58 protein-coding genes (2 of these 58 cut by a window edge) are annotated in these 57,458 nt (G+C 41.3%); 27 read left to right on the top strand and 31 right to left on the bottom strand.

All coding sequences use genetic code 11. From position 1 onward, the window contains the following. A protein-coding gene (locus tag IO68_RS20475) for a LysR family transcriptional regulator (RefSeq protein WP_023012752.1) crosses the window boundary here: on the bottom strand, positions 1–104 show its start. 799 nt of this gene lie to the left of the window's left edge; the window shows 104 of its 903 coding nt (coding positions 1–104); the start codon lies at positions 102–104; its stop codon lies beyond the left edge, outside the window. Between the two features lie 128 nt (positions 105–232). Between IO68_RS20475 and IO68_RS20470 the strand changes: the two genes are divergently transcribed. Further along, complete coding sequence (locus IO68_RS20470; protein WP_023012751.1) at positions 233–988, top strand: SDR family oxidoreductase; 756 nt, start codon at positions 233–235, stop codon at positions 986–988. A 48-nt stretch (positions 989–1,036) separates the two neighbouring features. On the opposite strand, the gene IO68_RS20465 is transcribed toward IO68_RS20470, so the two are convergent. The 3 genes from IO68_RS20465 to IO68_RS20455 form a co-directional block, all read right to left on the bottom strand. Beyond that, positions 1,037–2,332, bottom strand: coding sequence for a solute carrier family 23 protein (locus IO68_RS20465; protein WP_007479805.1), 1,296 nt, complete (start codon positions 2,330–2,332; stop codon positions 1,037–1,039). A 309-nt stretch (positions 2,333–2,641) separates the two neighbouring features. Next, positions 2,642–5,323, bottom strand: a complete 2,682-nt coding sequence (gene ppc, locus IO68_RS20460) for a phosphoenolpyruvate carboxylase (RefSeq protein ID WP_023012750.1) — start codon at positions 5,321–5,323, stop codon at positions 2,642–2,644. A gap of 84 nt (positions 5,324–5,407) precedes the next feature. After that, on the bottom strand, positions 5,408–6,031 hold the full coding sequence (locus IO68_RS20455; protein WP_023012749.1) for a TetR/AcrR family transcriptional regulator: 624 nt from the start codon (positions 6,029–6,031) through the stop codon (positions 5,408–5,410). Positions 6,032–6,184: 153 nt separating this feature from the next. Here IO68_RS20455 and IO68_RS20450 point away from each other — a divergent pair, with 153 nt between their 5' ends. The 6 genes from IO68_RS20450 to IO68_RS20425 all read left to right on the top strand — a co-directional run bounded on the left by IO68_RS20450 (position 6,185) and on the right by IO68_RS20425 (position 13,869). After that, positions 6,185–7,285, top strand: a complete 1,101-nt coding sequence (locus IO68_RS20450; RefSeq protein WP_031234695.1) for an efflux RND transporter periplasmic adaptor subunit — start codon at positions 6,185–6,187, stop codon at positions 7,283–7,285. 2 nt (positions 7,286–7,287) lie between these two features. Continuing rightward, positions 7,288–10,416 carry an efflux RND transporter permease subunit gene (locus IO68_RS20445; protein WP_031234693.1) on the top strand — a complete coding sequence of 1,043 codons (3,129 nt, stop codon included), beginning with the start codon at positions 7,288–7,290 and terminating at the stop codon, positions 10,414–10,416. A gap of 132 nt (positions 10,417–10,548) precedes the next feature. Beyond that, positions 10,549–10,926, top strand: coding sequence for a hypothetical protein (locus IO68_RS20440; RefSeq protein WP_004878205.1), 378 nt, complete (start codon positions 10,549–10,551; stop codon positions 10,924–10,926). 143 nt (positions 10,927–11,069) lie between these two features. Beyond that, entirely contained in the window at positions 11,070–12,182 is a 1,113-nt protein-coding gene (dnaJ, locus tag IO68_RS20435) for a molecular chaperone DnaJ (RefSeq protein WP_007479798.1), read from the top strand. A 115-nt stretch (positions 12,183–12,297) separates the two neighbouring features. Continuing rightward, positions 12,298–13,119 carry a 4-hydroxy-tetrahydrodipicolinate reductase gene (gene dapB / locus IO68_RS20430; protein ID WP_023012746.1) on the top strand — a complete coding sequence of 274 codons (822 nt, stop codon included), beginning with the start codon at positions 12,298–12,300 and terminating at the stop codon, positions 13,117–13,119. Positions 13,120–13,221: 102 nt separating this feature from the next. Then, positions 13,222–13,869 (top strand): START domain-containing protein, encoded by a 648-nt coding sequence (locus tag IO68_RS20425; RefSeq protein ID WP_004878199.1) that lies wholly within the window; start codon positions 13,222–13,224, stop codon positions 13,867–13,869. Between the two features lie 36 nt (positions 13,870–13,905). On the opposite strand, the gene IO68_RS20420 is transcribed toward IO68_RS20425, so the two are convergent. Further along, complete coding sequence (locus IO68_RS20420) at positions 13,906–15,093, bottom strand: MFS transporter (protein ID WP_004878197.1); 1,188 nt, start codon at positions 15,091–15,093, stop codon at positions 13,906–13,908. A gap of 2 nt (positions 15,094–15,095) precedes the next feature. Then, positions 15,096–15,902: a 2,5-didehydrogluconate reductase DkgB gene (gene dkgB / locus IO68_RS20415; protein WP_023012745.1), complete on the bottom strand. Its 807-nt coding sequence runs from the start codon at positions 15,900–15,902 to the stop codon at positions 15,096–15,098. A gap of 136 nt (positions 15,903–16,038) precedes the next feature. On the opposite strand from dkgB, the gene IO68_RS20410 reads away from it, so the two are divergent. Beyond that, positions 16,039–16,941 (top strand): LysR substrate-binding domain-containing protein, encoded by a 903-nt coding sequence (locus IO68_RS20410; RefSeq protein WP_023012744.1) that lies wholly within the window; start codon positions 16,039–16,041, stop codon positions 16,939–16,941. Here IO68_RS20410 and IO68_RS20405 read toward each other — a convergent pair. Further along, positions 16,889–17,299 carry a hypothetical protein gene (locus IO68_RS20405; RefSeq protein WP_004878193.1) on the bottom strand — a complete coding sequence of 137 codons (411 nt, stop codon included), beginning with the start codon at positions 17,297–17,299 and terminating at the stop codon, positions 16,889–16,891. The genes IO68_RS20410 and IO68_RS20405 overlap by 53 nt on opposite strands. 90 nt (positions 17,300–17,389) lie before the next feature. Between IO68_RS20405 and IO68_RS20400 the strand changes: the two genes are divergently transcribed. Then, complete coding sequence (locus tag IO68_RS20400; protein ID WP_023012743.1) at positions 17,390–18,805, top strand: PLP-dependent aminotransferase family protein; 1,416 nt, start codon at positions 17,390–17,392, stop codon at positions 18,803–18,805. Here the strand turns inward: IO68_RS20400 and ahr are convergent. The 7 genes from ahr to IO68_RS33530 form a co-directional block, all read right to left on the bottom strand. After that, a complete protein-coding gene (gene ahr, locus IO68_RS20395; protein WP_023012742.1) occupies positions 18,802–19,827 on the bottom strand; it encodes an NADPH-dependent aldehyde reductase Ahr in 1,026 nt (341 codons plus the stop codon). The two genes, IO68_RS20400 and ahr, sit on opposite strands and share 4 nt — an antisense overlap. Positions 19,828–19,863: 36 nt before the next feature. Then, entirely contained in the window at positions 19,864–20,418 is a 555-nt protein-coding gene (locus tag IO68_RS20390; RefSeq protein WP_023012741.1) for a DNA-3-methyladenine glycosylase I, read from the bottom strand. Between the two features lie 37 nt (positions 20,419–20,455). Next, positions 20,456–20,701 (bottom strand): hypothetical protein, encoded by a 246-nt coding sequence (locus IO68_RS20385; RefSeq protein ID WP_007480799.1) that lies wholly within the window; start codon positions 20,699–20,701, stop codon positions 20,456–20,458. A 9-nt stretch (positions 20,702–20,710) separates the two neighbouring features. Then, entirely contained in the window at positions 20,711–21,208 is a 498-nt protein-coding gene (locus tag IO68_RS20380; RefSeq protein ID WP_374750076.1) for a M23 family metallopeptidase, read from the bottom strand. Between the two features lie 75 nt (positions 21,209–21,283). Continuing rightward, a complete protein-coding gene (gene mutY / locus IO68_RS20375; protein WP_023012740.1) occupies positions 21,284–22,321 on the bottom strand; it encodes an A/G-specific adenine glycosylase in 1,038 nt (345 codons plus the stop codon). 489 nt (positions 22,322–22,810) lie between these two features. After that, positions 22,811–23,548 (bottom strand): dienelactone hydrolase family protein, encoded by a 738-nt coding sequence (locus IO68_RS20370; RefSeq protein WP_023012739.1) that lies wholly within the window; start codon positions 23,546–23,548, stop codon positions 22,811–22,813. Between the two features lie 162 nt (positions 23,549–23,710). Further along, on the bottom strand, positions 23,711–23,869 hold the full coding sequence (locus IO68_RS33530; RefSeq protein WP_004878181.1) for a DUF1328 domain-containing protein: 159 nt from the start codon (positions 23,867–23,869) through the stop codon (positions 23,711–23,713). Between the two features lie 191 nt (positions 23,870–24,060). Between IO68_RS33530 and IO68_RS20360 the strand changes: the two genes are divergently transcribed. The 6 genes from IO68_RS20360 (at position 24,061) to IO68_RS20335 (ending at position 31,250) form a co-directional block, all read left to right on the top strand. Then, the gene (locus IO68_RS20360) at positions 24,061–24,513 is read left to right on the top strand and encodes a YcgN family cysteine cluster protein (RefSeq protein ID WP_023012738.1); all 453 of its coding nucleotides are present in this window, start codon (positions 24,061–24,063) and stop codon (positions 24,511–24,513) included. 103 nt (positions 24,514–24,616) lie between these two features. Further along, a complete protein-coding gene (locus tag IO68_RS20355; RefSeq protein WP_023012737.1) occupies positions 24,617–25,780 on the top strand; it encodes a PQQ-dependent sugar dehydrogenase in 1,164 nt (387 codons plus the stop codon). A 26-nt stretch (positions 25,781–25,806) separates the two neighbouring features. Continuing rightward, positions 25,807–26,985 (top strand): class C beta-lactamase, encoded by a 1,179-nt coding sequence (gene ampC, locus IO68_RS20350; RefSeq protein WP_031234692.1) that lies wholly within the window; start codon positions 25,807–25,809, stop codon positions 26,983–26,985. Positions 26,986–27,076: 91 nt separating this feature from the next. Further along, on the top strand, positions 27,077–28,351 hold the full coding sequence (locus IO68_RS20345) for a replication-associated recombination protein A (protein ID WP_023012735.1): 1,275 nt from the start codon (positions 27,077–27,079) through the stop codon (positions 28,349–28,351). 105 nt (positions 28,352–28,456) lie between these two features. Then, positions 28,457–29,344 (top strand): aromatic amino acid DMT transporter YddG, encoded by an 888-nt coding sequence (gene yddG, locus IO68_RS20340; RefSeq protein WP_004878173.1) that lies wholly within the window; start codon positions 28,457–28,459, stop codon positions 29,342–29,344. A gap of 166 nt (positions 29,345–29,510) precedes the next feature. Continuing rightward, positions 29,511–31,250: an amidohydrolase gene (locus IO68_RS20335; RefSeq protein ID WP_023012734.1), complete on the top strand. Its 1,740-nt coding sequence runs from the start codon at positions 29,511–29,513 to the stop codon at positions 31,248–31,250. 60 nt (positions 31,251–31,310) lie between these two features. Here the strand turns inward: IO68_RS20335 and purC are convergent, their stop codons facing one another. Genes purC through dapA form a run of 3 tightly spaced genes read right to left on the bottom strand, consistent with a single transcriptional unit; the run spans position 31,311 to position 33,578 of the window. Continuing rightward, entirely contained in the window at positions 31,311–32,030 is a 720-nt protein-coding gene (gene purC / locus IO68_RS20330) for a phosphoribosylaminoimidazolesuccinocarboxamide synthase (RefSeq protein WP_007480821.1), read from the bottom strand. Between the two features lie 36 nt (positions 32,031–32,066). Then, entirely contained in the window at positions 32,067–32,669 is a 603-nt protein-coding gene (locus IO68_RS20325; protein ID WP_017196845.1) for a hypothetical protein, read from the bottom strand. A gap of 15 nt (positions 32,670–32,684) precedes the next feature. Continuing rightward, positions 32,685–33,578 carry a 4-hydroxy-tetrahydrodipicolinate synthase gene (dapA, locus tag IO68_RS20320; protein WP_023012733.1) on the bottom strand — a complete coding sequence of 298 codons (894 nt, stop codon included), beginning with the start codon at positions 33,576–33,578 and terminating at the stop codon, positions 32,685–32,687. 289 nt (positions 33,579–33,867) lie between these two features. On the opposite strand from dapA, the gene pncA reads away from it, so the two are divergent. The 3 genes from pncA to IO68_RS20305 all read left to right on the top strand — a co-directional run bounded on the left by pncA (position 33,868) and on the right by IO68_RS20305 (position 35,901). Further along, the gene (gene pncA, locus IO68_RS20315) at positions 33,868–34,500 is read left to right on the top strand and encodes a bifunctional nicotinamidase/pyrazinamidase (RefSeq protein ID WP_023012732.1); all 633 of its coding nucleotides are present in this window, start codon (positions 33,868–33,870) and stop codon (positions 34,498–34,500) included. A 93-nt stretch (positions 34,501–34,593) separates the two neighbouring features. Continuing rightward, positions 34,594–35,058, top strand: coding sequence for an Lrp/AsnC family transcriptional regulator (locus tag IO68_RS20310; RefSeq protein ID WP_004878164.1), 465 nt, complete (start codon positions 34,594–34,596; stop codon positions 35,056–35,058). Between the two features lie 204 nt (positions 35,059–35,262). Beyond that, positions 35,263–35,901, top strand: a complete 639-nt coding sequence (locus IO68_RS20305; protein WP_007480826.1) for a YitT family protein — start codon at positions 35,263–35,265, stop codon at positions 35,899–35,901. A 75-nt stretch (positions 35,902–35,976) separates the two neighbouring features. On the opposite strand, the gene glmS is transcribed toward IO68_RS20305, so the two are convergent. The 8 genes from glmS to IO68_RS20265 form a co-directional block, all read right to left on the bottom strand. After that, complete coding sequence (gene glmS, locus IO68_RS20300; RefSeq protein WP_007480827.1) at positions 35,977–37,815, bottom strand: glutamine--fructose-6-phosphate transaminase (isomerizing); 1,839 nt, start codon at positions 37,813–37,815, stop codon at positions 35,977–35,979. Between the two features lie 12 nt (positions 37,816–37,827). Continuing rightward, positions 37,828–39,192: a bifunctional UDP-N-acetylglucosamine diphosphorylase/glucosamine-1-phosphate N-acetyltransferase GlmU gene (gene glmU, locus IO68_RS20295; protein WP_007480829.1), complete on the bottom strand. Its 1,365-nt coding sequence runs from the start codon at positions 39,190–39,192 to the stop codon at positions 37,828–37,830. Positions 39,193–39,214: 22 nt separating this feature from the next. Continuing rightward, positions 39,215–39,736: a phosphatidylglycerophosphatase A gene (locus tag IO68_RS20290; protein ID WP_023012731.1), complete on the bottom strand. Its 522-nt coding sequence runs from the start codon at positions 39,734–39,736 to the stop codon at positions 39,215–39,217. Beyond that, entirely contained in the window at positions 39,714–40,631 is a 918-nt protein-coding gene (gene thiL / locus IO68_RS20285) for a thiamine-phosphate kinase (RefSeq protein WP_023012730.1), read from the bottom strand. Before thiL ends, IO68_RS20290 begins: the two co-directional genes overlap by 23 nt. 15 nt (positions 40,632–40,646) lie before the next feature. Next, positions 40,647–41,096: a transcription antitermination factor NusB gene (gene nusB / locus IO68_RS20280; RefSeq protein WP_004878158.1), complete on the bottom strand. Its 450-nt coding sequence runs from the start codon at positions 41,094–41,096 to the stop codon at positions 40,647–40,649. 3 nt (positions 41,097–41,099) lie between these two features. Continuing rightward, the gene (gene ribE, locus IO68_RS20275; RefSeq protein WP_004878155.1) at positions 41,100–41,570 is read right to left on the bottom strand and encodes a 6,7-dimethyl-8-ribityllumazine synthase; all 471 of its coding nucleotides are present in this window, start codon (positions 41,568–41,570) and stop codon (positions 41,100–41,102) included. Between the two features lie 11 nt (positions 41,571–41,581). After that, complete coding sequence (ribBA, locus tag IO68_RS20270) at positions 41,582–42,703, bottom strand: bifunctional 3,4-dihydroxy-2-butanone-4-phosphate synthase/GTP cyclohydrolase II (RefSeq protein ID WP_004878154.1); 1,122 nt, start codon at positions 42,701–42,703, stop codon at positions 41,582–41,584. A 161-nt stretch (positions 42,704–42,864) separates the two neighbouring features. Further along, entirely contained in the window at positions 42,865–44,175 is a 1,311-nt protein-coding gene (locus IO68_RS20265) for a hypothetical protein (RefSeq protein ID WP_165593501.1), read from the bottom strand. A gap of 61 nt (positions 44,176–44,236) precedes the next feature. On the opposite strand from IO68_RS20265, the gene serB reads away from it, so the two are divergent. The 3 genes from serB (at position 44,237) to IO68_RS20250 (ending at position 46,824) form a co-directional block, all read left to right on the top strand. Next, positions 44,237–45,457, top strand: a complete 1,221-nt coding sequence (serB, locus tag IO68_RS20260) for a phosphoserine phosphatase SerB (protein WP_031234690.1) — start codon at positions 44,237–44,239, stop codon at positions 45,455–45,457. Positions 45,458–45,860: 403 nt separating this feature from the next. Then, positions 45,861–46,196, top strand: a complete 336-nt coding sequence (gene aciT / locus IO68_RS20255) for a ciprofloxacin tolerance protein AciT (protein ID WP_004878149.1) — start codon at positions 45,861–45,863, stop codon at positions 46,194–46,196. A 148-nt stretch (positions 46,197–46,344) separates the two neighbouring features. Continuing rightward, a complete protein-coding gene (locus IO68_RS20250) occupies positions 46,345–46,824 on the top strand; it encodes a hypothetical protein (protein ID WP_023012728.1) in 480 nt (159 codons plus the stop codon). A gap of 50 nt (positions 46,825–46,874) precedes the next feature. Here the strand turns inward: IO68_RS20250 and dtd are convergent, their stop codons facing one another. After that, positions 46,875–47,315 carry a D-aminoacyl-tRNA deacylase gene (dtd, locus tag IO68_RS20245; RefSeq protein ID WP_023012727.1) on the bottom strand — a complete coding sequence of 147 codons (441 nt, stop codon included), beginning with the start codon at positions 47,313–47,315 and terminating at the stop codon, positions 46,875–46,877. 152 nt (positions 47,316–47,467) lie between these two features. Between dtd and pncB the strand changes: the two genes are divergently transcribed. The 4 genes from pncB to IO68_RS20225 all read left to right on the top strand — a co-directional run bounded on the left by pncB (position 47,468) and on the right by IO68_RS20225 (position 51,834). Next, entirely contained in the window at positions 47,468–48,673 is a 1,206-nt protein-coding gene (pncB, locus tag IO68_RS20240; RefSeq protein WP_031234689.1) for a nicotinate phosphoribosyltransferase, read from the top strand. Positions 48,674–48,975: 302 nt separating this feature from the next. Continuing rightward, complete coding sequence (locus tag IO68_RS20235) at positions 48,976–49,824, top strand: sulfurtransferase (RefSeq protein WP_023012725.1); 849 nt, start codon at positions 48,976–48,978, stop codon at positions 49,822–49,824. Further along, positions 49,821–50,672 carry an archaetidylserine decarboxylase gene (gene asd / locus IO68_RS20230; protein ID WP_023012724.1) on the top strand — a complete coding sequence of 284 codons (852 nt, stop codon included), beginning with the start codon at positions 49,821–49,823 and terminating at the stop codon, positions 50,670–50,672. Before IO68_RS20235 ends, asd begins: the two co-directional genes overlap by 4 nt. A 352-nt stretch (positions 50,673–51,024) precedes the next feature. After that, positions 51,025–51,834, top strand: a complete 810-nt coding sequence (locus tag IO68_RS20225) for a PhzF family phenazine biosynthesis protein (RefSeq protein WP_023012723.1) — start codon at positions 51,025–51,027, stop codon at positions 51,832–51,834. A gap of 230 nt (positions 51,835–52,064) precedes the next feature. Here IO68_RS20225 and IO68_RS20220 read toward each other — a convergent pair whose 3' ends face one another. Further along, on the bottom strand, positions 52,065–52,949 hold the full coding sequence (locus IO68_RS20220; RefSeq protein ID WP_023012722.1) for a LysR family transcriptional regulator: 885 nt from the start codon (positions 52,947–52,949) through the stop codon (positions 52,065–52,067). A 94-nt stretch (positions 52,950–53,043) separates the two neighbouring features. Here IO68_RS20220 and IO68_RS20215 point away from each other — a divergent pair, with 94 nt between their 5' ends. Then, positions 53,044–53,496 (top strand): PACE efflux transporter, encoded by a 453-nt coding sequence (locus IO68_RS20215; protein WP_004878138.1) that lies wholly within the window; start codon positions 53,044–53,046, stop codon positions 53,494–53,496. A 97-nt stretch (positions 53,497–53,593) separates the two neighbouring features. Here the strand turns inward: IO68_RS20215 and IO68_RS20210 are convergent, their stop codons facing one another. From IO68_RS20210 to IO68_RS20195, 4 genes are all read right to left on the bottom strand, one after another. After that, entirely contained in the window at positions 53,594–54,061 is a 468-nt protein-coding gene (locus IO68_RS20210) for a DUF2147 domain-containing protein (protein WP_023012721.1), read from the bottom strand. A gap of 119 nt (positions 54,062–54,180) precedes the next feature. Beyond that, positions 54,181–55,539 carry a phosphate regulon sensor histidine kinase PhoR gene (gene phoR, locus IO68_RS20205; RefSeq protein ID WP_004878136.1) on the bottom strand — a complete coding sequence of 453 codons (1,359 nt, stop codon included), beginning with the start codon at positions 55,537–55,539 and terminating at the stop codon, positions 54,181–54,183. Positions 55,540–55,547: 8 nt separating this feature from the next. Next, positions 55,548–56,258 carry a phosphate regulon transcriptional regulator PhoB gene (gene phoB / locus IO68_RS20200; protein ID WP_004659793.1) on the bottom strand — a complete coding sequence of 237 codons (711 nt, stop codon included), beginning with the start codon at positions 56,256–56,258 and terminating at the stop codon, positions 55,548–55,550. Positions 56,259–56,507: 249 nt separating this feature from the next. After that, positions 56,508–57,182, bottom strand: a complete 675-nt coding sequence (locus IO68_RS20195; protein ID WP_004878134.1) for a TetR/AcrR family transcriptional regulator — start codon at positions 57,180–57,182, stop codon at positions 56,508–56,510. Between the two features lie 189 nt (positions 57,183–57,371). Here IO68_RS20195 and IO68_RS20190 point away from each other — a divergent pair, with 189 nt between their 5' ends. After that, positions 57,372–57,458, top strand: partial view of an SDR family NAD(P)-dependent oxidoreductase gene (locus IO68_RS20190; RefSeq protein ID WP_004878132.1) — the beginning only. Its footprint extends 741 nt past the window's final position; 87 of the gene's 828 nt are visible here — the first part of the coding sequence; it begins with the start codon at positions 57,372–57,374; its stop codon lies off the right edge, out of view.

Raw genomic sequence — 57,458 nt, 5'->3', positions numbered from 1 at the left:
TCCGTGATTGTTGAGCGAGGTAGGTTCAGGAGTTGTGCTGCTTTGGTAAAACTTCTTTGCTCGACCACATGTATAAAAACAGACATTGCATTCAATTTATCCATGTCACAGTGCTCATTATTTTGTTCGGAAAATTCGGACAAACATGCCGAAATATGATGGATTATCTTCTTTTATAAGAACAGTAGCATAGATCGTATCCAAAGATAAATTTTTTGATATGAGGTCAAATATGGATACTTTAGTAAAGCCAGCTGACGACAAAAAAGTGATTTTAATTACAGGTGCATCGCGAGGTATTGGTGCTTTTACTGCTGCATTATTGGCGCAGCAAGGGCATAAAATTGTGATTAATTATGCCAATAATGATGCCGAGGCAACGCGGGTCGTTACACAAATTGAAGCGCTCGGTGGCGTTGCGAGTTGCTTTAAAGCTGATGTGAGTAAGTCCCAAGATGTTAGCGCACTATTTGATTATGCCATTCAAAGCTATGGCAAAGTAGATATCCTCATTAATAATGCAGGCGTGATGTGTTTTAAAAAGATCGAGGCTTTGGATGATGAGACGATTGAACGAGTGCTCGCGATCAACCTGAAAGGTTCGCTGTATACCATGCGAGAAGCTGCAAAACGACTTGAACATGGTGGCAAGATTATAAACCTGTCGAGCAGTGTGATTGGAATGAAGCTTGCAGGCTATGGGATTTACACTGCGTCTAAAGCGGCGATAGAGTCGCTGACTGCTATTTTAGCGAAAGAATTAAGAGGTAAAAATATCACGGTGAATGCGATTGCTCCGGGGCCGACAGCAACAGAATTATTCTTTGAAGGCAAAAGTGATGAGCTAATTGCTCAGCTTAGCAAAGCGGCACCTTTAGAGCGTTTAGGTACGGTAGAAGATATTGCCGCCGTGATTCAATTTGCAGTAAGCCATCAAAGTGATTGGATTAATGCACAAGTCATCAGAGCAAATGGTGGCATTGTATAGTTCTAGATTGCATAAAATAAAAAAGGCAGCTTACGCTGCCTTGGTTTTCTAGTTTTTATCTTTTAGGCTAAACAATAAGTTCAGGAAAATCGCAGCAAAAGTTGCGGTTCCGATCCCACCTAAATTGAAGTTACCAAAGAGCAGTTCGAAGTTACCTGCACCTAAAATAATGGTGACAGAAGCGATGATCAGATTTTTATTATTAGAGAAATCGACTTTATTTTCGATCCAGATTTTTGCACCAGCAATGGTAATTAAACCAAAGACGACGATAGAAGCACCTGTCAGTACCGCCGTTGGGATGGTGCTAATCACTGCGCCAAATTTTGGTGAAAGACCTAGAAAAATCGCAAAAACACCTGCAATCACAAAGATAATCGTCGAATAGACACGTGTCACCGCCATGACACCAATGTTCTCGCCATAAGTGGTCATGCCAGGCGCACCGACACCGCCAGATAACGTGGTTGCGAGACCATCTGCAACAAAGGCTTTACCCAACTGTGGGGTTAAGTTTTCACCTGTCATTGCACCGACTGCTTTGATATGACCAAGGTTTTCAGCGACTAAAATCAAGGCAACTGGCGCAATAATCAAAATCGCGTTTAAATCAAATTTCGGATGCGAGAACGTTGGAATACCAAACCAAGGTGCAGCCGCAATTTGGGAGAAATCAATCGGCTTGCCATACCCCAGAATATTGGTGGCAATTGCATAGATCGCATAAGCAATCAATAATCCAACGAGAAGCAATAAACGCTGCAATAAACCTTTGGTAAAGACTGCGATAATGCCCATACTGAGTACAGTGATCAGTGCCATCCACATTTCAAACGGTTGACCTGCAACACCTTTAATCGTGACAGGAGCAAGGTTGAGACCAATAATCATCACGATCGCACCTGTAACCACAGGTGGCATCAATTTTTCGATCCAGCGTGTTCCTGTGAGCATTACAGCAAAGCCAATCAACGCATAAAAAATACCGCAGGCAACAATACCACCTAAGGCGATGGCTAAATTTGGATTCGCACCTGAGCCTGTGACATGACCTGTTGCGGCTGCCACAACACCAATAAACGCAAAACTTGATCCTAAGTAACTTGGAACGCGTCCACCAGTGATGAGGAAGAAAATAATGGTACAGATCCCTGACATGAGGATCGCAAGGTTGGGGCTAAATCCCATCAACAATGGTGCAAGAACAGTTGCTCCAAACATTGCGAATGCGTGTTGAACCCCGAGCACCGCGCTTTGTAAGGGCGGTAAATATTCATTTGTCGCAACAGGACGATGATCAATCTTTCCCTGATACGGCTGCCATTTTGGAAACCAATTTGACATAGATGAGACTCATTATGTGATATCAGCGCGTATCATACTCTGTCTTAAATCGCGCTTTCACCTATCCTCGTCTGAGAATATTGGGTGCTAAGGCTTTGAAGTTGATAATTTTTACCTTTTGGTAAAATAATCATTAAAATAACTTATCGGATTTGTTATTTATTTTGCTTCGATCATATGAAAAGTGAAATAACAACTTTGGAAAATAAATTTTAAAAAAATTCTAAAAATTTTTATAAAAGTGGAATATTTTGCCAATCGAATTATCAGCAGACATCATTATCCGCTGATAACTCATTCAAAGAGTATTTAGCCCGTATTACGTAAACCTGCTGCAATCCCTGCAATACTGACCATAAGCGCATGATCAATAGGGGTGTGTTCAGATTGATGAGTACTTAAATACAAACGACGACGCTTCATCAATTCTGCCTGTAATAGATGTAATGGCAACAGATAAGGTTTGCGCACCTGCATCGATTGATCAAGTACCTCATTATTACTGAGTAGCTTAGATTCACCTTTGAGACTCAACAAGGTATCTACGGCATTTTGTAGACGTTGGCGTAGTTCAACGCCAAGCAGTTTTAAGTCCTGGTCTTGGGTGAGGTGTGACTCGTAATACAGCGCAATATCCGCATCTGATTTAGACAGCACCATTTCCAGCATGTCGATCAGGGTTTGGAAATAAGGCCATTGTTCTAACATCTCATCCAGTGTGTTTTTGTGCTGCTCATGGACTTGATTAATCGCCGTCCCTGTTCCTAGCCAAGCAGGGAGCATGAGACGAATTTGTGTCCATGCAAACACCCAAGGGATGGCGCGCAGTGACTCAATGCCACCACTGACTTTACGTTTGGCAGGACGTGAGCCGAGCGGAAGCATTTGCAGCTCAAGCTCAGGCGTGACTGTACGCAGATAACTCACAAAATGAGGGTTTTCACGAACGGTTTGACGATAGACTTTTACTGATAAATCGGTCATTTGATTCATCAATGCACGCCATTCTTGTTTTGGTACAGGCGGCGGCAAGAGTGTCGCTTCTAATGTTGCCGCGGTATAGATCTCTAAGTTCTGTAAGGCAATGCCTTCTAGTCCGAATTTAAATCGAATCATTTCACCTTGTTCAGTGACACGAATCGCACCTGAAATCGATCCTGGTGGTTGAGAGAACAAAGCTTGTTGTGTCGGCGCGCCGCCGCGACTAATCGAACCGCCCCGACCATGGAATAATGTCAGTTGCACACCATGCTTTTGAGCGATCGCCGTGAGTTCTTCTTGGGCGCGATACTGTGCCCAGTTTGCTGACATAAAGCCTGCATCTTTGGCTGAGTCCGAGTAACCAATCATGACTTCGTGTTTGGCATTAATATGTTGCTTATACCAATGCATACTAAACAGCGTATCCATGGTTTTTGCTGCGCCGTCTAAATCTTTAAGCGTTTCAAAGAGTGGAACGACACGTAATGGTTGCTGAATCCCTGCTTCTTTTTGCAATAACAAAACAGCAAGGACATCACTTGGATATTCAGCCATAGAAATGATATATGCACCCAAACTTTCAGGCGGTTGTTCCGCTAAAGTTCGCATTGTTGCAAATACTTCCAATACATCAGGATGCTGAATCAGGCTACCTTCAGGCTCATTTAAATATTTTGGCAGCAGTGGACGCTTACTTTGTAATTCTTGGATCAAGAAATTTTGACGCGCTTGCTCAGTCCAAGATTCGAAATTGCCGAGACCTAAATATTCCGTAATCGCTGAAATGGCTTGGCGATGTCGTCCAGATTCCTGACGAATATCGAGTTTGAGTAGCTCGATTCCAAAACAATTCACCCGATAGATGAAATCTAACAATTGACCATTGGCAATTTCGGCTAAATTACTGTCAACCAAAGAGCGATAGCACAGCAATAATGGTTGTAGCAATTCATCCTTATGACGAATGATATTTCGATCATCTGCTTCTAGACCTTGTAAACGTTGCCCTAAGCAATAACGAGTTGCTTTTAAACGTTCACGTGTTTCACGCAAATATTCACGATACGGTTCAGGGTGTGGCTCACCCAGTGCTTGCGCGAGTTCATCAGAACAATGCTGAATCGACAGTTCCCAGCGTAAGTTTTCAATATCACGTAAATATAAGTCCGCTGCTTGCCAACGGGATAGCCATAATACTTCTTGCGTGATTTTATGAGTAACATTTGGATTACCGTCACGATCACCACCCATCCAAGAAGCAAAGCGAATCGGTGCAACTGTCAACGGTAAGTTTTGCTCACAATGTTGTTGTGTGAGCTCATTGAGTTCACGAACGAATTTGGGAACTGCATTCCATAAGGTCTGTTCAATGGTTGCAAAACCCCATTTAGCTTCATCTACTGGCGTTGGGCGATGTTGGCGAATTTCATCTGTTTGCCATGCCGAACTAATCAATTGCTTCAATGTCGCAAGCGTTTGTTGGCGCTCACGGGGTGTCAACTTTTGCTGATCAAGCTGAGACAGGCAATCGGTAATATCATCATATTTTTGAATTAAGGTACGACGACTGACTTCGGTTGGGTGTGCAGTGAGCACTAGCTCGATTTTGAGATCACAGAGCTGTTGGAACAGTTGTTGTTCATTGATTTGTTGGGTTTTGAATTTTTCAAATAAGTGCGGTAATGGATTCGGGCTTGGTGCTTGTTCATCAAACTCAGCCTGACGACGACCACGAACCACATTATATTGCTCTGCAATATTGGCGAAGTTGAGAAAATGAGAGAAAGCACGAGTGAGGGGCAAAATCTCTTCATCTTTTAAGCCAAGGAAAAGTTGTTCTAATTGTTTTTCTGCTTCGATTTGACCGTCTCGTGCACCTTTGGCGAGTGCACGGATTTGCTCAACTTGATTAAACAAATCTTGCCCAGCATGTTGCTTTAAGGTTTCACCAAGTAAATTGCCCAATAAGCGGACATCTTCACGTAATGGAGCCGTGATTTGCTGAATCATTCTATTTCTCCTGATGTTCTCATTTGACTATAGCGCGATTGAGAGACATTCCAAGTGGAGAACGTAAATAAATGTGAAATTTATTTAAATTTTAGTTTGATATTTAAGCAAAAATAGCTCAACTGCTTGTTGAATCATCTGATCGATTTCAATTGCGGTTGGTACCGTATCTAAACCTAACAATACACGGTAGTGACGTAAGCCTAGCATCAAGGACACAATCATTTCTGTTTGTTTAAGTGGGTCATCGGCTTGGATAAAGTTCAAGTGGATGGCTTGTCGGAAAAAATCACACCAAACATTACTCATCCGTGTATGTGATGCATCAAAAAACTGTTGGGTCAGCGGACTCTGTTCCGCGGCGAGTTCAAACAGCACACGATCAAGTTTCAGCGCTTCAGGAAGATAAATAATACTAAGTGCACGGTGACACATCACATACAGCGCTTGTTCGAAGTTACTTTCCTCGGTGAGGACAATTTCTTTGGCACAAATGGATTCTTCACAACTTTCTTCAATCGCACAAATAAACAGATTGGCTTTGTCTTGAAAGTGGTTGTACACCGTCAGTTTAGTCACGCCCGCGTCTTTGGCAATTTGATTCATATTGGTGGCGTGGTAACCCATTTTCAAAAAAATAGATTTTGCAGCCTGTAAGATTTTGGCTCTTTTCTCTAAATCTTTTGGGCGACCACTGTTGTTTTGCACGCTGTCATTCTCTTTTAATTAAATTAAAAATCAATTAAATAACTTTATTTTTTAATTAATGTACTCATGGGTGTATTAATTAAAAAATAAACAATTTATCATGATATGCATATTGTGCCTTAAAAAATCAATCTGAATAAGAGCGAAAAAGAGATGAATCTGCTAAATCATGTAATTGTGGGGTTGCTCGTACTCAGCAGTGTCACTTTATCCGCATGCCAAAAAGAGGTTCCCAAGACTGAGGAAATTCCGTATGTCATGGTGACGCAACCGAGTAGCACGCATGTTGATCAAAAGAGCTATGCTGGCGATGTGCAGGCGAGGCAAGAAACGGCTTTGGCATTCCGTGTCGGGGGACAAATTACGGAACGTTATGTTGATGTGGGTGATCGCGTTAAAGTTGGGCAAGTCTTGGCAAAGTTAGATGTTAAAGATGCACAACTGCAAATGAATGCTGCAAAAGCGCAACTAGATAGTGCGCAAGCCGCAGCAAAAATTGCAGCGCAGGAATATCAACGTTATCAGCAATTACTTCCAGTCAATGCGGTGAGCCGTTCGCAATTTGATGCGATCAAAAATCAGTACGAATCAGCGCAAGCAACCTTGCAACAAGCGCGCTCGAATTATGAGGTGTCTTCAAACCAAACAGGTTATAACCAACTCATTTCCAATAAAAATGGTGTGATTACCCAACGTCAAATTGAAATTGGACAAGTCGTTTCTGCTGGACAGCCAGCGTATCAACTGGCTATTGATGGTGAGCGTGAGGTGGTATTTGGTGTGCCTGAACAAGCAGTCAGCCAAATTAAAGTCGGTCAGTCAGTTTGGGTCACGCTATGGTCACAACCTGAAGCACGTTTTGCTGCCAAAGTTCGTGAGGTTTCACCCGCAGCTGACCAGTCCAGAACGTTTACGGTGAAAGTCTCATTGTTGGAAGGGCAGTCTTCGATTCAGCTGGGGCAGAGCGCTCGCGTCTTCTTTGTCACGCAACAAAACAACGTACTGAGCGTGCCTTTGTCTAGCGTCACTGCCAATGGTCAAGATGCTTATGTATGGGTTGTGAATGCAAATAACACCTTACGTAAAGTGGCTGTGAACTTGGGGGCATATGGACGTGATAGTGTGCCGATCATTTCAGGTTTAAAAGCAAATGATTGGGTTGTGGTCGGTGGCGTACATTTACTTCGCGATCAGCAAAAGATTCATCCTGTAGATCGTGATAATCGTGAAGTCACGGTAAAAACGGGAGGTTAAACATGAAATTTAACCTTTCAGAATGGGCACTTAAGAATAAGGGCATTATTCTCTATTTTATGCTGTTACTTGGCATTGTAGGGATCATGTCCTATTCGAAACTCTCACAAAGTGAAGACCCCCCATTTACTTTTAAAGTGATGGTCGTCCAAACCTATTGGCCGGGTGCAACTGCGAAAGAAGTTTCCACGCTGGTGACTGATCGCATCGAAAAAGAATTGATGACCACGGGCCAGTATGACCGCATCATGGCGTACTCTCGCCCTGGTGAGTCTTTGGTGACTTTCGTTGCTAAGGATTCGCTACCATCAAGCAAAATTCCTGATGTTTGGTACAACGTCCGTAAGAAGGTCAATGACATTCGTCATCAGTTACCGAGTGGTGTACAAGGTCCATTTTTCAATGACGAATTTGGCGATACCTTCGGCAATATCTATGTCCTCACGGGCAAGGATTTTGACTATGCAGTAATGAAAGAATATGCCGATCGTCTACAACTGCAATTGCAGCGTGTTAAAGACGTGAGCAAGGTCAATCTCGTTGGCTTACAAGATCAAAAAATCTGGATTGAACTTTCCAACACCAAAGCGGTTCAGCTCGGTGTCCCTGTCACTGCCATTCAAGAAGCGATTCAAAAGCAAAATGATATGGCATCTGCGGGTTTCTTTGAAACAGGTACAGATCGTATTCAAATTCGGGTCAGTGGACATTTACACAGTGTTGATGATCTGAAAAAGCTGCCATTGTTGGTGGGTGATAAAACCATTCAGTTGGGGGATGTCGCTGAGATTTATCGCGGCTTTAGTGAACCTGCACAACCACGTATGCGTTTTATGGGCGAGAATGGGATTGGTATTGCGGTATCGATGCGTAAAGGCGGTGACATTATTGCTTTGGGTAAAAATCTCGAAACTGAATTTACCCAATTGCAAAAGACTTTACCTTTAGGTATGAAGCTGCAAAAAGTTTCTGATCAGCCCGTCGCGGTACAACGTAGTATTCATGAGTTTTTAAAGGTATTGGCTGAAGCAGTCATTATCGTACTGTTAGTGAGTTTCTTCTCACTGGGTTTTCGCACAGGTTTAGTGGTGGCACTATCCATTCCACTGGTGCTTGCGATGACTTTTGCAGGCATGAATTTATTTGATGTCGGACTACATAAAATTTCTTTAGGCGCTTTGATTCTCGCATTGGGTCTGCTGGTCGATGATGCCATTATCGCGGTCGAGATGATGGCAATCAAAATGGAGCAGGGCTATAGTCGGCTCAAAGCTGCTGGTTTTGCATGGCAAACGACTGCTTTCCCAATGCTGACAGGAACACTGATTACCGCAGCGGGTTTCTTGCCTATTGCCACTGCGCAATCTGGGACAGGAGAATATACCCGTTCTATTTTCCAAGTGGTGACGATTGCGCTGATCGTATCGTGGATTGCCGCAGTTTTGTTTGTTCCCTACCTTGGTGAAAAGTTGTTGCCTGACTTCACCAAACAACAGCAACAAGCTGCATGGTATTTACGTCTATGGGCGAAATTACGTAAGCAGCCTGTGCCTGTGGTTGAGGCACATGGCCAACACCATGACCCTTATCAGTCGAAGTTTTATCAATCGTTCCGCCGTGTGGTTGAAGTTTGTATCACTTATCGTAAGACGGTGATTGCCGTAACGGTTGGGATCTTCATCTTTTCTGTCGCAATGTTTAAGTTTGTGCCACAGCAATTTTTCCCTCCATCCAACCGTGCCGAAATTTTAGTAGATTTAAAACTAGAGGAAGGCGCATCCTTGACGGCAACCGAGCAAGCCGTTCATAAAGTCGAAAAATTCCTTTCTAAGCAAAAAGGGATTGATAACTATGTGGCTTATGTCGGGACAGGTTCACCACGATTCTACTTACCTTTGGATCAACAGTTACCACAGGCGAGCTTTGCTCAGTTTGTAGTGTTGGCATCCTCTTTAGATGATCGTGATGAAATTCGACGTTCTTTAGAAACGCAAATTAAGCAGCTCTTGCCACAAGTGCGCACGCGTGTGTCATTGCTCGAAAATGGTCCACCTGTCGGTTATCCATTGCAGTATCGGGTTTCGGGTGAGGATTTAGCGACAGTACGTCAATGGGCACAAAAAGTGGCCAAAGTATTGAGTGAAGATCCAAACACCACCAATGTACATTTGGATTGGGGTGAGCCAAGTAAGATTATTGCGATTGAGATCGATCAAGATCGTGCACGTCAGATGGGTGTTTCTAGCGCTGATTTGGCAAATTTCTTAAATGCCTCAGTCACGGGTACGGTGATGAATCAATACCGTGAAAAACGTGAGTTGATTGAAATTCGTCTACGTGGTGATAAAACGGAACGTGCTGAAGTTGCCTCTCTAGCCAGTTTAGCTGTTCCAACGACTCAAGGTACGACAGTTCCATTAGCGCAAATCGCAAAAATCGAATCACGTTTTGAAGAAGGCTTAATCTGGCATCGTAACCGCTTGCCCACGATTACTGTCCGAGCAGATATTCGTACGCATTTACAACCTGCAACGGTTGTTCAACAGTTGGCTGATCAAATGCAGGCTTTACGAACTGACTTACCGAATGGTTATCTACTCGAAGTTGGCGGTACAGTTGAGGAGTCTGCGAAAGGACAAAGTTCAGTCAATGCGGGGATGCCTTTATTCCTTGCGGTGGTGATGACTTTATTGATGATCCAATTGCGTAGTATGTCGCGTGCAACCATCGTGTTGCTGACAGCACCACTTGGCTTAATTGGTGTCGTGGCGTTCTTGTTGTTATTCAATAAACCCTTTGGTTTCGTCGCAATGCTTGGAACGATTGCCTTGTCTGGCATGATTATGCGGAACTCGCTGATTCTCATCGATCAGATCGAACAAGATATACATGCTGGGCAAGCGCCTTGGGATGCGGTGATTGATGCAACCATGCGCCGATTCCGTCCAATTGTTCTTACTGCATTGGCTGCTGTTTTGGCAATGATTCCGTTATCACGCAGTATTTTCTTTGGTCCAATGGCTGTTGCAATTATGGGCGGATTGATTGTTGCGACCTTATTAACCTTATTTTTCTTGCCTGCGCTCTATGCCGCTTGGTTTAAGGTGAAAAAAACAACATATCTATCGTAATTATTTTGTGAATAAAGGTGCGAAATATTGAAAATTTCAATATAGTAGCACCTATATTTAAAGACCAAAAAATAATTGAATTTCATTGCATGACAAATTTGGCAAAATGCACTGGATGAGGTGATATAGAGCATGGGGCAAGACAATATTGAGCAGCATCGCCGCTATGTGGCGATTTCTTACGTGTTCATGTTTCTTGCATTATTTACAATAGTGTTTGCAGCGTTTGCATACCTGTTAGCACGCAAAGTTGCGATTGTGGATAATGCAGAGGTATGGATACATGCGCATGCACTCTGGATTATGCGTAATGTGCTGCTATTTATCTTGATGGCATTTTTTGCCGCCCTTTGGTTTATTCCTCTATTCTTTTTTGCATGGGATAGCGCAACTTGGGTGACCGCAATGACGGTTGCTGGTGTGGTATTTAGTTCAATTGCATGGTTATTTTTATTGAATGCTTGGATTCAAGGCATTGCTAAATACTTTAAAAATAAAGCAGTTTTTTAAATTTATTGCTTTTTTATTGCGATAGACCTTGTAAATTTATCATACAGCCCCTATTAAGGCTCTGTTGACTTTAGAAATAAAAAGTCAGCAGAGCTTATTTGTTTGTATAGATTTAATAAATTCCGTGAGGAGCATCGCCAACCATGGCTAAACGTGATTATTATGAGGTTTTAGGCGTATCGAAAACCGCAGGTGATGATGAGATCAAAAAAGCCTATCGTAAGTTGGCGATGAAGTATCACCCTGACCGCAACCCTGACAACGCTGAAGCTGAAGACAAGTTTAAAGAAGCGTCTGAAGCGTACGAAGTTCTTTCAGATAGTGAAAAGCGTAGTATGTATGACCGTGCAGGCCATAGCGCTTTTGAAGGTGGCTTTGGCGGTGGTGGCTTCGGTGGCGGTTTTAGCGCTGAAGATATTTTCAGCCAGTTCGGTGATATCTTTGGTGGTGCATTTGGTGGCGGTGGTCGTCAGCAACAACGTCAGCGCCGTGGTTCAGACCTTCGTTACGTGATGGAATTGACGCTTGAAGAAGCAGTCAAAGGCGTGAAAAAAACCATTACTTTCACTGCGCCAGCGCCATGTGAAACCTGTGATGGTAAAGGATCTAAAAATCCAAATGATGTAGAAACTTGCCGTACTTGTCACGGTGCTGGTCAAGTGCGCATGCAACAAGGTTTCTTCTCTGTTCAGCAGACGTGTAGTACCTGTCGTGGTCAGGGCAAGATTATTAAAAATCCTTGTAATACCTGTCATGGATCTGGTGTATCAGACCGTCAGCAAACGCTTGAAGTTACCATTCCTGCAGGTGTAGATAATGGTGATCGCGTACGTTTAACGGGCAAAGGTGAAGCGATTCGTGATGGTCAATCAGGTGATCTATACGTAGAAGTTGTTGTTCGTGAACACGAAATCTTCCAACGTGATGGCGCTGATTTATATATGGATGTTCCTGTGAGCATTGCCGATGCTGCATTAGGAAAAGAAATTGAAATCCCGACCCTAGAAGGGCGCGTGAGCTTGAAAATTCCTGAAGGCACGCAAACAGGCAAACTGTTCCGCTTGCGTGGTAAGGGTGTTCGTCCAGTACGTAGCAGCATGGTCGGCGACCTATTGTGCCGTATCGTGGTAGAAACTCCAGTGAATTTAAATAGTCGCCAACGTGAATTGCTGAAAGAATTACAAGCTTCTTTTGATGGTGATGGTCATGCCTCATCTCCAAAGAAAAAATCATTCTTTGATCGCTTATTCGATTAATTTGCATCAACAAAAAAACCTGCTTCGGCAGGTTTTTTTGTGGGAAATTTTTTAGCGGAGCGACAGAGTTTTGCTATAGTAGCTGGATTGTTTAAATAAAAGACTGGGAAATATTATGTCAACTTCTCCACGCATTGGGATCTTGGGTGCAGGCGGACGCATGGGGCGTATTTTGATTCAAGCCGTACAACAGGCGGGTTATCAGCTTGCGGCAGCAGTTGAGCGTCCTGAAAGTAGCTTGGTGGGTGCAGATGCAGGGGAACTTGCTGGTGTAGGCAGCCTTGGCGTGAAGGTTGTGGGAAGTTTGAGTGAAGTTTTAAAAGACTGTGATGTGGTGATTGATTTCACGGCACCTGTCGCGACAGAGCAGCATCTGAAACTGTGTCGTGAAGCTGGCGTTGCGATGGTGATTGGCACCACAGGGATGTCAGATGAGCAAAAAGCATTTTTAGATGATTCTGCGACACAAACACCTGTGGTTTATGCAGCAAACTACTCAGTCGGTGTGAACGTTTCAATTAAATTACTAGAACTAGCAGCGAAAGTGTTTGGCGATACAGTTGATATTGAAATCATTGAAGCACATCATCGCCATAAAGTAGATGCTCCATCTGGTACGGCATTCATGATGGGTGAAGCAATTGCAGATACACTTGGTCGCAATTTGAAAGAAGTCGCTGTATATGGTCGTGAAGGTTATACAGGGCCTCGTGACCGTCAAACCATTGGTTTTGAAACGATTCGTGGTGGTGACATCGTGGGTGAACATACCGTGATGTTTATTGGTGAAGGCGAGCGCGTTGAAGTGACACATAAAGCGACGAATCGTATGAACTTCGCTGCGGGTGCAGTGCGCGCAGCAGCATGGGTGGTAGGACGTGAAGCTCGTAAATACGATATGAAAGATGTTTTAGGCTTTAACGATATTCAAGTATAAAAAGTTCCTTTTTTGCACTATAAAAAGAGCTTGTCGAGCTTTTTACTGGATCGTTCTAAGTGAAAACAAGCTCTCTTCATCATTAAAACAATCGAGCATGACATGAATAAAAAGCATATTGTTCTTGCTACGCTGCTCAGTCTGACGAGCTTTGTCGTAACTGCTGCCGAAGCCCCAAAACTGAGTTTACATCGTAATAATATTAAGGTTTGGACGTACCAGACTGAAAATAATCCTGTTTTCCAATATAAAGCAGAAACCACATTTGATGTGCCATTAGAGCGTGCAGTTGCTGTGGTTCTTGATGTTGAACGGACACCTCAATGGGTACCTTATGTTGGAAAAGCACAGCTGCTTTCTCGAGATGAGAAGAAAGGGGAGTTTACACTTTATATGGTGCTTGATTTTCCATTTCCTCTGAAAGATCGTGATGTCGTGATTAAGGGGAAAATGACTAAGAATGCCGATGGTAGTATTAGTATTAAAAATAATGCTGTGCAAAATAATTATCCTGAACAGCCTGATATTATCCGTTTAACCAAATATGCGGGGGATTGGACATTCCAAAAACTTGCCAATAATAAAGTCAAGGTGACAACCACAGGTTATGCTGATCCAGCAGGTGCGATTCCTTTGAGTTTTGTGAATATGTTTGTGCAACAGCAACCCTATCAAATGCTGATGAAGATGAAGAAAGAAATTTATAATCCATTGTATGCGCAACCGAAGTTGCCCGATGTTTTAAAATAAAAAAAATGCCTGATTCAAATCAGGCATTTTTTTCAGTTAAATTTGAGGGCATTGCTGATAATCAGTACTTTCTTGTTGAGATAATTTAATCTGAATAAAAACTAGGATTAAGCCGATCCCTGCGAGTAAAGCACCAATCATCGACACTGCGGCATAACTTAGCCCGAGGCTGAGTACCGCTCCACCCGCTGCTGCACCAATCGCATTGCCCAAGTTAAACGCACCAATATTCACGGAAGAAGCAAGGCCAGAGGCTTCGTGTGCCACCGACATCACGCGCATCTGTAATGGTGGTACGATGGCAAAGGCAGCTGCGCCCCAGATTACTAAAGCAAGGGCTGCACCTACTTGTGTTTGAGCAAGGATTGGGAAAATGAGCATCAATCCGATTAATAACCCTAAGAAACCAATTAAAGTTTTATTGATAGAAAGGTCTGCAAACTTGCCACCGAAATGGTTACCAATTGAGAAACCAATCCCGATGAGCACGAGCATCATGGTAATAAAGGTCGGCGAAGCATGCGTAAATTCAACCAAACTTGGTGCGATATAGGTGTAAAGCGTAAACATTGCCGATGCACCAAACACCGTCGTAAGTAATGCCAAGATCACAGGTAGACGAGTAAGCACGCGAAGTTCCATTTTTACATTCGGTTTTTGGCCTACAGAGCCAACAGGAAGTGCTTTCCACAGTGCGAACATGGTAATCACACCGAGCGCTGAGATAGCAAGGAAAGACATTCGCCAGCCAATGTTTTGCCCGACCCAAGTTGCTAAAGGTACTCCACCAATATTGGCAATCGTAAGCCCCATAAACATCATCGCGACGGCACTGGCTTGTTTATTGGCAGGAACGACACTAGCAGCAACAACTGAACCAATCCCAAAGAATGCACCATGATTGAGGCTAGTGATCAATCTAGCCCCCATTAAGCTCATGTAGTTAGGTGAGAAGGCAGCAATCAAGTTCCCAATGGTAAAAATAGCCATCAATAGAATCAGCGCATTACGACGCGCAAAACCACCAAACCATAGGGTCATGATGGGAGCACCCAACATTACCCCTAAAGCATATCCCGTGATCAGCATCCCAGCACTAGGAATTGAAACACCGAGATCATTGGCAATGTTTGGTAATAAACCCATAGGTGAAAATTCAGTAGTTCCAATTGCAAACGCACCAATAGCTAATGCGAGCAAAGGAAGATTGATGCGTTGCTTCATATTTATTTGTCCCATACTGGTGCAAGTTCAGGAGGATCAATTTCACGACCATTACGTTCTAATTGAGCAATCATTTGCATTTCTTCAGCACTCAGTTTTAAGTCTTGTGCCTTTAAGTTGCTGATTAGATTCTCACGTTTAGTGGATGAGGGGATCACGGCATAACCTTGTTGTAAGGCCCATGCTAAAGCGACTTGTGCGCTTGTCGCTTGGTGCTGTGCTGCGATTTCCAGTAGGGTTGGATCATTGAGTACCTTGCCATAAGCAAGGGTCATATAGGACGTTACATCAATATTTTGTTCCCGTAGATAATCGACTAAATGCTGGTTCTGCAAATAGGGGCTCAGCTCAATTTGATTGGTTGCGATATGTTCAACACCAATGCTATCAATCGCTTGTTGGGTCAAGGCAATATTGAAGTTTGAGATGCCAATCTGTTGAGTTAAACCTTGTTGTTTAGCTTCTAATAATAATTGCATCACTTCTGTGATATCAGTTCCTTGCGATGGCGCGGGCCAATGAATCAAGGTCAGATCAACTGCATCGGTACGTAATTTCTGCAAACTTTCTTTTAAGCTTGGAATGAGGCGTTGTTCAGAAAAGTTATTGATCCAAATTTTCGTTGTTAAAAAAATGTCTTTACGTGCGATGCCACTTTCACGGATTGCTTGTCCTACGGCAGCTTCATTTTCATAAATTTGTGCTGTATCAATAGCGCGATATCCGACATCTAACGCAGTTTTGACTGAATTAATGAGGATTTGATCATTTAAACGATAGGTGCCTAAACCAAACTGAGGGATTTGCATATTCTTCATCTCATCTTTTAAATGCTCCACGGAGCATATTTTGCTAATGATCGAAATTTTGCATGGATTATCATTGCTAAAAAATATATGGATTAGCAAAATATAGTTGACTAAATATCAATAATGGACAGCATGAATGAAATCAACAATTGAGGAGTTACTGACGTTTATCACGATTGTCGATACAGGTTCTTTTATAGCGGCGGCAGAAAAATTAGAACAAACCTCATCTGGGGTGAGCCGTGCATTGAGTCGATTAGAAGCAAAACTTGAAGTGACTTTGTTGGAAAGAACCACGCGTAAATTGAAACTGACACAGGATGGTCAAAACTTTCTTAATCATGCCCGTAAAATATTAAATGATCTCAATGCCGCTGAAGAAGCACTACAAAAATCGGATCAAGATACAGCTGGACTAATTCGAATCGATTCTGCCAACCCTTTTATTCTGCATGTGATTGCACCGTTGATGCATGCATTTCAACAGCGTTATCCGAATATTGAACTTGAATTGAATAGCAATGATCAAGTGATTGATCTATTGGAGCATAAAACGGATGTCGCATTTCGGTTTGGTGAGTTACATGACTCAAGCTTACACGCCAAATTGTTGTGCAAAAGTCGCATATATATCGTGGCAAGTCCTGACTATTTGGCGCGTGAAGGAATGCCTCAACAAGCTTTAGAACTTTTGACACATGAAGTGATCGGTTTCTCTCGACCAGTTAGGGTGAATCAGTGGCCGATAAAAGTTGAGGGTGAGTACTTTTTCGCGAAGTCTAAAATAAAAGCCTCAAGCGGTGAAACGGTTAGACAGTTGTGCTTACGGGGCTTAGGAATAGCACGATTATCTGAGTTTGAGATTTGGAAAGATTTACAAGAAGGTCGTTTAGTTGCGTTGTTTGAAGATCAAATTGAGCACTCTTATCAAAGCATCCATGCTGTTTATTATCAACAAGAGCATTTACCCAAACGTGTGCGGTTGTTTATTGAGTTTCTGAGCGAGCAACTAAGTCAGGGTTTCTCGGTGTGTCGTTAGTTGGCTTAGGTAAAATAACTTCCAAAACTTGAAGGTTTTTCCCTGTCGGCTGCGCGACAGAAACGACAATATGTTGTTGTTTCAATGTGCATTCAAGTTCTACTGTTGGCAGTAATAAACCCGTTAAAACCAGTCCGTTTTCATTTGGTTTTTTATAGATCAGCTTTAATGTGTTTTGCTCAGCTTGGTTTGGAATCTGCTCTAATTTCCAAAACTCATAGGTCTGCTGATTTTGTGTTTTGAGATACCCTTCAGAAAGTGTCTTACATATTTCCTGTTGCTGATGTGTTTTTTGATCAGTGATTTGGCATCCAGTAAATACAAGGCTGCATAATATAAATAAGACTTTATTTTTCATTGCTTTATCCTCCTGTAGTTGATTTTTATAGCTTAACGGTGTTGTATAAACCAATACAGATACAGAAATTTCTAAAAAAGCAGTACAGAAATGAGTTTTCAATATCAAAGATTGGCAGATCAACTTGCCCATAAGATTTATCAACATGAGCTTCAGCCTCAACAAAAGCTGAGTTCTCTAAGAGAATTTGCTCGTCAGCAAGAGGTGAGTTTGAGCACCGCTCAACAGTGCTATGAGTTGTTGGAGGCAAAAGGGCTAATTTATGTCAAAGCAAAATCAGGTTATTTTGTTAGCCCTCGACAATATCAAAGTGCTATTCCTGATAGCCCTCAATTCGAATCAATGCCGAGACAAGTATCAAATTTAGACCTGCAAAATCAGATTCAGACCGCTTCGATACAAAGCCATTTGACACCGCTGGGTGCGATTCAGTTGTCACCACATCTGATTCCAGTGGATGGTTTGCGCCGCTCTTTACAACGTGCGCTCAAGCATTGTCAGCCTGAGGATTTCTTATATTGCAATAAGCAAGGGCATATGCAATTGCGTCAGGCACTGTCTGATCATTGGCGTGAAGACGGAATCTATGTGGCGATTGAAGATATTTTTATTACCAATGGTTGTATGCCTGCTCTTTCATTGCTGATTCAGCAAATGACCAAAGAGGGCGATAGCATTCTTATTCCTACGCCAACGTTTAATGGTCAACTGCAAATGTTGGCGGGGTTAAAGCGAAAAATTATTGAAATCCCTGCGGATCATCAAGGGATTGATCTTGAGCGACTGGAATCGTTTATGCGACAGGGGGCTGCGAAATTATGCTTACTCACCGCTAATTTTCAAAATCCATCGGGTTATTGCCTAAGCAATGAACAAAAGCAGCATATCGCTCAGCTGGCCGAGAAATACCAATGCTTTATTTTAGAAGATGATATTTATGGAGAATGTAGTTTTCAAAAAGAACGACCATTGCCGATTCGTTATTGGGATCAACAAGGCTATGTGATTTGGTGTGGCTCGGTGTCTAAATCGCTATCCAGTGCTTATCGCGTTGGATGGTTTTGTTTAGGACAACAGTTGCAGCATTTACGTCCACAGTTGATGGCAAATAATGTTGGTGTAAATACACCGTTGCAATTGGGTTTGGCAGATTTTATTTATAGCCGTGGTTATCGCGAGCATTTGGAGCGCTTACGTCCAAAATTGATGCAGCAGGTTGAACAGTATCGGGCCTATATCTTAGAAGCTTTCCAAGGGCTGCCAATTGCCTTGAGTCAGTCTGAAGGGGGATATGCACTGTGGTTACAGTTACCGAAATCAATTTCAGGCTTAGAACTCTATTATTTAGCTCAAGCAAAAGGGATTAATATCGTGCCTGGTGAAGTGTTTGGTGAAGATAAACGTTATCAGCATTTTGTGCGTTTAAATGCGGGACATGCTTTAACAGAAGAAATCCGCCAAGCGCTTCAGCAGTTGGCGGATTGGGTTCGGAAAAGCTTACATTAATCAAAATCTGCTTTGAGGACGATACGATAACGTGCTTGTCCTGAATGCAGTCGCTCAATCGCGTCATTGAGCTGAGACATCGGGTAAAGTTCGATTTGCGGTGCGATATTGCGTCGCGCAGCAAATTGCAACAGTTGGCGCAGTGCCAAAGGAGAACCAGTCGGTGAGCCTGTGACAGACTTTGCGCCATCGATCAATGCGCCGACCGATACAGGCACAGGTTCTAATGTAAGACCTAGAAAATGTAATGTTCCATTCGGCGCTAAGGTACTTAAATATGCCTGCCAGTTCAACGTCACATTGACCGTACTGAGCAGTAAATCGAATTTACCTCGTTGTGCTTTGATGGCTTGAGCATCACGGCTATTGACCACATGGTCAGCCCCCATCGCTTTGAGTTCATCTGTTTTATCAGGGTTTGAACTAAACGCCGTAATCTCACAGCCCCATGCTTTGAGCAGTTTAATTGCCATATGACCCAAGCCACCGATACCGATGACAGCAACATGATGCGTCGCTTGGATTTTATGTTTGAGCAAAGGATCAAACACCGTAATGCCACCACAGAGAAGAGGACCTGCACTTTCTGGATCTAAATCATCGGGTAGGGGAATGATCCACTGCCAGCCTGCACGGACTTTATCAGCAAAGCCTCCCGCATGTCCGACGATTGTGGCAATACTCTCACCTGTACATAAGACTTGATTGCCACCGATACATGGATCACAAGCTTGGCAGGTTTCTGCTGTCCATCCAATCCCAACACGTTGTCCCAATTTCAGCCCTTTTGCTTCAGAACCGAGTGCAACGATCGTTCCGATAATTTCATGTCCTGCAATCACTGGATAACTCGACGAGCGCCAGTCGTTATTGATCACAGAAATATCGGAATGGCAAAGACCACAATATTCAACTTTAACTTCAACTTGATGGGCTTGTAATGCACCTGCATCGAATTGATAAGGAACCAGTTGCTCACCAGCTTGCATGGCTGCATAAGCACGTATTTGGTTGTTACTCATGGACAGACTCCTATGGAAGGAAAATCGAGAGAGAATTTATTTGAAATGACAGTGATTTTCATGGTCATTGACCATCCCAACCGCTTGCATAAATGCATAGCATGTCGTTGGCCCGACAAATTTAAAACCGCGCTTTTTGAGTGTTTTAGATAAGAGTTGACTGATCTCAGTTTGGGCAGGTGCAGCACGATAATTTTCAACATCATTATCCAGTGCTTGATGATCTACAAAACTCCATAACCAAGCGGATACATTGCCGACTTCTTGCTTTAATGCTTGCCAAGCAATCGCATTATCACGAATGGCTTTGAGTTTTCCTAAATGGCGAATCAATCCAGCATCTGTGAGTTTGAATTCAAGTTGATCATCGGTCAGCGCCGCGACCTGCTCAATCGGATGTTGGAAAAAATGAGAACGATAGCCTTCACGTTTTTTAAGAACCATAATCCATGATAAGCCTGCTTGCTGACCCTCAAGACAAAGCATTTCAAATAAGCGAGCTTCATCGTGTTCAGCTTTGCCCCATTCTTCATCATGGTAAGCAATATACAGTGGATCATCTGAACACCATCCACAACGTTGAATGGTCATATGTTGAAGCTCCTTATTGTTATTTGAAAGTGATTATTTAAAGTGTAAAAGATACCCATTCATTTGGGCGAGTATCCCAAAAATAGAGTTCAGCTGTTTCTAAGTCTGTAAATTTAAGCCAAAAGTCTTTACCTGATTTGTCTGCAAAGCCCGTACTAATCAACAATGCATCCTCTGTGATTTCCATGATCCAACCTTGATAGCTTGTTCCATTGATGATGATTTTTTGTTGATTTCCAGACTCTGCAAACGTCACCAGACGTTCAATCAATGCTTCTGACATTGTAGATTCCTAACGTAAATACGGGTATGGATTAACAGCTCCACGCCCTTTGCCATTTAAATAAATGCCATAGTGTAAATGTGGTGCAGTGTGGCGTGCATTACCTGTATTTCCCACATACCCAATCAAATCACCTTTGCGGACAGTGTCACCGACGCTTAAACCACGTTTGTGTCCATCAAGATGTGCGTAATAATGCCAAGTCCCCGCTGGACCAAGAATCCAAATGACCTTACCGCCTAAATTATTATTGCGTAAATCTGCAACGAGACCTTCGGTAGCACTATACACTTTCGTGCCACGCTCTGCCATGATATCAATCCCTTCGTGGCTTCGCCCTTGACTACGGGCAGCTCCCCACGTATCGCGAAGTTGACTTCGACTGACGCCTTTGACAGGAACAGGCAGGCGATTATCCAAGCGCATATTTTTAAGCTTATTGACTTGGGCATTGGGTAAAGGTGTTGGTTTCTTAGGGGTGGTGGCGCATGCTGATAATAAAATCATCACTACACCAAGAACCGTATAAGAAATTGAATGTCGCACGCAAACTCCTTGCAGTTAATATTCAGCGTTCGAGTTCTAAGCCTTCTGTTTTGCTGTTATCAACTTTTTCATGGCTGTTGGAATGCCTTTGGCAATGGCATTTTCAGGACTTAACCATATGCCATTTAACTCGAGACTGAGTTGTTCTTTTTGGTCGTGTTCCACGTGGAACAGTTTTTCATTCAGCAACCAAGTAAAGTGTGTGAAGCTATGGCTAATCTGCAATGATGATACTTGAGCTTGTAGTTTAAAGTGCTGTTCAATCTGTTGTAATTCGGTTGCTTGCTCAATGATGGGCAGGCAATACAAACCGCCCCAAAGTCCATGAGATTCTCTTTGTTGCCATAGCCACTCGTCACCCGATTGTATTAGCAATACATCGGCAGTTTTGATGGGTACAGGTTTTTTTACTTTTTTAAATGGTAGCTCTTGTTCCAAGCCTTGTTGGTAGGCTTGGCAATGTAGCTGCATTGGGCAGTATAAACATAGCGGTTTTTTCGGGGTACACACGGTTGCGCCTAAGTCCATGATCGCTTGGGTATAATCATGGTTACGTTGTTGTGGGCATAGTTGTTCTGCGATGTTCCACAAGGCGCGTTCATGTTGTGGTTTAGAGAGGTCATCTTCAATGGCAAAGAAGCGTGCTAAAACACGTTTCACGTTACCATCCATAATCACACCATATTGACGTAACCCCAGCGACATTAATGCGCCAGCGGTAGAACGTCCGATCCCAGGCAGTTCGATCCATTGTTCTAGAGTTTCAGGAAAATGACCCTGTTGGCTAACGATGCTTGCTGCTTTGTGTAGATTTCGCGCACGTGCGTAATAGCCTAATCCTGCCCAATAGGGGGCAACGTCATCCCAACTGGCTTTACCCAAATCTTGTACGGTAGGAAAGCGCTCAATAAAGCGGTCAAAGTATTGTAGAACTGTTTTGACTTGGGTCTGTTGTAGCATGATTTCTGAGACCCAAACTTTATAGGGATCGTCGGCAACTTGCCATGGTAGGTCGTGACGACCATGTTGGTCGAACCATGTGAGCAGCGCATCAGAAAATGAAAAATCAGACATGAATCAGAACAGTAAAAAGCAGAAGTGTAGTATAGCGGAAATGGAGAGGCGAGTTGGTGAATGCAAACAAATTCGTTATTAAATTCTCATTAATATTCGCTGGTGCATAGGCGGCATGGATGCTGCCCATTGAGCTGCGGTATCAGGGATGTACCATCAGCTAAATAGAGGTGTTTTGTTACTTTTGACCCATCAAAGGTAGGTGCTATTCTGCACGAAAATATTTGCATTTGGGGATGAAAGTGTGAGCAGTGATAGTATTACGGAATTCTCATCCAGTTTCAGGATATGCCTTTGGTTACTTTGGTTTTGCCCAAAGTAACCAAAGGCATTTGTTGGACTGACATTACATCCATGTAATGCAGTCCAACAGGCGACATCCATGTCGCCTTAGCACCAGTAATATTTACAAGATTTTAATGTTCAGACTTCCTAGTAGCCTAGTAAATGTTTTCAAGGTTTTTTGAGTGCAGTTTAGAGTTCGACTTTTTATTTTAAATGCTTATCTAACAACTCATACATGGCTTCAAGACCCTGATGTTCAGCCTCAGCGTTATAGCCTAAATCCACGTTATTCGCTTTAGCACGTTCATCCGCAAGCGGATTACTAAAACCATGTTTTGCATCTTCAAAAATCACGACTTCATGATCAACGTCAGCATCGTGCATTTCCTGACGGAAACTTGCTACATTGTCCAAAGTCACCATGCTGTCTAGTTCGCCATGTAACACAAGAATCTCAGCTTTCACTTTGCCTTTTTCCGCTGGGGCGTTTGCTGCCAACACAGCATGGAACGTTACAACGGCTTTAATATCAGCACCTGAACGTGCTAAATCAAGAACCACTTTACCACCGTAGCAAAAACCAATCGCCGCTAACTTTTCAGTATTCACTTCGGGTTGCGCAGCTAAAGTTGCTAAACCTGCTTGTGCTCGATTAACGATGGTGTCTGCTTGTTCAAACGTTTGATTCATCCATGCCGATGCTTGAGGAACTTCTGTGGTGACTCGTTTATCGCCATACATATCAATTGCGAGTGCGGCGAAGCCATGCTCAGCAAGCTCACGAGCACGTTGTTCTGTGTATTCATTACGTCCCCACCATTCAGGTGCAACAATCACACCTGCGACAGGCTGATCAGTCGTTGGTGTAGCAAAGTAACCAATTAAGCGTTGACCATCTGGGGCAGTGTATTCAATTTCACGTGTGGTAATAGGGAAGCTCATGATGTAAGTCCTAATCTGTTCTTTTAGAATGTATTGATTAAAGCATAAAAAAGAAAAATTGATGACACCACAAAATTATAAATGGTTGATTGTTGGTATCTGAAAATAAAAAAGAAGAATACGAGGATTCTTCTTTTTTATAATTTTTTTGAGCTGAAGTCGTTAGACTTTACCTCTTGAGAGGAAGCCCACAACAGCCAAAATAGCAGCAACAACAAGTAGGATAACGGCAAAGTCTTTGGATAAACCTGCGACACCACCAAAACCGAGTAAACTGGCGATTAATGCAATCACTGCAAAAATAATAGCCCAACGGAACATTTTGTACCCTCCTAATTTTTTCATTATGTTTCCACTATAGCGTGTGTTTTTTGAACAAAATGTGGTGTTTATGTGGTTGAAGTGTTCAATCCTTAAAGAAATGTTAATCGGATAAGCCATTTAAAAACGGAGATTATTGCGAAGCAATGCTATAATTTAGAACTGTTTCTGATGTCTCAAAAAAGCCTTTTATGTCCACTGAATTACGCCCAAATTTTTGGAAAAAATATTCACTCGATCAACTCAGCAATACTGAGTGGGAAGCGTTGTGTGATGGTTGTGGGCTCTGCTGTTTAGTGAAATTAGAGGATGAAGAAACCGCTGAAGTTGCTTACACCAAAGTATCTTGTAAATTGTTGGATTGTAAGACTGCACGTTGTTCAGATTATGCCAATCGTCAGGAACAGGTTCCTGATTGTATTCAGCTAACACCTGAACGTTTACAAACAATTACGTGGTTACCACCAAGTTGCGCATACCGACGTTTAAATGAAGGAAAAAATTTACCTTCATGGCACTATCTCAATACAGGATCTCGTCAGAGCGTGATCAAAGCCAAGAAATCAGCTGCGGGTCGCTGTATCTCTGAAACCGAAGTAGATGAAGAACAAATCGAGGATTATGTCGTTCGTTGGGTTCGTTGAGAGCCATTTAACTCATCTATTTGTTAATTATAAGCACAACACTTTTACAGTATTTTTATTTGCTTAACCCCTTAAGATAAAGACTCAAATAGGGAGATAAGCAATGAATAAACTGTTAGTAGCACCTGTGCTGTGTAGTGGCTTTTTATTGTTGTTGGCTTGCGGTTCAAATAATAGTAATTCTAAAACCTTGGAACAAAATTCAACGCAGCAAACTGAAAATAATAAGATTGCACAAAGCTATCAGATTGAGACCGTCACCGCATTCAATGAACCTTGGGCAATCACAAGCTTACCTGATCAACGTCTATTGATTACAGAGCGCAAAGGGCGATTAAAACTGTTTGATCCGAAAGCAAAGACCACAATCAATGTGTTAGGCGTGCCGAATGTAAGTTACGGGGGACAGGGTGGCTTGGGCGATGTCATTTTGCATCCTGATTTTGCTAAGAATCATTGGATTTATTTAAGTTATGCTGAACGTGGGGCGAGTGGAGATGGCGCTGTGATTGCGCGTGCAACATTAGATCTCGCTGATCCTGCACAGCCCAAACTGGTTGATGTAAAGCGCATATGGGAGCAAGTCCCAAAAGTTTCAGGGCAAGGGCATTATGGACATCGGATGCAATTTGGTCCTGATGAACAGCTTTGGGTGAGTTCAGGGGAACGACAAAAATTTGATCCTGCTCAGGATTTAGAAAGTAATTTAGGAAAAGTTTTACGCTTAAATGATGATGGCACGCCAGCAAAGGGAAATCCGTTTGAAAAACAAGGTGGTGTCACTGCTGAGATTTGGTCACTGGGACACCGTAATCCACTGGGAATGGCATTTGATGCTCAAGGGCAACTTTGGGTTGTAGAAATGGGGCCAAAGGGTGGCGATGAATTAAATCGCATCGTAAAAGGGGAAAATTATGGCTATCCAGTGGTTTCAAATGGCGACCATTATTCAGGATTGCCTATTCCAGACCATCACACCCGCCCAGAATTTAAAGCCCCTGAAATTGATTGGACTCCCGTTATCTCACCATCGAGTCTTATCATTTATTCAGGAAAACAATTTCCGCTTTGGAAAGATAAAGCTTTGATTGGTGGTCTTTCCTCTAAATCGATTGTTGTTGTCGATCTTAAATCAAAACCTGTACGTGAAGTTCAGCGTTTGGATATGAAACAGCGTATTCGTGGTTTGCATCAAGCTCAAGATGGCTCGATTTGGGTGATTGAAGATGGTTCTCGAGCAAAATTACTCAAGCTCAGTGCTGAGTAAAGTATTAACTAGAAGTGAAATGATAAATGACTAAACCGAAACACCTTTCGATGAATTTGAAAAAATTGCTGATCGTTGCTGGCGTATTTTCTGTTAGCTCAACGCTTTGGGCAAAAGACTTGACAGAGCAGCAAGTCAAAGCTGTGATTGATCAGCAATTTAAACCCTTATTAGCACAATACAATATTCCGGGTTTAGCTGTTGCTGTCACGCTGAATGGTCAGCATTATTTTGTTAATTATGGTGTTGCATCCAAGCAAAGCCAGCAACCTGTTCGCAATGATACGCTATTTGAACTTGGATCCGTCAGTAAAACTTTTAATGCTACTTTAGCTGGGTACGCGCAAGCACAAGGGAAATTGTCTTTTTCAGATCACCCTGCGAAGTATTTTCCTGAGCTAAACAATACCGCAGTTAATCGTGCGACTATTTTAAATCTCGGTACTTATACTGCAGGTGGCTTTCCATTGCAGTTTCCTGATGAGGTGGTTACTCAGCAGGATATGGTCAAGTATTTCTACAAATGGCAGCCTAAGACAAAAATTAGCGTCGCTCGTCAATATTCCAATCCAAGTATTGGCTTAATGGGCTATGTCACAGCGTTAGTAATGAAAAAGCCATATTCCGAGCTGATTGAAAAAACACTGTTCCCTCAGCTTGGGTTGAAGCAAAGTTTCATTCATGTTCCAGAGTCACAGATGAAGAATTATGCATGGGGTTATAAAAATGATCAGGCAATGCGTGTCTCCGCTGGAATGTTTGATGCAGAAGCCTATGGGGTGAAAAGTAGCAGTGCGGATATGTTGAAATTCATAGACGCTCAACTGAACCCTCAACAATTAAAACAGCCGATGCGTAAAACGATTGAAAATACCCATGTCGGTTACTTTAAGGTTGGTGCAATGACGCAAGGTTTGGGATGGGAGCAATATACTTATCCTGTAAGTTTAGCGACTTTATTGCAGGGCAATTCAAGCAAAATGGCTTTGGAAAGTCATACAGTTACACCAATCAAACAACCTAAGCTTGCTTCAGCAGCGACTTTGTTTAATAAAACAGGAGCGACCAACGGTTTTGGTGCTTATGTTGCCTTTATTCCGCAGCAGAAGATCGGGATCGTGATGCTCGCTAATACTAATTTTCCGAATGAAGCACGTATTACTGCGAGTTATCAAACTATACAACAGTTGCTCAAACAGCAATAAAGCTAAACAATCATGTTGTGATCACAGATTCAAATTGTAGATTTGAATCAGACACAATAGACTACGTTAAAAGACCATAAAGCCAGTGATGATGTCAGATACGCATATTCCTTTACCCGAACGTTTACGTCCTCGTGATTTGTCTGAAATTATTGGACAAGATCATCTATTGGGTGAACATGCACCGTTACGTCAAATGATTGATCAGGGGCATTTGCCCTCGATTATCTTTTGGGGGCCACCAGGGGTAGGTAAAACCACGATCGCATTGTTGCTGGCGCAAGCCGTGGATCGTCCTTTTATTAGCTTATCTGCTCTGAATACAGGGGTTAAAGAGCTGCGTGAGGTCATCGCCGAAAGCGGTGATTTACTGACGCCTGTGGTGTTCATTGATGAGATTCATCGCTTCAATAAGTCACAACAAGATGCCTTACTCAACGCAGTCGAGAAAGGTAAAATCACTTTGATTGGTGCGACGACTGAAAATCCATCTTTTGAGGTAAATAGCGCGCTGTTGTCGCGTTGTCAGGTGTATACCCTGAATAGCTTGGATGCGGATGCAATTCAAACGTTGCTCAATAAAGCCATTCAAACGGATAAATTCCTAAAAGAACGTTTTATTCACATCGAAGAATATGATGCATTGATTCAGTTCGCTGCGGGTGATGCACGTAAAGCGCTAAATCTGATTGACTTGATCGCAAGTACTTTTGAGCCTGATGTTGAAAACATTGTGACCAACGCAATAGTGGTCAAAGTTGCACAGCAAAATATTGCACGTTACGACAAATCTGGTGAACAACATTACGATCTGGTTTCAGCATTTATCAAATCCATTCGCGGTAGTGACCCTGATGCGACCTTGTATTGGATGGCTCGAATGTTGAAAGGTGGTGAAGATCCTGTCTTTATCGCACGTCGTATGTTGATTGCTGCGTCAGAAGATATTGGTAATTCGAATCCAAATGCATTATTGCTGGCAGGTGAATGTTTCCGCTCAGTTCAAGCTGTTGGAATGCCTGAGGCGCGTATTATTTTAGGGCAATGTGCTGTGTATTTAGCGATGAGTCCAAAAAGCAATAGTACTTATTTAGCGATTAACAAAGCCTTAGAGCTTGCAGAAAAAACGGCAAATTTACCTGTACCGTTGCATCTACGTAATGCGCCGACCAAGTTAATGAAGCAGCAAGGTTATGGTGTGGATTATCTCTACCCACACAATTATCCAGAGCATTTCGTGCTACAGGAATATTTACCACCTGAGCTGCGTGGAACCAAGTTATACGAGCGAGCCTTAAATAAACGAGAAGTAGAGGCTGAACGCTTACAACAACGTCGTTGGCAGCAAGAACAGCAACAGCAATAGGTTTCACTCGGTTAATTTGCCGATTAGATTAAAATTTTCAAAGTTATCATTCCTATTCAAATATTTAGGAATTTGCTTTGTGTAGAACGATGTGTTGATTTGAAAATGAATGCAAAAAAAGCAACGCTAATTGGGTTGGTTGCGATCTTATTATGGAGTTTGATCGTTGCTTTAATTAAAGATGTTAGTAGTCATTTTGGGGCAGTCGGTGGGGCTGCATTGATTTATACGCTAGCATCCATTTTTTTACTTGTATCGGTTGGTTGGACGCAACTTAGAACTTTTCCCAAAACTTATTTAATTTGGGGCAGCATTTTATTTGTTGCTTATGAAGTGTGTTTATCACTGTCGATTGGCTATAGTGATAATAATCGTCAAGCGATTGAAGTGGGTATGGTGAATTATTTGTGGCCAACCTTTACCATGGTTGCTGCGATTGTTTTCAATCAACAAAAAGCCAATCTTTTAATTATTCCTGGATTTATCTTATCGATATTAGGCATCTGTTGGGTGCTTGGTGGCGAACAAGGTTTCGACCTTGCTAGTATGCTCAATAATATACAGGCAAATCCTCTTAGCTATGGTTTGGCATTTATTGGCACGTTATTGTGGGCTGCTTACTGTACTTTAACTGCAAGGATTGCCAAAGGTGTAAATGGTATCACCCTGTTTTTTATACTTGTTGCGATTGTGCTTTGGCTTAAATATCTACTTATGGGCGGAGGCGCGTTCCATTTTGATATGCAGTCATCTATCTCGTTGATTTTTGCAGCAGCGGCAATGGGTTTTGGTTATGCTGCTTGGAATATTGGTATCCTGCATGGCAATGTGACCTTACTGGCGGGCGCTTCTTATTTTATTCCTGTTCTGTCTGCTTTTTTCTCTGCAATTATCCTCAGTACCTCTTTGGCGATGTCTTTTTGGTACGGTGCTTTTCTAGTGTGTATTGGTTCAATTTTGTGTTGGATTTCAACCAAAGCAAAAGCTAAATAAATGCGATAGAAACACCTAGTATATTAAATAGTAGGTGTTTCTAATCTAAGTAATTGATCATGTTGCTCTTTACCAAAAATTATAAAAAGCAATCAATCTAGCCTTTCTATTCCTCAAATAATAAGCTTTAATCATAAAGGCATAATAAAAATATGGAATTTAATTCATGACGTACAAACATATCAATAAACTTACACTCGCATCGGCAATTACCATCGCTTTAGCTGGCTGTGCGACCACGACTATGCCAGTTTCCTCAACAGAGAAATTATTCTATGGTGGGCCGATTTTAACGATGGAGGGGAATGAACCGCATTATGCAGAAGCTTTGTTGGTTAAAGATGGAAAAATTATATTTGTAGGAACCAAAAAAGAAGCAGAACAGCGAACAGATCGCCAAGTACAGCATATTGATTTAAAAAATAAAACACTTTTACCTGGACTGATCGATGCCCATAGTCACGTCAACATGGTGGGTTTTCAGCAGACCGTTGCCAATCTATATCCAGAACCCGATGGTACGGTATCAGATATTAATTCATTGATTGATGCTCTCAAAACATGGAAAGCACAAAATCCAGAATTTGTTAGCACAATGAATGGTTGGATTTTGGGAAATGGCTATGATGACGCACAATTAAAAGAACAGCGTCATCCGACCGCAACGGATTTGGATCGAGTATCAAAAGATCAGCCTGTCATGATTTTACATCAATCTGGTCACCTTGCTTCCGTCAATCACAAAGCCTTAGAGTTACTCAAATTTGATAAAAACACAGCAAATCCTGATGGTGGCGTGATTCGTCGTGAACCAAATTCAAATGTACCAAATGGAGTGCTCGAAGAGTCCGCTTTATTTTCAGCAGTTGGTGCGATTTTCAATGGTGCGCCCCCAGATGTATTGTTAGGTATGGCAAAAAAAGGGATTCAGGTCTATGTGAAGAATGGATTTACAACGGTGCAAGAGGGGCGTGCTGATCAGGGGACAACAGACATGTGGCGTGCCTTGGGACAACAAAACCAGTTGCCTGTTGATGTGGTTTCTTATCCTGATATTACCACTAGTAAAGACTATATGTTAAAGCATGGTAGTAGTCTGCAATATGATCATCATTTCCGTATCGGGGGTATCAAGATCAGTTTAGATGGCTCACCCCAAGGCAAGACGGCATGGTTATCACAGCCTTATGTTGTACCACCTGAGGGTGAGACTAAAGATTACAAAGGCTATCCCGCCTTTAAGCATAGTCAGGATGTAAACAACTATGTGAATCTTGCCTTCAAACAAGGCTGGCAAGTGCTTGCGCATGCCAATGGTGATGCTGCGATAGATCAATTTATTCAGGCCGTTCGCTATGCAACCAATCAACAAGGCAAAGCAGATCGTCGAAGTGTATTGATTCACTCTCAAACGATCCGTGAAGATCAATTAGATCAGCTTAAAGCATTAGATATTATCCCTTCCTTTTTCTCATTACATACCTTTTATTGGGGTGATTGGCATAGACAACAAACAGTTGGGGAGCAGAAAGCACAACATATCTCTCCGACAGGCATGGCATTCAGAAAGAACATTATTTTTACCGAGCATCACGATGCACCTGTCATTCCGCCAAATAGCATGATGATGCTCGATGCATCTGTGAATAGAACGACACGAAGTGGTTATGTGTTAGGTGCGGATGAGCGAATTAGTCCATATATTGCACTGAAGTCGATGACCGACTGGGCTGCATATCAATATTTTGAAGAAAAAAATAAAGGAACCTTGACGCAAGGTAAGCTGGCTGATTTAGTGATTCTAGATAAGAATCCGCTGAGCATTCCAAGCAAAGAGATTAAAAATATTAAAGTTGTTGCGACTTATAAAGAGGGTAATTTGATTTATCAGCAACCGACAAGATAAAAATGGCCACTATAAAAAAACCAGCCGAATTGGCTGGTTTTTTTATTTGATTTTACTGAATTAGATATCAGATAAATCTACACCTAAACGTGTTGCAACTTCTTCATAAGCTTCAACAACGCCGCCTAAACCTTGGCGGAAACGATCTTTATCTAATTTTTTCTTGGTATCTTTATCCCATAAACGGCAGCCATCTGGAGAGAATTCATCACCCAAAACGATGCGGTCATGGAATACACCAAACTCAAGTTTGAAGTCGACCAAAATCATATTACCAGCATCAAATAATGCTTTCAGTACATCATTGACTTGGTAAGTGAGTTCTTTCATCTTGGCAAGTTGGTCTGCATTTGCCCAACCTAAAGCAATTGCTTGAGACTCGTTCACCATTGGATCGCCAAGTGCATCATCTTTGAAGAATAATTCAAATGTTGGAGGCGTTAACTCTTTACCTTCTTCAACACCTAAGCGACGGCAAAGTGAACCCGCTGCATAGTTACGAATCACGCATTCTACAGGGATCATTTGTAATTTTTTAACCAATACTTCAGTTGGAGAAAGCAATTTTTCAAAATGCGTTTCGATACCCGCTTCAGCCAATTTTTCCATGATGAAGGCGTTAAAACGGTTGTTCACCTTACCTTTACGATCTAGCTGCTCGATTTTTTCGCCATTGAACGCAGAGGCATCATCACGAAAGACTAAAATCAGGTGGTCAGCATTGTCTGTTTCATATACAGATTTTGCTTTACCAGTATAGAGCAAGGTTTGTTTTAACATGGGGGAACCTTTTTGAAAAATGTGCCTAGTAAACGACTAGGCTGGCCAATTTTGGTAAATCTGGGATAACACTTCGGTTGCAACCGCTGGGTCTGCAAAGGTGGTGTCAAGTTTGAATAGCGCAACAGTATTGCTTGAGCCTACAGCAGAAAGCTTGAGCAGATAATTCTGATCGTTCACAGTAATGGTTGCTTCATAACCATGATCTGCTTGAGAAATAACTTTGTAATTTAGGCTGTTTAATGTCGCAAAAGTATATTGCCAAGCGGCAGCAGTAGGACCTTCCACTTTTAATAAAGGGTTTTTGTTCCCATCCATAACCAATTGTGGACGACCCAATGTCGTAGTCGTATTTTCAGTGCTACTTGCTGTTGTTTGCAATGCCTCTGGACGAGGTAAAGCATAACGGTTGCCACTTTTGTTTTCGAATGACGGTGCATGTTCGATCGCAAGTGGGTCAACCGATGGAGCTGGATACAATGGAGTAAATGGTCTGACCGTTGCATTGTCAGGGAATTTGAGAGGTTCAAGCGCTTTTGCTTTTTTGTAATCCAATGAATGATTATTGAGGGCAAAACGACCACAACCAGCCAAACTTAAAGCTGAAATGACAAGGACAACACCAAGACGTAATTGCATCATAAATTGCTCGTATTAAATAATTCCCGCAGCTTTTAAGTCGTTGCGAAGAGGTTCACGATATTGTTCTGCTAGAGCGGTTAAAGGCAGGCGTAGGCCTGTGCTAATGTATCCCATCTCATGCAATGCCCATTTCACAGGAATTGGGTTTGATTCGCAAAACAAAATATTGTGTAGATTTGCAATTTGTTGATTCAAGCTTTGCGCTTTTGCTTTATCACCAGCCAATGCTGCTTCACAAACTTCGCTCATTTGTTTTGGCGCTACGTTTGCAGTGACCGAGATATTACCTTTAGCACCAAGTAAAATCAGCTCCCATGCCGTTTCATCATCACCTGAATAAACAGCCATTTTACCGTTTAAGCCTTCGATGAGTGCTTGACCACGAGGAACATCGCCTGTTGCATCTTTAATACCAATAATGTTTTTAACATCAGCAAGGCGAATGACCGTATCATTTTGCATGTCAACGCCAGTACGACCTGGAACATTATAAAGGATTTGAGGAATATCAACAGCTTCTGCAATTGCTTTATAGTGTTGATATAAGCCTTCTTGCGTTGGTTTATTATAATATGGCGTAACCAATAGTGCTGCGTCAGCACCTAATTCTTTTGCTGCTTTGGTCAGTTCAATCGCTTCACGCGTTGAGTTAGCGCCTGTACCCGCAATAATAGGAATACGTTTATTCGCGACACGAATCACTTCTTTAATGACTTGTGTATGTTCTTCCATGCTGAGTGTAGAAGCTTCGCCCGTTGTGCCGACAGCAACAATGCTATTAGTACCTTGTTGGATGAGCCACTCAACGAGCTTCTCAAGACCCTTCCAATCTACGCTGCCATCTTCAAACATTGGGGTGACGATTGCGACAATTGAGCCTTGAATATTCTGTGCTAGCTGAGTCATTTTAAAAAAATATCCTATTTTCCCATCCGAGATTGAAGTAATTTAAACGAAATATTGGATGGTTGCAGTATTTTGATTCGTCGTCCAACAGTAAGTCGAGTTGAATGACAATTATGCAAATTATGACTGATCAGAGACATAAGAACAATATGCTTTGGTCAAACTGTAGAAAACTTTAATTCATCTTTAACTTGAATAGTTTTCATCTTATTAAAAGTTTTGCGATCTCTAGTCAGAATAACGCAGGCAGGGTATTGTAAAACTAGATGGTTTAGAGGGAATAACAGCGATGCCAGTGAATTCACAGAATATCGCATTGATTGTGGTGGATGTTCAGAATGGTTTTACACCGGGTGGAAACTTAGCTGTCGACCAAGCTGATCAGATCATTCCTTTAATTAATCAATTGGCTACAAAATTTGATCATGTGGTGTTAACTCAAGATTGGCATCCAGAACAGCATATCTCTTTTGCTGAAAATCATCCGCATAAACAGCCATTTGAAACCATAGAGTTGAATTATGGTACTCAAGTGTTATGGCCGAAACACTGTGTACAGGGGAGTCATGATGCAGCATTTCATCCTGATTTGAATATTCCAACCGCTCAACTCATTATTCGTAAAGGCTTTCATCCCGATATTGATAGTTATTCTGCATTTATGGAGGCAGATCGAAAAACTCCGACAGGATTAAATGGGTATTTGAAAGAACATCAAGTTGATACGGTATATATCGTGGGGATTGCGACAGATTTTTGTGTGGCGTGGACGGCACTTGATGCCGCAGCCTTTGGATTTAAGACCTATGTGGTTGAAGATGCATGTAAAGCAATTGATCTAAATGGGTCTCTACAACAGGCTTGGCAGCAGATGCTGGATCGAGGGGTAGAGCGCATTCACTCAACGACGATTCTGCCTTGAGCTTGTTGCAATTAATCTAAAGACGTTACACTTTTCGATCATGATCAGCTTTCATGATTGTTACTATGCCGCGCTATTACCACAGAGAGTTTTATGACAGACCAACTTGATGATTTTGACCGTAAGATTATTCATCATTTACAGCGAAATGGACGTTTAGCCAATCAAGAGTTGGCAGAATTGGTTGGCTTATCAACTTCACAATGTTCTCGTCGTCGTATTTATCTCGAACAGCAAAATATTATCACTGGTTATTATGCTCAAATCGCATTGAGTGCTGATCCAGCACCAATTATGGGTATTATTGAAGTGAAGCTACAAAATTATAATGATGCAACACACGATCGTTTTGTTGAGTTTCTGATGCATGAGCCTGCGGTCAAAGATATTTACAAACTCACAGGGAGTTATGATTTTGCCCTCAAAGTTGCAGTCAAAAACTTAGATGAAATGGTTAAATTGATCGGTATTTTATCCTCCCAAAACTTTGGGGTGAGTAATTTAAATACCTCAATCGTGCTTGAAAAATTAAAAGAAAATGGCATTGCGATTAAATAGAACAACGCTTTCCTAAGCTGGGTGTTATCGCTCGGCTTTTTTATTGGTTTTGATTATACCAATTGGATTATTTTGAATATAAATTGCATTTATGGTGAAAATATAAGAAAAAATTGCGAAAATTAAATAAAAATGATCAAATATGTCATATCTTTTTTAAAGATTTCTCTCCCTTCTGTTGTTCTCCTATTAAGTTGTAGCGTTATGAATACCGATCAAAAAGTATCTTTGGTAAGCCCAGTCATGCCTGTAATTGATCAACACTCAAAGATTGAAGATGCACTTGCCATGTTAATCGGCACTTTTATTCTTTCATTTGCGATGACATTGTTAAAGCAAGCAGGAATTATGACGGGTGGAACAGCTGGCCTGTCATTGTTGATTCATTACATCACAGATATTAAGTTTGGTATTTTATTTTTCCTGATTAATATTCCATTTTACTATTTTGCTTATAAAAAAATGGGCGTTGGTTTAGTCGTAAAGACGTTTATTGCCGTGGCTTTACTGGCAGGTTTTACGGAAATGATTCCCCATTTTTTTCACCTGTCAGACGTAAATCCATTTTATGCGACGATCTTCGCGAATGTGCTGATGGGTGTGAGTTTCCTGATTCTTTTTAGACATCGCTCTAGTTTGGGTGGTATTAATTTATTGGTTCTTTATTTACAAGAGCAGTTTAAGATTCCAGCAGGCAAGGTGCAGATGGGAATTGATGTTGCGATCTTGTTGATTTCACTATTTTTTGTGGATTGGAAATTGATTCTGATTTCTATACTGGGAGCTGTGATTCTGAATTCTATTATTTTGTTAAATCATAAAACCAATCGTTACGTGGCTTAAAGTCATATACTTCTTATTTTTCTATTGGTATTTGAGAATGGAAGAAAGGTGAACCTTTCTTCCATTTTTTTTTAATTATTCCACAGTAACACTTTTCGCAAGGTTACGAGGTTGGTCGACATCTGTACCGCGTAATACTGCAACATGATAAGAAAGCAACTGTACAGGTACGCTGTAAACAATAGGCGCTAACCATTCATTCACTGCTGGGATGTGTACAACGTGTTGACGATCTTTCTCTTGAATGCCGCTGTTTTCATCTGCAAATACAAAAAGTTCGCCGCCACGCGCTTGAACTTCTTCCATATTCGATTTTAACTTATCGAGCATTTCGTCATTTGGCGCTAAGATCACCACAGGCATTTCATTATCGACTAATGCCAACGGACCATGCTTCAATTCACCCGCAGCATATCCTTCTGCATGAATATATGAAATTTCTTTCAGTTTCAAAGCACCTTCCAATGCGATAGGGAAGTGTGTGCCACGGCCTAAGAATAAGCAGTGATTCTTTTCTACAAACAGTGCAGATAAACGAAGAATCGCTGTGTTGTGCTGTAGCGTATCTAAAATTACTTTCGGGCAGTGCCATAACGCTTCAGTAATTTCAGTGAGCTGAGCTGCTGCGAGACGCTGCTTAACTTGACCGATTTTTAGAATCAATAACATCAAAGCAGCCAGTTGAGTTGTGAATGCTTTGGTTGAGGCAACACCAATTTCAGGGCCAGCAAGTGTCAGCAAATGATGATCTGTTTCACGTACCATTGATGACGTTGCAACATTACAAATCGTCATGGTGCTGATATTGATGTTATTCGCTTTGGCACGCTTTTGAGTTTCACGTAACGCTGCCAATGTATCCGCTGTTTCTCCAGACTGAGAAATACAGATATAAAGTGTATTTTCAACAATAACAGGCGTGCGGTAACGGAATTCGCTGGCAATTTCAACTTGGCAAGGAACACCAATTAGCTGTTCAAACCAGTATTTCGCAATCATACCTGCATGGTAGCTGGTACCGCAGGCAATGATTTGTACTTGCTGAATTTTGTCAAAATCCGCATTGGCATGTTGAAGAAAATCTTCACGCAAATTATTGCCATTCAATGCTTGTGAAATCGTTTGTTGAATCGCTTCAGGTTGCTCATAAATTTCTTTGAGCATGAAGTGTTTATATTCGCCTTTCGATGCATTACTTACAGTCGCATCAAGCTCTTTCACTGGGCGATCAACACGTTCACCATTCACAAAAACTTCAATGCTGGTACGTGTTAAACGTGCAATATCACCTTCTTCTAAATAAACGAAGCGATTGGTCACAGGTAACAAAGCAAGTTGATCTGAACTAATAAAGTTCTCACCAATACCAACACCAATCACAAGCGGAGAACCTTCGCGAACGGTGATGAGTTCATCAGCATGTTCAGTATGAATAATACCTAAAGCATAAGCACCTTTAAGACGTGGTGTTACCTTTTGAACAGCTTCTAATAAGCTATCTGTTTGCTTTAAGGCATCATTGACAAGGTGGGCAACAACTTCTGTGTCAGTTTGAGAGGTAAAGATATAGCCAAGTGCTTGTAGTTCATCTTTGAGTTCTTGGTAATTCTCAATAATACCGTTGTGAACAACTGCAACATTGCCTGAAACATGCGGATGTGCATTATTTTCAGTTGGCTTACCATGAGTTGCCCAACGTGTGTGTGCAATACCGATATTACCCGTCAAATGCTGTTCTGAAACGGCTTCGGCTAAGTTTGCAACTTTACCAACACGACGTTCACGTAAAATTTGTTCTTTATTTAAAAGTGCTAAACCCGCAGAGTCATAACCACGATATTCAAGGCGCTTTAAACCTTCGATCAAGATCTCAGTTACACAACGTTCAGCAACGCCTCCAACAATACCACACATAATTATATCCTCTTATTTTTTCAGCTTTTGGGGACGTTGATAATTTGCTTTTTCAAATTGTTTAGCACGTTCCACAGCTAAACTATGATCAGCGACGTCTCTCGTTAGGGTTGAGCCAGCACCAGTGGTCGCACCCTGACCAATTTTGATCGGTGCAACCAAGGAATTATTTGTGCCAATGAAGACATTGTCTTCAATCACAGTACGGTGTTTGTTTGCACCATCATAATTACAAGTAATCGTGCCTGCGCCAATATTACAATCCGCACCGATATCAGCATCACCTAAATAGGTAAAATGATTGGCTTTGGACCCTTGACCAATGTTTGAATTTTTCACTTCAACAAAGTTGCCAATATGCACATCATTACCCAAGTTTGCACCTGGACGTAAACGTGCAAAAGGTCCAATTTGGGTATTTTCGCCCACGATAGCATTTTCAAAAACGCTGTAGGCTTGAACTTTTGTTCCAGCGGCAATGCGTGTGTTTTTCAAAATACAGCCAGCGCCAAGTTGAACGTTATCGCCAAGCTCGCAATCACCTTCAATAATGACATTGATATCAATCTGCACGTCTTGACCACATTTGAGATGACCACGTAGATCAAAACGACTTGGATCAATCAGGTGTACGCCTTGTTGCATCAATTCTTTGGCTTGTTGTTGCTGAAATTCACGTTCCAATGCCGCTAATTGCAAACGGTCATTTACGCCTTCCACTTCAAACTCAATTTCAGGCTGGATCGATGCAATTTCTAAACCATCGGCAACAGCCATTGCAACAATATCAGTCAGGTAGTATTCACCTTGCACATTATTGTTAGACAGTTTTGGTAACCATTGATGTAGCTTTGCATTACTTACGCAATAAATGCCTGTATTGATTTCTTGGATTTGTCGTTGTTCTTCATTGGCATCTTTATGCTCAACAATCGCTTGGATTTTTCCAGCTTGGCGTACGATACGACCATAACCTGTTGGGTTTTCAACATTTAAGGTAATCATCCCAATGCCTGATTGGCTTGATGCTTCAAGTAGTTGTTCAAGTGTACTTTGGCGAACCAGAGGAACATCACCATATAAGATAAGTGAAATACCATCCTGAGCTAAGACAGGTAAAGTCATTTGGACGGCATGACCTGTGCCCAACTGCTCCGCTTGCTCCACCCACTCGATTTGTTCAGCGGCAAAGCGATTTTTAACCAGTTCTCCACCATGCCCATAAATGGTAATAATATTCTGAGCTTGTAGTTTTTTTGCTGTTTCAATCACATGACCTAAAAGTGGACGACCAGCAAGCGGTTGTAACACTTTTGGTAGTTGTGAACGCATTCGCGTTCCTTTCCCTGCAGCAAGAATAATGACTGTTGTTGACATAATTAACCCTAATATTAATGTGTTAGGTCAAAAAATAAAAATGGATTATAAAAATACAGAGTGCGGCCCAAAGTCCAGCAATAATGTCATCGAGCATAATGCCAAAGCCACCTGACACTTTTTGATCAGCCCAACTAATAGGGAATGGCTTCCAGACATCAAAGATACGAAATAAGATAAATCCCGCAATGACCCACAACCAATTCATTTGCTGTAGATAAAGCAAAGGCAATAGAGTAATAGATTGACCTGCAAACTCATCCCAAACGATACGTCCATCATCATGAACGTGAATGACTTTTGCCGTATGTCCACAAATATAAATGCCAACCAATGACATGAGGACAATTGCGACGATACTACCTAGCAATCCAAGTTGTAACCAGAATGGAACAAACAGCAGTGCAAAGGCAGAACCAAACGTTCCGGGCGCTTGCGGGCTGAGTCCTGAACCAAAGCCGACACCACAAAAAACGATAAAGCGGTCGTACCAACTCATTTGGTTGAAGTGGATGGGAGGTTTATGCAAAGTGTTGGTATCCATGAACATGTAATGGGTAAATATCGCCCATATACTCAAATAACAATCCAGATTGTTGGGTAATTTCGCCGATTATTGTAAGCGGAACATCGAGTTGCTGTTGCTGTAGTTTCTCATAGTTTTGCGGTGATATTGTAAAGCATAATTCGTAATCATCGCCACCTGCGAGTGCATATTGCCAAGCATGTCGTGGTTCAATTTGTTTTAGTGATGGATCTAACGGAAGCTGTTCAAGTTGTAATTTTGCCCCAACCTTGGATGCTTTGAGAATATGACCTAAGTCTTGTGCTAGTCCATCAGAGACATCGATCATGCTGGATGCCAAGCCTTTTAATTGTTGACCGAGTTGGCAGCGTGGCGTTGGATAATCTAAGCGATGTTGTAATGGATGTCCTAGATGTTTTAGCCCGTATGCCGCATCTCCTACTTGCCCACTCACACAAATGTAATCACCGATTTGAGCACCTGATCGGGTCACAGCTTGTCCGTGATCAATCCAACCGAATGCTGTCACGCTAATGGTGAGTTGAGAGCTTTGAGTTGTGTCGCCACCAATCAGTGAAACACTGAACTGGTCACAACAGTCAAACAAGCCTCGACTAAATTCAGCCAACCAAGCTTCATCAACATGAGGGAGGCTCAAAGCGAGTAAAATACTGTGAGGTTCTGCTCCCATTGCAGCAATATCAGATAAATTGACTGCGACACTTTTCCAGCCAATTGCATGCGCTGAAGTGTCTAATGGGAAATGACGACCAGCAACCAATGTATCTGTGCAGATCACCAGTTGTTGTGACGAAGGAGGGGTAACAATAGCTGAGTCATCGCCAATGCCTAAACTTACATCTACGGTAGACGTTCGTTTAAAATAACGGTCAATAATCGAAAACTCAGCCATACAACATCAAGCCTATTATTTTGCTTGTTGTTTTTCAGCTTCACGAAGCTTTGATGATAAACGGTCTAATACACCATTGATGTATTTATGACTATCTGCACCACCAAAGTGTTTTGCTAATTCAATTGCTTCATCCAGTACCACGCGATATGGAATTTCGAGATGATCTCGTAATTCATAAGCACCTAGGCGTAAAGCTGCAAGCTCTACACCATCAAGTGCAGTCAGTTCACGGTCAAGTACAGGAATAAGGAGCTCATCTAAAGCTTCATGTTGAGCAACCACTTGAGTGAGCAATTCATGGTAATAATTTAAGTCAACTTTGTGCATTGCATTTTCAACACGCGTACGTGCTTCAATTTCATGTACAGGATTTTGACTCATTTGCCATTCATAAATCCCTTGTACAGCAAAACGACGTGCTTTGCGTTTCGCTGCATAAGCGGCCTGAAGTGTTTGCGACATGCTTTAAATTGCCTTTAATAAGTTAACCATTTCGATTGCAGTAAGTGCAGCTTCGCTACCTTTATTTCCTGCTTTCGTACCAGAACGTTCAATAGCTTGTTCAATGCTATCCGTTGTTAAGACACCATTGATCACTGGCATTGTGCTTTCAAGTGCAACAACACCTAAACCTTTTGCACATTCACCTGCAACAAAGTCGAAGTGTGGTGTGCTGCCACGAATGACTGCACCGAGTGCAATTATGGCATCAAATTGATTTGAAGCTGCTAATTTTTTCGCAACGATTGGGAGTTCCCACGCACCTGGTGCATGAATAACAGTAATCGCTTCTTCTGAAACGCCGTGACGTTTTAAAGTGTCGATCGCACCTTCAAGTAAATGCTCAACGACGAAGCTGTTGAAACGACCCACTAAGATCGCATAACGACCTTCGCTTGCGAGATGTAATAAACCTTCAATTCGGCGAATTGCCATAGCAACCTCGATTATTTTGCTGTGATTTGATCGGCAGTGATGTATTCCACTACCTCTAAATTAAATCCTGATAAGGCATTGAAACGAAGCGGAGAACTTAATAGCTTCATTTTCTCTACACCAAGATCACGTAAAATTTGCGCACCGACACCAATCGTTTGATATTGTTGGGAGAGTGCTGCATTTGATTTTAATGGTTTTGGTTGATTCATGTGATGCAAAGCATGACCTAAGTCTTCCAAATGATCCTGACCGATCCATACCAACACGCCACGATCACTTTCCGCAATCGTTTTCATCGCAAGGTCTAGATTCCAAGCAGGAGAACCATCTGCTTTATTGAGCTTTAATAAGTCACGAACTGGATTGAAGCCATGCACGCGAACAGTAGTGATACCATCTTTTGGCTCACCTTTCACTAAAGCTAAATGAATATCTGGGTTACCAATTTCACGGTATTTATACAGTTCAAAGGTACCATATTGGGTTTGAATACTTTCCTGTGATAAACGTTCAACAGTTTGCTCGTTGGTCATGCGGTAATGGATTAGATCTGCGATCGTACCAATTTTAAGACCATGTTTTTCTGCGAAAACCTCTAAATCTGGACGACGCGCCATTGTGCCGTCTTCATTGATGATTTCACAAATCACAGATGCTGGTTCAAGACCAGCAAGGCGAGTTAAATCACAACCAGCTTCAGTATGACCTGCACGATGCAGTACACCACCAGGTTGCGCCATCAATGGGAAAATATGACCCGGTTGCACAATGTCACTTGGTTTGGCATGTGCCGCAACCGCAGTACGAATCGTATGTGCACGTTCAGCAGCAGAAATACCTGTGCTAATCCCTTCAGCAGCTTCAATCGAAAGGGTGAAGTTCGTTGCATGCTGTGCGCCATTTTGATCAACCATTAATGGAAGATTGAGTTGCTTACAGCGTTCACGGCTCAGTGTGAGGCAGACCAAACCACGTGCATGGGTAATCATGAAGTTAATATCTTCAGGACGAACATGCGTCGCAGCGATGACTAAGTCACCTTCATTTTCACGATCTTCATCATCCATCAGGATGACCATTTTGCCTGCACGAATATCTGCGACAAGCTCTTCAACACGACTCAGCGGCATTCGCTTTCACCTTTTAAGCTGCCAGTAACGGCATTAGTATTCGATAAATCTGGCATAGTTTACCGCATTTTAATAAATTTCGCCTGTGTGCTTGATCATCAATTAAAAAACCTAGTTCTATAACAAAGAACTAGGTTGGTTTTGCAGTCATGATGGACGCGTTATGGCGTTGAAATATCGATAGATTCAGCAGATGATTTTGCTTTTTTACCCATCAAAATCTCAGTGCGAAGGTTTTGAGCAACCGTTGCACATGCTTCATTCATACCATTAATCATAAAGGCATGACGGGTCATAATATTGCTTGGATTTGGCATTGCGACCAATTCATAATTATTTTGAATCTCTTTGAGTTGATCATGATTCAAATGCAATGCTGCTTCTTTAGCATGTAAATGTTGAGTTAAACGTTTGGATGCTTCAATCGCATCGAGTTGCATTGCATCGACTGCACAAGCAACAGCACCGCGAGTTTGCAGTGCAAAGCGTTTATCTTCACGGTAGCGTTTATATAGAACATCTGCCAATAATTGGAAAACTCCTCCAACCATCATCAAACATTCAAGCGCATGTGGTTGATCTGCACTTGTTGATAATGTCGCACCATCCGCATTAAATTCTTGAACAACTTGAATTTTCTCTGCATCGATTTGGTAGTGCTTCGTACATAGATCAATACTTTTATCTAAGAATAATTGGCACAATTTAAAATAAGGCAAAGAAACCGATTGATTGACGCTACTCAATAACTGTTTTGGATCATAAAACTGAATATTAAGCGCCAATGATTGGTCATCTAACGGTGCTTGATCGCTCACACTTTTTTCAATACGTGGTTTCGGTTGAGCTTTCGCTTGCTGCTGTGCTTGAGCAACCAAGGTGACAGTATTTTGCTTTTCTAAAGCTAAAGCTTGTGTTAAACGTTGAATTTCATGCTTAAGATGATTTTCTTGATTGATCTGCGCAAGATATTCACTGCGTGTTGGTCGCGCGATTGCACGATACGCAAGCCAAATTAAGCCATGAATAAACAATGAAACTAGAATCGCCAACCATTGTGTTCTTAAGATTTCTCCGATGCTTGGTTCGATCAGCGTAATTTCAACCGTTCCGACTTTCTTTTCATTTTGTAATGCATCACGGACAAAGACCTCACCTTGACGTGTCTTTGCCATACCACTAGTCGCAAGGACTTGTTTATTGGCATCCAAAATACGAATCGAGGCAACGCTCGGATTGGTTGCATAACGATTGGCGACCAATGCCAAAGAGACTGTATTTGCAGGCTCTAATTCTGAAAGACTATCTGCCACCAACTGACTGGTCATCAGTTGTCCTTGGCTAGCGCGATTTTCATTAAGCTGATGGGTTGTTGCAATCACCAATAAAAAGGTATGCAATGCAAAACTTACGGTGAGTAGGCTAGCAAATAGCCCTTGTCGAGGCGCATTCAAGTTAAACTTCCAAGGCAAATAGATTCATGGGTTATGTTATGATTCTTACAATAGTTGTCGCTCAACCACGAGTCAATTCATGCGAGAAATCATTCTTATATCCTTTTTAGGACCAGATCAACCGAATCAGTTTACTCGATTAATGCAGGTACTCTCCGTACATTCTTTGCAAATACTCGATGTTGGTCAGGCTGTTATCCATAATCAACTCACCCTTGGGATCGTTGTTGCTTCGGATAATGAGACTGCAACAGCACTAGCAATGAAAGAAATACTGATTTTAGCACATGATATTGGCTTAACTGTGCGATTTAAACCAATCTCCAACGCAGAATATGATCAATGGGTGAGTGAAGGTGGGCGCACACGTTATATCGTGACAGCATTGGCACCTGAATTAACAGCTGAACATTTGCAAGCCGTCACAAAAATTGTTTCTAGTCAAGGCTTTAACATTGAGACGGTTACACGTTTGTCAGGTCGTTTGGATTTAGATGCGGAGCAAAGTTCTCCTCGTCGTGCCTGTGTGCAATTTGGTCTCAGTGGGCAAATGCTGGATGCGCAAGCCATGCGTGCCGCTTGTTTAAGTTTATCGGGTGAGTTGAATATCGATGTGGCCGTGCAAGAAGACAATGCTTACCGTCGTAATCGTCGTTTAGTGTGCTTTGATATGGACTCAACGTTGATTGAGCAAGAAGTGATTGATGAATTAGCGCTAGAAGCAGGTGTGGGTGCTCAAGTCGCTGAAATTACTGAACGTGCTATGCAGGGTGAACTTGATTTCCAACAAAGTTTTAGAGCACGTGTCGCTTTATTAAAAGGATTGGATGCATCTGTTTTACCGAAGATTGCTGAACGCTTGACCATTACTGAAGGCGCAGCTCGATTGATTTCAACCTTAAAAGCATTGGGTTATCGTACGGCAATTTTATCTGGTGGTTTCCAATATTTTGCTGAATATCTTCAAGAGAAATTAGGCATTGATGAAGTTCACGCCAATATTTTAGATGTCGAAAATGGTGTTGTAACAGGCGAAGTAAAAGGCGCAATTGTCGATGGTGCACGTAAAGCTGAATTATTAGGTCAGTTAGCCGATAAAATGGGGATTTCTTTAGAGCAGGCGATGGCTGTAGGGGATGGCGCAAACGATTTACCGATGCTTTCGATTGCAGGTTTAGGCGTGGCTTTCCGAGCGAAACCATTGGTTCGCCAAAATGCCAACCAAGCGATCTCAAGCGTTGGTTTAGATGGCGTGCTGTACTTATTAGGTATGCATGATAAAGATTTAAATCGTGCTTAAAATATAATCTTGGGTGTTAAATTATGCCGTGATTTGTCACGGCATACTCCATTTTGGTGCGTCATTAATCCGTCATATTTATGTCTAAATGTATAGAAAAACAACGATAAAAAAATTCAGAAAAAAGTTTTTTCTCAGCGAAAATGAGGCATGTTTTTTTGTAATGACACGCGGAAATTGACGCTATATAGAGATTCAGGTTTTTTGTAGATTAAAAAAATGTAATGACAAAAGCATATTGCGACATCTTATGTCGTATGATTAATTTCAGGCTCTTTTTTTCTAAAAAAAACGCTCCATAATGCATAAAGACGTTAATGCAATACGAATCACTTAGAGATTACAGAACAATATGAGGTCTGATGATTGAATACAGACCACCTTATTTAAGACGGAGGTTTCTATGGAAGCAGCGAATTTCACCATGTGGGTTGGATTTGGCTTAATCGCTGTCGCAGTTATTGCTGTTTTCTTTTCTCCTTATCGTCGTTGGTTAGGTTTTATGTTGGCAGGTATGTTGAGCTGGGGACTGTTAGAAGTGGTGCGCTTTGGTGTGCAAACCGCGTTCGAAATGTCAGTCGCCTATAGTTATCTGACGGCACTGAGCCTCGCGATGGTGACGGTTACATTCATTCTTTTACGTGAAGACAAACAAGCACAAAAACAGCTGGCAAATCGTCAGTATATTGAACATACACCTGTATATAAGGATGACCAACAACAATGTTCTAGCCGATAAATCATAATAATTCGAACAACATCAAAGGCATGCTTAGCATGCCTTGTTTGTATCAACTTTCTGCAACAAAGCTTTTACCGACGCTGCTACAATTGTGCTAGGATACGGTTGTCTTAATTTTCATCATTATACTGTGGGCATAATTGTCATGAAGCTTTCTTCTTTACCTGTGGTTAAGTTACCTATTGTTGATGTAAGCACTGATCCACTTGATTTGTTGGTGGCAGGTTTGGCGTTGCGTATGAAGCAATTGGCACGTACTAGCCCTAAGTTTATTGAGTTGGTACATGACCGCGAGTTCCGTATTCAAATTGGTACAGATTTGGGTATGGCACGTCAGATTATTGTGAACCATGGCAAGATTGATACCGTTGCGGGTAATCCAGAAAAGGCAGACTTTGTTTTACAGTTTGCAGATAGTGAACAAGGTGTGAAAACACTGGTCAAAGGTGATCCAACTGCGTTCATGACAGGTATGCAAGACGGTAGCATTAAAATGGAAGGTGACTTCAGCTTACTCGTGTGGTTCAACCAGGCTGCTAAACTTATTCCACCTAAAGTGCCAAAACCTGTAAAAGAAAAAATTCGTCAGGCACGTGCATTTATCAAAGAAAAAACAGGCAAATAAATGCGCTGATATAAAAAACTCCCCACTGGGGAGTTTTTTATTGCCACGACTTATTCGACTTCTAGGTTAAAAGTCACTGGACCGTCATTGATCAGATGCACTTTCATATCTGCAGCAAAAATCCCAGTTTGGACATGGTTAAATTGTTGTTGTGCGTACTTGACCAATTGCTCATACAGGTCTTTGGCTTCTGCTGGTGGCATCGCTGGTCCAAAGTCTGGACGTAAACCTTTCTGTGTTTGTGCCATTAGCGTAAATTGAGATACCAGTAATAGACCGCCATTGGCTTGGCTGATATTCCAGCCCATTTTTCCTTGTTCATCATCAAAGATGCGGTATTTTAAAATCTTATCAATCAGCTTTTTGCCTTTCTCTAAATCATCTTCTTTCCCTAATCCTAAAAAGACCAACAGACCTTGTTGAATTTCACCTGTAGTTTGACCATCAACAACTACTTTAGCTTCAAGAACTCGTTGTATTAATGCACGCATAAGAGGAAATGATCGATTGAAAAAAGACAGACCAGTTTAACAGAGAGTTTGGGTAAAAATGAGCTGTGCAGCAAAAGTCTACTATTCAAGATTGGCTATTTGGTTGTATAACTAGAAATATTATGCAAAAGAATTGGTTAAAACCATCATCCATGTCTGCGATTATTCAATCTTTACTTGATACCGACTTATATAAATTCACCATGTTGCAAGTGGTGTTACATCAGTTTCCACAAGCGCACAGTGTTTATTTATTTCGTTGCCGAAATTTAGACGATACGGTTTATCCTCTGGTTGAGATCTTGGATGATTTGAATCATCAATTGGATGTGTTATGTGAGCTTCGTTTTGCTGAGGATGAGCTGCAATATTTACGCTCATTGCGTTTTATTAAAAGTGACTTTGTTGATTATTTAGAACTATTCCAACTCAAGCGCCGTTTTATCAAAGCCAGTATAGATGAAGCGGGTCGTTTAGATATTCGTATCGAAGGGCCGATGGTTCAAGCGATGATGTTTGAGATTTTTGTGTTGGCGATCGTCAACGAGTTGTATTTCCGTAGAATTCGTCATGATGAGGTTTTTGTTGAAGGTGAACGACGTTTACAGCAAAAACTGCTACAACTGCAAAAATATGCAGAACAACAGCAAGAAAATGATCCTCCATTTTTAGTTTCGGATTTTGGGACACGTCGTCGTTATAGTTTTGAATGGCAAAAACATGTCGTACAAGCATTTCATTCAGCAGCACCGAAAGTTTTTCGTGGTACCAGTAATGTGCTATTGGCAAAACAATTGGGGATCAGTCCGATTGGAACCATGGCACATGAGTTTTTACAGGCTTTTCAGGCGCTTGATGTTCGATTGCGTAATTTCCAAAAGGCGGCCCTAGAAGCATGGGTGCAAGAGTACCGAGGTGATTTGGGGATAGCGTTGACAGATGTGGTTGGCATGGATGCATTCTTACGTGATTTTGATTTGTATTTTGCCAAGCTGTTTGATGGTTTGCGCCATGATAGTGGCGATCCTTATGAATGGGGTGATAAAGCCTATGCACACTATTGTAAGTTGAAAATTGATAGTAAAACCAAGATGTTGACCTTTAGTGATGGTTTGAATTTAGAGAAAGCATGGCAGCTCCATCAATATTTTAAAGATCGTTTCCAAGTCAGCTTTGGAATTGGTACGAATCTGACCAATGATATGGGGCAAACGCCTTTGAATATCGTATTGAAGTTGGTGGAGTGTAATGGTCAATCTGTGGCGAAGATTTCGGATAGTTCGGGCAAGACCATGAGCGATAATGAAACGTTTTTGGCGTATTTGCGTCAGGTGTTTGAAATTGAGGAGGTTGAGTAGAGACATTACAGTGTCTTACCTAATTCTCATCAATTTTCAGGATAGACCTTCGGTAAGTTACTTTGGTTTTGCCCAAAGTAACCAAAGGCATTTGTTGAACTGACGGCACATCCTTGATGCCGCAGTTCAACGGGCGGCATCCATGCCGCCTCCGCACCAGTAAATTTTATACTTTTAGTCCATAATCTTTAAACTTTTTGCTATATCTCCTTTTCTGCTAAATCAATGCAAAAAATCAGACGAAGATAAAAAGTCGGCTATGCTAAAATTATGCATAAGGCGGATGATAAAACAGCATAACAATGACTGACGTAGATTTTAAACTTGATTTACTGATTGAACCTGAACAGCTCGTTCCCTATTTGGGGCATGAGTTGATTCGTGTGGTTGATCTCAGCCGAGCATCGGTATATGAGCAACTTCATATTCCCCATGCCATTCATTTACAACCTAAGTATTTGGTTGCTCAACAAGAAAATGCCAATGGTGTATTGCCTGATATTGAAGGACTGCAAGCACTGATTGAAAAGTTGAATATTTCACCACAGCATCATGTTGTTGTGTATGACGATGAAGGTGGAGCTTGGGCAGGACGTTTAATTTGGAATTTACATTGTCTTGGTTTCCACCGTACCAGTTTAATTAATGGTGGAATTCATGGTTGGTTGGGGGCAAGTTTGCCTACGACGGCTGAAGTTGAGACTGTCGTACCTGTTACTGATCCTTTACAAGTTGATTTGGATACAGTTCAACAGCATCGGATTGAATACAACGAATTATTAGAACACGTCCAAACTCAGAATATTCAGCTATGGGACTGCCGTACCAATGAAGAATATACGGGGTTACGTTTGGCTGCGCGACGCGGCGGTCACATTCCAAATGCACTGCATTTTGAGTGGAGCACTGCCCTTAATCGTGAAAATCATCTAAAATTACACCCGCTTGAACGCACACAACAACGTTTAGAACAATTAGGCTTTAATTTACAACAACCTGTGGTGGTGTACTGTCAGTCTCATCATCGTTCGGGCTTAGCGTATATTTTGGCAAGATTGCTCAATTGGCAAGTGAGAGCCTACGATGGTGCGTGGAGTGAATGGGGCAATCGCCTCGATAGTCCTATTATTTCAGGGGAGTCACCATCTTGAGTTTTGCAGCAGATTTAAAAAAACAATTGTTTATCAAAGCACAAAATCTTGTGCCACAACATCAACTAAGCCGTGTAGTGGGTAAAGTTGCTGCAAGCGAAAATTTTGTGGTGAAAACTGCGGTGATTCAAGCGTTCAAAGCAAAGTACGGCATTGACATGAGTATTGCTGAGCAAACAAATCCAAATCAATATAAATCATTTAATGAGTTTTTTACTCGTGCTCTGAAAAATGGTGTGCGTGGTATTGATGAACAAGCAGATAGTATTGTTTGCCCTGCGGATGGTGCGATTTCTCAGTTAGGTCAGATTGAAGCGGGTGATATTTTCCAAGCCAAAGGTCAGAGCTTTTCTGTAGAGAAATTAATTGGTGATCCACAACTTGCAAAGCCATTTGTAGATGGTCAATTTGCAACAGTTTATTTATCACCAAAAGATTATCACCGTGTACATATGCCTTTAGCAGGTACTTTGACAGAAACTTTATATATTCCAGGTGAGTTGTTTTCAGTCAACCAAACGACTGCTGAAAATGTACCGGGTTTATTTGCGCGTAATGAGCGTATGGTGTGTTTGTTTGATACCGAACTTGGTCGTATGGCAGTGGTTTTAGTTGGCGCGATGATTGTGGCTGGGATTGAAACTGTTGCCACTGGAAAAGTGAAACCTTCAGGTAAGGTTGAATTACAACATCACCAAATGCAGTTGGATAAAGGTGCAGAGTTAGGTCGTTTCTACTTAGGTTCTACTGCTGTGGTTTTATTTGAAAAAGATAAAATGGTGTGGGAACAGCAATTTAAAGCCAACTCGACTGTAGTGATGGGTGAGCGTTTAGGTCATTCGGTTTAATTTAGATATGATTTTTAAAAAAAAGCTCCAAACTTGGGGCTTTTTATTTATATACAATCTCTTATATATTTTATACTGCTAGAAATAATATTAGATAATTTAAAATAAAGGCGAATAATGATGAAGTTTTTAATACCACAACTTTCTTTTTTTGAATTTTTAGGAATGCTTACTTTTGTAACTATATTCAGTAATTATTTTTTGGATCGACCATTGATCAATATGACTACTTTTATACTGTATTGTATTTTTGCAGGGATATTATGCAGTTTAAATTTGTATATCTGTTATAAAAGAGACATGACCATTCCTGATTAATTTTAAATCTTATTCAAAAAATAGTTGCCAAAAAATGAAAATTTATCAAGTTGATGCATTTAGTGATCAGTTGTTTAAAGGAAATCCTGCTGCGGTTGTTCTTTTGGAAGAGTGGCTGGATGAATGTTTAATGCAGAATATAGCATTAGAAAATAATTTATCTGAGACCAGTTTTGCTAGGAAAATTGATGATCAAAACTATGAAATTAAATGGTTTTCACCGGTACAAGAAGTGCAGTTTTGTGGTTATGGCACTTTAGCAACCAGTTTTATCATTTTTAAAAATCAACCTGAAATTGAATCGTTGGTATTTCATGTGGCGAACTTGGGTGAGTTTTTCATCACTCGCGGTGCAAATGGCAGGATCAAAATGAACTTTCCTGTACAGATCCCAAGTCGAATGGAACAGATTCCTCAAGCATTAAAAGAGAGCTTGTCCCAAGACATTGCAGAGGTATATATCAATCCACAGGCTTATATCGTGATCTATCAAAATACAGAGGCTGTTTTAAGTGAATGCCCTAATTTTGATTTAATCAAAACTTTGGGTGGGCGACGTGTTGCAATTACTGCTTTAAATGATGCCACAGAGGGAAAAATGAGTAGGTTTGATATCGTTTCCCGTTACTTTACGCCATCTATGGGAATTGATGAAGATCCTGTCACTGGTTCATTACATACGTCACTTATACCGCTTTGGCAACCATTACTTAAAAAAGAAAATATTGTAGCTTATCAAGCTTCGAAACGAGGTGGTGTGCTGTATTGCAAATTACTTGAAAATGATCGAATTGAAATCGCAGGAGAATGCTGCTTATATCTACAAGGTGAAATTTTCATTTAATTAAGGATATAAAAAGCCACGTAAGTATTTGCTTACATCCACTAACGTCAATGTCCCATTTTCAGCTTAAGTTAAATAGCCTAGTATGAACTCATCAGGAACAGGAAGTTCCAAAACATAAAACAAAAATAATAAGTTTGAGCATCAGGACGTGAGGTACGACAGGAGTTATACCTAAAGTGCGAAATACGAAAAAGCCCGACAGGATGTCGGGCTTTTTTTATGATGCTTTAAATTTGCTTTTCCCAAAGTTGAATTAAATGCTGAAGTGTTTTACTCAACGGTTTGTAACTCGGCCAAATTGCATGAATGGGCATATCGAGACCATTGGTGGTATCACTAAATTCTAAACGAATCAAACTTTGCTTAGAAAAATGTTCACTCACGATGGAAAGCGGGAAATTACCCCAGCCCATACCTTGCTCAACCATATTGATGGCCATCGCTAAATTATCGCTATACCAATATGCATCTGAAACCAAGACACGACGATCAGGCAAAGGATAATGCTTACTTGCGACGATGATTTGCCGTAACTCGGATAGCATGGTCAGTTCATTTTTATCGTGATCTTTGAGTTGTTGTGCATCTTTTGGAGAAATGGCAGCAACAAATTTCTCTACACCCAATAAACGGAAACGTTCATTTTTATCTAGTTCAGAAGAACTATAGGCAACATAGAGATCAATTTCATTATTTTGCAAACGTGCTTTAAGTTCTTGTTGTGGCGCACACACCATTTCAATATTTAACAGAGGATAAAGTTGTATCAATTGTTCAACACCAGCCAGTAAATAACGTTGATTCATATCAGCAGCAATACCGATTGAAATACGGGTTTCTAAACCAGTGGAAAGTTCTGTTAAATGCATGTCGAGCTGGCGCATTTTTGTCACGATCAATCGTGCATGTGGTTCAATTGAAAGCGTAACTTCTGTCGGTTCGAGATGATTTTTACTTCGTTCAAAAAGTTTTAAATTCAGTTCTGCTTCTAAATTGGCAATCGCCATACTCACTGCTGAAGGAACGCGATTCAATGCGCGTGCTGCCGCCGAAAAATTACCGCGATCAATAATTTCAAGAATCAGTTCAAGCTGTTCACGATTGAGTTTCATACGAGTTTCTTGTCAGTAAATCTGATAATGATTAACTTTTTTTATCAGAGTTAAAGCGTAAAATCCAATTTTTTATTGATTGCTAGGTGTTCTCATGCAAGGAACAAAAAGAAGAGTTACATATGTATTTTTCTACGAAGTACTCAGCTTTTTTATCTGTGCCATGATTTTGGCTGCACTGTCAGGAACCACACTCAGCCATACAGGCCCTTTGTCGATTTTGATTGCCGTGATCGCCGTGACGGTCAACTTTTTCTATAACTACGTTTTCGAGTTATGGGAAAAAAGACAAGTCTCTAAAACCAGAACAGTGAAAAGACGAGTGGCACATGCGATTGGCTTTCAGTTGGTGTTAATTACGATTTTAATTCCATTGATTGCATGGTGGATGCAGATTAGTTTAGTTAAAGCATTTTTATTGGATTTTAGTTTGATGATTATTATTCCATGCTTTACGTTTATTTATAATTATTTGTTTGATTTAATCTTTGGTTTACCGAGTCATCTTTTAGAGTCTAAAGAATTAAATGCTAAGCCGAATCATTGATTTAGCATTTAGTTTTTCTGAATAGACCTTGAGCCAGTTTATTCAATAAAAATGAGTGTATTTAATCACTCATTTTTATTGTTTTAGTACTAAAAAATTATAAGCGAATCCATGTCATATTACGAAAGGTATTATTGCTTGGATTTTTTGCATTAATATTGAGCATCTTGCCTGTTTTATTCAAACGTCCATTGATGCTGTATTTATAACCATCATAAGGATTGACCCAAACCCCTTGCCCAAACTCTTCATTTTGAATCAGCATTTTTAAGCCCGTCAAAACTTCCATTCCAATAATAGTTTGGTCTTTTAATGAGCCTGAACATGGCGTACATGTGGTTGGAACAGTTTCCTGAGCTGAAGGGTACATTTTGACAATGACAGCACTATATTGCTCAGTCTTGGAATTTCTTCGAATCACAATATCAGAGAGGTATGAACCTGTACGTGAATCAACGACTTTCCAAGTTCCAATCAGTGGGTCAAAGGGTGTTGCGTGAACAGTAAAGGGAGTACTTAGTCCAAGAAATAGGACAAAATTACGGAGAAAACGAGTATTCATCATGAGTTTTAGATCGAGATAAAGTATAGAAATAGCGAAATGAAACAACGAGTTATTATATTCTTATTATTTTGTAATGATAGCGTAATATTCAAAGGGAACTGAGCAGTTCCCTGTATTTTTTAGACCATGCGGTATAAACGCTCTTTTGGAAAAACTGCGGTAAAGGTTGAACCTTCATTTTCTTTTGAACTAATTTCAAGATGCGCACCATGTTGCATTAACACGTGTTTGACGATGGCAAGGCCTAAGCCTGTTCCACCAGTTTGTCGGCTGCGTGCACTGTCAACACGGTAAAAGCGTTCGGTTAAGCGAGGCAAATGCTTGGGGTTGATCCCAATACCATTGTCTTGCACGCTGAAATAGGCTTGATCACCATCTTCATGCCAGCCGATGGTAATAATTCCACCTTTGGGTGTGTATTTGATGGCATTGGTTATTAAATTGCTAAATGCGCTGGCAATTTCCATATCCGAACCAATCAGATCGCAGTGGCTATCAATATCTAAATTAAGGGTATGGCCATAATCTAAATTGTAAGCACGGGCGTCATCAAACAATTGATTCATCAGATTAGCCATATCAATGATCTGATTTTTCGCAATTTTTTTATTATTTTCTAGGTTAGATAACAACAATAAATCATTGACCAATGCATTCATACGTTTGGTTTGAGATTGCATTTGGGTGAACGCACGTTTCCAACGCGGGGTAATGTCATCTTGGTCAGTAAAGGTTTCGATATAACCACTTAACACCGTGAGAGGGGTACGTAATTCATGTGAAATATTGTCGACAAAGTCTTTACGCATTTGCTCAAGGTTGTGCATACGGGTAATGTCGTGCGCGACCAAAAGACGGCTTTCACCGCCAAAGCGGGTCAATTTTACCTGAACATAGCGCTCTTCATCCATCAGTGCTTGTAGACGAATGCCATCAGGTGCTTGATCACTATTTTTGAAATATTCAATGAAGTGAGGTTGGCGCAATATCGACAATAAATTCCGTCCACGATCGGAAGGATTGATGCCCAATAGCTTCTCTGCTGCTGGATTCCACCATTCAATTTGATGTTGATCATCAATCAAAACTACTGCTTCTGCTAAAGCAACTAAAGAAGACTGAGCACGATCAATTAAGCCGACCATTTCTGCTTGAACAATACGCTCTTGGCGCTGTGCTCGATAGACATTGAACAGTAGTGCACCCCAAATCCCACTTAAATTCGGTGGGGCATCATAGGGGCGATTAGAAATCCAGTCATTGACGAGATAAAGTGAGCGAAGCTGCAATAGGAAAAAAAGCACAAATGCAGCAAAAATACAGCTCCAAAAGTATTCAATACCAAATCCAATTAAGCTCGCAATCAATAAGAAAAACAGCAGTAATCTTAAATCTTGTTTTGCAAACGTCCATAAACTGCTGTAGCGAAACTGTTGATGTTCACGTGCCAGTTCAGGGACGGGATAGGGTTCATACATATAGGATTTTAACCTGCTGCTAAATCAGCGCGTGTAGAGAAACGATAACCTGTGCCACGTACCGTTTGCACAAAGCGATCAACGCCGAAAGGTTCTAACACTTTGCGTAAACGACGAATATGCACGTCAATGGTACGATCTTCAATATAGACATTTCCACCCCAAACTTGATCAAGTAGTTGGGCGCGTGTGTAAGCACGTTCTGGATGGGTCATAAAGAAAGCAAGTAAGCGATATTCCGTTGGCCCCATATCTAAAATACTGTTCCCAAAGCTCACGCGTTGGCTGACAGGATCAAGCATTAAACCATTGGCATCAATCACTTTTTCACCGCTGAGCGCATTGGCACGACGGAGTACAGCTTTGATACGCGAAACCAGCTCACGTGTTGAAAATGGTTTGGTCATATAATCATCTGCACCAGCATCAAGACCTTGAACTTTATGGTCTTCTTCGCCACGTGCAGTCAGCATAATCACAGGGATTTCAGCTAAATTTTCATCTCTTTTTAGGCGACGACAAAGATCTACACCACTGACACCACCCGGCAGCATCCAATCCAGCAAAATAAGTGCAGGACGCTGATCAACGATAATCTGATGCGCTTGTTTGGCATCCTCAGCTTGTAAACATTGGAAGCCTGCCATATCCAAAGAGGTATGGATCATTTCACGAATCGGTAGCTCATCATCGACAATTAAAATATAGTCATCTTTCACAGCGCAATACCCTTAAATCTGTAACGGTTAACCGTTTTGTTGTTATGACAGGCTTATTACAAAGATTAATTATGACAATATCATTGCAAAAGAGTTAATAAAGTCGAATTTAGCAATAAATTGTGACAATTATGCGTCATAGTAGTGACCAGATGATGACAAGTTGTTTAACAATAATGCAAATAAATTCATTTGGTTAATATCAATGCATTTTAACAGTTTTGATTGTCACAAAACTGTAAAACGATTTTAATTTTTTTGTGATGTTGTCTCGATGAAAGATAAAAATACCGCACAACATGCCGATAAAACATCTGCTAAGGGCTGTTTAAAGCCTTCAGAGACCCAACGAATAATAATATGTGTCACATAACCATTCAGTCCTGTAGCCATTAATGACACTTCTTCGGCACTTTGAGGTGCATTCGGCATGGTAATCATGACAAAGCCTTGAATAATGCGGTCGAACTGGGTCAACGTCTCTTGGATAGTTGCTTGGTTATGTAAATCTTGTACCAGCATCGCATCAATATAAATAATACGTGCCATGCGGGGGTCATCTTTAATTGCATTCAATAATGCAGATAATCCAGCTGTGACCATATTTGTAGGTACAGGTGCCGCCATAAGAACAGCTTGAGTGAGGCAATTTTGCATTTTCTCAATCATTTTTAAGAAAACGGTTTGGAAAAGTTCCTCGCTTTTCTTAAAAGATTCATAAAAATAACGTTCAGTCAGTTTGGCTTCATTACAAACATCTTTCACGGTGACTGAAAAAAAGCCATTTGTCCCATATAGATGAATCCCTGCTTCGATCAGCTTTTCGCGGCGCACTTCTTTGCGCTCAGTTAAAGATAAGCCCTTAAATTGACGTTCTTTTGGCGCTTTTGGTTTTTTTTGCACATTATCAGTTGAAATTGTCATTGAATTAACCGTCACCTAAAAATATAACTACCGAGTTTGAGGAAATAAATGTATTTGATCAAATGATTTAGTAGAAAGCTATAGTGTACTATATTGACAAGCATCATTGTCAAAACTATATTGACTATAACTTAAACTGCACATGATTTATGCAAATATGTGCATATCATTCGTAACAAGGGATAGGCAATGAAAAATTTTAAAAATAAAGTCGCAGCGATCACAGGTGCAGGTTCTGGGATTGGACAACAGCTTGCAATTTTATTGGCTAAACAA

It is taken from the genome of Acinetobacter sp. COS3 (genome assembly GCF_000475335.1).
Classification (GTDB): domain Bacteria; phylum Pseudomonadota; class Gammaproteobacteria; order Pseudomonadales; family Moraxellaceae; genus Acinetobacter; species Acinetobacter venetianus.
The sequence above is the reverse complement of the archived record's forward strand: the minus strand, read 5'-3'. Positions and strand labels throughout refer to the sequence as shown.

What these genes read in the sequence shown, in the direction of transcription:
- IO68_RS20470 (WP_023012751.1), top strand. Translation starts at nt 233, where the DNA reads ATGGATACTTTAGTAAAGCCAGCTGACGACAAAAAAGTGATTTTAATT.
- IO68_RS20465 (WP_007479805.1), bottom strand. Translation starts at nt 2,332, where the DNA reads ATGTCAAATTGGTTTCCAAAATGGCAGCCGTATCAGGGAAAGATTGAT.
- ppc (WP_023012750.1), bottom strand. Translation starts at nt 5,323, where the DNA reads ATGATTCAGCAAATCACGGCTCCATTACGTGAAGATGTCCGCTTATTG.
- IO68_RS20450 (WP_031234695.1), top strand. Translation starts at nt 6,185, where the DNA reads ATGAATCTGCTAAATCATGTAATTGTGGGGTTGCTCGTACTCAGCAGT.
- IO68_RS20445 (WP_031234693.1), top strand. Translation starts at nt 7,288, where the DNA reads ATGAAATTTAACCTTTCAGAATGGGCACTTAAGAATAAGGGCATTATT.
- IO68_RS20440 (WP_004878205.1), top strand. Translation starts at nt 10,549, where the DNA reads ATGGGGCAAGACAATATTGAGCAGCATCGCCGCTATGTGGCGATTTCT.
- dnaJ (WP_007479798.1), top strand. Translation starts at nt 11,070, where the DNA reads ATGGCTAAACGTGATTATTATGAGGTTTTAGGCGTATCGAAAACCGCA.
- dapB (WP_023012746.1), top strand. Translation starts at nt 12,298, where the DNA reads ATGTCAACTTCTCCACGCATTGGGATCTTGGGTGCAGGCGGACGCATG.
- IO68_RS20425 (WP_004878199.1), top strand. Translation starts at nt 13,222, where the DNA reads ATGAATAAAAAGCATATTGTTCTTGCTACGCTGCTCAGTCTGACGAGC.
- IO68_RS20420 (WP_004878197.1), bottom strand. Translation starts at nt 15,093, where the DNA reads ATGAAGCAACGCATCAATCTTCCTTTGCTCGCATTAGCTATTGGTGCG.
- dkgB (WP_023012745.1), bottom strand. Translation starts at nt 15,902, where the DNA reads ATGCAAATCCCTCAGTTTGGTTTAGGCACCTATCGTTTAAATGATCAA.
- IO68_RS20410 (WP_023012744.1), top strand. Translation starts at nt 16,039, where the DNA reads ATGAAATCAACAATTGAGGAGTTACTGACGTTTATCACGATTGTCGAT.
- IO68_RS20405 (WP_004878193.1), bottom strand. Translation starts at nt 17,299, where the DNA reads ATGAAAAATAAAGTCTTATTTATATTATGCAGCCTTGTATTTACTGGA.
- IO68_RS20400 (WP_023012743.1), top strand. Translation starts at nt 17,390, where the DNA reads ATGAGTTTTCAATATCAAAGATTGGCAGATCAACTTGCCCATAAGATT.
- ahr (WP_023012742.1), bottom strand. Translation starts at nt 19,827, where the DNA reads ATGAGTAACAACCAAATACGTGCTTATGCAGCCATGCAAGCTGGTGAG.
- IO68_RS20390 (WP_023012741.1), bottom strand. Translation starts at nt 20,418, where the DNA reads ATGACCATTCAACGTTGTGGATGGTGTTCAGATGATCCACTGTATATT.
- IO68_RS20385 (WP_007480799.1), bottom strand. Translation starts at nt 20,701, where the DNA reads ATGTCAGAAGCATTGATTGAACGTCTGGTGACGTTTGCAGAGTCTGGA.
- IO68_RS20380 (WP_374750076.1), bottom strand. Translation starts at nt 21,208, where the DNA reads ATGATTTTATTATCAGCATGCGCCACCACCCCTAAGAAACCAACACCT.
- mutY (WP_023012740.1), bottom strand. Translation starts at nt 22,321, where the DNA reads ATGTCTGATTTTTCATTTTCTGATGCGCTGCTCACATGGTTCGACCAA.
- IO68_RS20370 (WP_023012739.1), bottom strand. Translation starts at nt 23,548, where the DNA reads ATGAGCTTCCCTATTACCACACGTGAAATTGAATACACTGCCCCAGAT.
- IO68_RS33530 (WP_004878181.1), bottom strand. Translation starts at nt 23,869, where the DNA reads ATGTTCCGTTGGGCTATTATTTTTGCAGTGATTGCATTAATCGCCAGT.
- IO68_RS20360 (WP_023012738.1), top strand. Translation starts at nt 24,061, where the DNA reads ATGTCCACTGAATTACGCCCAAATTTTTGGAAAAAATATTCACTCGAT.
- IO68_RS20355 (WP_023012737.1), top strand. Translation starts at nt 24,617, where the DNA reads ATGAATAAACTGTTAGTAGCACCTGTGCTGTGTAGTGGCTTTTTATTG.
- ampC (WP_031234692.1), top strand. Translation starts at nt 25,807, where the DNA reads ATGACTAAACCGAAACACCTTTCGATGAATTTGAAAAAATTGCTGATC.
- IO68_RS20345 (WP_023012735.1), top strand. Translation starts at nt 27,077, where the DNA reads ATGTCAGATACGCATATTCCTTTACCCGAACGTTTACGTCCTCGTGAT.
- yddG (WP_004878173.1), top strand. Translation starts at nt 28,457, where the DNA reads ATGAATGCAAAAAAAGCAACGCTAATTGGGTTGGTTGCGATCTTATTA.
- IO68_RS20335 (WP_023012734.1), top strand. Translation starts at nt 29,511, where the DNA reads ATGACGTACAAACATATCAATAAACTTACACTCGCATCGGCAATTACC.
- purC (WP_007480821.1), bottom strand. Translation starts at nt 32,030, where the DNA reads ATGTTAAAACAAACCTTGCTCTATACTGGTAAAGCAAAATCTGTATAT.
- IO68_RS20325 (WP_017196845.1), bottom strand. Translation starts at nt 32,669, where the DNA reads ATGCAATTACGTCTTGGTGTTGTCCTTGTCATTTCAGCTTTAAGTTTG.
- dapA (WP_023012733.1), bottom strand. Translation starts at nt 33,578, where the DNA reads ATGACTCAGCTAGCACAGAATATTCAAGGCTCAATTGTCGCAATCGTC.
- pncA (WP_023012732.1), top strand. Translation starts at nt 33,868, where the DNA reads ATGCCAGTGAATTCACAGAATATCGCATTGATTGTGGTGGATGTTCAG.
- IO68_RS20310 (WP_004878164.1), top strand. Translation starts at nt 34,594, where the DNA reads ATGACAGACCAACTTGATGATTTTGACCGTAAGATTATTCATCATTTA.
- IO68_RS20305 (WP_007480826.1), top strand. Translation starts at nt 35,263, where the DNA reads ATGAATACCGATCAAAAAGTATCTTTGGTAAGCCCAGTCATGCCTGTA.
- glmS (WP_007480827.1), bottom strand. Translation starts at nt 37,815, where the DNA reads ATGTGTGGTATTGTTGGAGGCGTTGCTGAACGTTGTGTAACTGAGATC.
- glmU (WP_007480829.1), bottom strand. Translation starts at nt 39,192, where the DNA reads ATGTCAACAACAGTCATTATTCTTGCTGCAGGGAAAGGAACGCGAATG.
- IO68_RS20290 (WP_023012731.1), bottom strand. Translation starts at nt 39,736, where the DNA reads ATGGATACCAACACTTTGCATAAACCTCCCATCCACTTCAACCAAATG.
- thiL (WP_023012730.1), bottom strand. Translation starts at nt 40,631, where the DNA reads ATGGCTGAGTTTTCGATTATTGACCGTTATTTTAAACGAACGTCTACC.
- nusB (WP_004878158.1), bottom strand. Translation starts at nt 41,096, where the DNA reads ATGTCGCAAACACTTCAGGCCGCTTATGCAGCGAAACGCAAAGCACGT.
- ribE (WP_004878155.1), bottom strand. Translation starts at nt 41,570, where the DNA reads ATGGCAATTCGCCGAATTGAAGGTTTATTACATCTCGCAAGCGAAGGT.
- ribBA (WP_004878154.1), bottom strand. Translation starts at nt 42,703, where the DNA reads ATGCCGCTGAGTCGTGTTGAAGAGCTTGTCGCAGATATTCGTGCAGGC.
- serB (WP_031234690.1), top strand. Translation starts at nt 44,237, where the DNA reads ATGCGAGAAATCATTCTTATATCCTTTTTAGGACCAGATCAACCGAAT.
- aciT (WP_004878149.1), top strand. Translation starts at nt 45,861, where the DNA reads ATGGAAGCAGCGAATTTCACCATGTGGGTTGGATTTGGCTTAATCGCT.
- IO68_RS20250 (WP_023012728.1), top strand. Translation starts at nt 46,345, where the DNA reads ATGAAGCTTTCTTCTTTACCTGTGGTTAAGTTACCTATTGTTGATGTA.
- dtd (WP_023012727.1), bottom strand. Translation starts at nt 47,315, where the DNA reads ATGCGTGCATTAATACAACGAGTTCTTGAAGCTAAAGTAGTTGTTGAT.
- pncB (WP_031234689.1), top strand. Translation starts at nt 47,468, where the DNA reads ATGTCTGCGATTATTCAATCTTTACTTGATACCGACTTATATAAATTC.
- IO68_RS20235 (WP_023012725.1), top strand. Translation starts at nt 48,976, where the DNA reads ATGACTGACGTAGATTTTAAACTTGATTTACTGATTGAACCTGAACAG.
- IO68_RS20225 (WP_023012723.1), top strand. Translation starts at nt 51,025, where the DNA reads ATGAAAATTTATCAAGTTGATGCATTTAGTGATCAGTTGTTTAAAGGA.
- IO68_RS20220 (WP_023012722.1), bottom strand. Translation starts at nt 52,949, where the DNA reads ATGAAACTCAATCGTGAACAGCTTGAACTGATTCTTGAAATTATTGAT.
- IO68_RS20215 (WP_004878138.1), top strand. Translation starts at nt 53,044, where the DNA reads ATGCAAGGAACAAAAAGAAGAGTTACATATGTATTTTTCTACGAAGTA.
- IO68_RS20210 (WP_023012721.1), bottom strand. Translation starts at nt 54,061, where the DNA reads ATGATGAATACTCGTTTTCTCCGTAATTTTGTCCTATTTCTTGGACTA.
- phoR (WP_004878136.1), bottom strand. Translation starts at nt 55,539, where the DNA reads ATGTATGAACCCTATCCCGTCCCTGAACTGGCACGTGAACATCAACAG.
- IO68_RS20195 (WP_004878134.1), bottom strand. Translation starts at nt 57,182, where the DNA reads ATGACAATTTCAACTGATAATGTGCAAAAAAAACCAAAAGCGCCAAAA.